Raw genomic sequence first — 57,671 nt, forward strand, 5'->3', positions numbered from 1 at the left:
TTATACTCACTCGTTGTTCAGTTTTCAAAGATCAAACTTCGTTTCGTTACCACTCAGTGTTTCAGCAGCAACTCTTATATTATATCAAGTCCGACTTAGTTTTGCAAGCTCTTTTTTTAAATCTTTTTTTCAGGCTTGCTGTCCAACGCTTAAAGCGATGTTTTCTTGGCCGGAATTAGAATATACCATGTTTATAATTCTATTGCAAGCTTTTTCGACAAAAAATTTGTTTCCCCATTTATTCCATTCCCTCTGGTTCTATTCGTTGCACGCTGCAAACCATGCATAACCTTCATATATACTATCAAATCGTCTACCCTGTCTCCAAGCACGTCTTAATGGTTAGAGTAACTTCCCTCCTTATCAGAGTGCGCCTGCTCGCTCGAGCAACAGGGATCCACATAGCATTCCTTTTCTACAACATTATATATTCCCAACATCCACACATTTCTTTGCGGTATATAATAGATACCTTTCAATTTTGCCAAAAGTAAAAAAGCCCCCATCCGCTCCATAGCGGACAAGGGCAAGTCATTCAGCTCATCAATTCCTTAACTTACTCGGCACCGAGGAATGCGAACCGGCACACCACGATGATGGCCAGCACCCACATCAGCCAGTGAACTTTCTCTTTGCGCTTGCCGAAGATGTTGGCGAAAACCGCAAGTATCACATAGGACAGGATCCCTGCCGAAATCCCGTTGGCGATCCCGCCGGAGAACGGCATCAGGACGATCGTCAGGAAAGCCGGGAAAGCTTCAAAAAAGTCGTCCCACTCGATGTGGCGAACCTGGCTCATCATCAGCACCCCGACGATGATCAGTGCCGGCGCGGTAGCTGCCGATGGAACCACCAGCGCGAGCGGAGCGATGAACAGGGACAGCAGGAACAGAACGCCTGTCGTGATGGCCGTCAAGCCTGTGCGTCCGCCTTCCTCAACGCCTGCCGTGCTTTCCACGAAAGAAGTGATCGTGCTCGTACCCAGAACGGCACCGGCGCTGACGCCGACCGCATCGACGAGCATCGCTTTACCGACGATTTTCTCGCCTTTCTCTTTATCCTTCATGATGCCCATCCGGGTCGTCGTACCCACGAGTGTTCCAAAGGTGTCAAACAGCTCCACGAACGTGAATATAAAGACGATATCGAACAATCCGATGTGCAGCGCACCCTTCAGATCGAGATCCCCGACGGCCAGGTTGGAGAACGAAGGCAGCCAGTTGGCATGGGACAAGCCGCTGAGGTCCGTCACGCCCATTGGAATGCCGATCAGCGTCGTTACGATAATGCCGATCAGGAGTGCCCCTCTTACTTTCAGGACCATCAGAATGGCGATAATCAAAAGTCCGATCAAAGCAAGCAGCGCATCTTTATGTGTAAAGAAATCGCTTAGTGCCAGGTTGAAGCTTCCGCCGCCTATCGGCTTGCTGATATCGGTACCGGCGTTCACGGTGATCGAGATCAGGTTGGCGAGCTTAAAGCCGATGATGGAAACGAACAAGCCGATACCAACCGTAATAGCGGTTTTAATGTTTTTCGGAACGGCGACCATCAGCATTTGCCGGACGCGCGTTACCGTCAGAATGATAAAAATAATACCCGAAATAAATACGGCGCCCAAAGCAGCCTGCCAGGTAATTTGACCATTGGATCCAAGCACGACGGTCATAAAATATGCGTTCAGACCCATACCCGGCGCCAAGGCGATCGGGATATTGACAAACAATCCCATCAGAATGGTAACGAGGCCCGCGCCGACTGCGGTGGCGAAAAACACGCCTTCATGAGGGATACCCGCACCGTCCGGCCCGAGAAACAGATTGTTGACGAACAGGATGTACGCCATCGCCATAAACGTCGTGAGACCGGCGATCATTTCTGTTTTTACATTTGTGCCGCGTTCCTTTAATTTAAAGAACCGTTCCATTTTCAAATAATCCCCCTTAGAAATTTGAGTCAGAACGACAAAAAAGCCCGGCAGACCGCAAAGCGACCACCGGACATTATGAATGAAAGAAAGAGATATCCCGCCAGCATCAGCTTGGACTTACCATGGTCAAGGCAAGCTGCGCTGCGAGTTGGACATCATCTCTTCTAAATTCGTAGCCAGATCATTACGGTGATCTCGTAGAGACTCCCGGGCCAATTCCCGGGATTATACGAAAGAACATATGTCGTTTCTCACATCATTCATTGTATGGAGACAAGCTTCACTTGTCAACAGAAAAAACGAATAATCGAGAGTGTGACATGATTCAATGTTCGGAAATTTACATATTTCTCCCATGGAGCAATGGCGCTTTACCCAGAACATTTTTTCTAACTAGGGCTTAGCTTTTGGAATCGACCCGGAAATTATGTAGAAAACAAAAAAAAGACCCGCACCTGCCTAAGCAGATACGGATCTTGAACCTAACGATTAACCTTACTCCCACTCGATCGTGGCCGGAGGCTTGGAGGTAATATCGTACACGATGCGGTTAACGTTCTCCACCTCGTTGACGATACGCACCGAGATTTTCTCCAATACGTCCCACGGAATGCGGGCCCAGTCGGCGGTCATGCCGTCGATCGAAGTTACCGCGCGGATGCCGACGGTGTACGAATACGTACGTGCGTCACCCATGACGCCCACACTCTTCATGTTCGGCAGAGCCGTGAAGTACTGCCAAATTTCCCGGTCAAGCCCGGCTTTGGCAATTTCTTCGCGCAAAATGTAGTCGGAATCCCGAACGATCGTCAGCTTCTCTTCCGTCACTTCGCCCAGCACGCGGATCGCAAGGCCCGGACCCGGGAAAGGCTGGCGATAAACGATTTCTTCAGGCAGACCGCATTCCTCGCCAACTTTGCGGACTTCGTCCTTAAACAGCGTTTTGAGCGGCTCGATCAGCTTAAATTTCATATCCTCCGGAAGGCCACCCACGTTATGATGCGACTTGATCGTCTGAGCCGTTGCCGTTCCGCTCTCGACGATATCCGTGTACAGTGTTCCTTGCGCCAGGAAGGCAAAGTCGTCAAAACGCGCAGACTCTTCCTCAAACACGTAAATGAATTCGTTGCCGATGATTTTCCGTTTTTGCTCGGGATCGTCCACGCCGGCCAGCTTGGACAAGAAACGCTCGCGGGCGTCGATTTTGACAACCTTCATATCGAATTTGCCTACAAAGGTATCCATTACGCTCTCGGCTTCGCCTTTGCGCAGCAGGCCGTGGTCGATAAACATACAGGTCAGCTGATCGCCGATCGCCTTGTGAATCAGCATCGCAACGACAGAGGAATCCACGCCGCCGCTCAGCGCGCACAGCACTTTCTGGTCACCGACGGTTTCGCGGATTTCACGAACCTGATCCTCAATAAAGGATTCCATCGTCCAGTTACCCTCACAGCCGCAAACTTCATAAAGGAAGTTGCGGATCATTTCGTTGCCGTTCACGGAGTGGCGTACTTCCGGATGGAACTGCACCGCGTACAGCTTCTTCTCGCCATGGCTCATCGCCGCGATTGGAGCCGACTCCGTACCCGCGTCGAGCTGGAAGCCGGACGGAAGCTCAACAACATGGTCCCCGTGGCTCATCCATACGACCTGACGGTTGTCCAATCCTTGGGTAAGCGTCGTGTCCGGTTTAAACTCAAGCTCTGCTTTTCCGTACTCGCGCTTGTGCGCACGCTCCACTTTGCCGCCGAGCTGCTGCGCCATCATCTGCATGCCGTAGCAAATGCCGAAGATCGGCAGCCCCAAATCGTACACAGCCGGGTCCACATGGGGTGCGTCTTCCGCATACACGCTGAGCGGTCCGCCGGAGAACACGATACCCTTCGGGTTCAGCTCCCGGATCTTCTCGATCGGCGTGTTAAAAGGCAAGAGCTCGCTATATACTCCCAGATCGCGGATGCGTCTTGCGATTAATTGATTATATTGTCCCCCGAAATCGAGGACAACGATGATTTCATTTGGCTTATTCATTACCGTGCCTCCCTCAATTAATGAAATCAATTATACGCAACGATAATTCATACCGTCAAGGAAGCCGCAGCACCTAAGTTATGCCAGCCTGCCGGCGATCAAAAGGCATCTTCGCAGGAAAGCGCTCCCTTGACTGCGGCTTACGGGAACCTGACCATAAGCTATCTTTTCCCATTCCGCGGCAAAATCGTACATTTCTTTGCGCATCATTTCATCATCTACCTGTAGGGACTGCACGTATTCCCGAACGGTGGCCCCCGGCAGAGCCGAGCCATAGCGGCGGGTAATGCCCTTCCAGGCCGGAAGCGCGGCCCGGAGCAGCTGCTCCTTGCCCGGAAAGGTCCGCCGCGATAAATACACCAGGCACCACAGCCAAATCAGGCCGCGATACATCCAGGCGCAGCGGACGGCGGCGGCCAGCAACAAAGTGGTGGCAGCCGCTCCAACCGCGATCCACACATGCTTGGCAATAAAAGACGCGATCCCGAGCGTGATGTTCTTCAACTGGAGGGCGGCGTGAACCCAATCCCAGGTCCCCCCTGAATGGACGTCCTGTGCCTGGACCGTTCCACTGTCGGAAGGCAGCGCAAATCCAGGCGTCGGGTCGAACGGAATCCAGCCGGAGCCGGGGAAATATACTTCGACCCAGGCGTGAGCGTCGCCTTCGCTGATTTGATAGCGTCCCGGGTGGCCGCTGTCCTCTTTTCCCGGGGCAAATCCCCTGACATACCTTGTTGGAATTCCCTCGCTTCGCAGCAGCACCGCCATGGCGGTCGAAAAGTGGTTGCAGTATCCTTTCCTTGTCGTAAACAGGAAGTCATCCACAAAATCCTCGCCTTGGGGCGGGACGCGGGTATCCATCGTGTAGGCGTAGTAGGTTTTCAAATAGTCCTCCACCGCGACGACCGCGTCATATCGTGTGAGCGACGCCGACGTAATCCGGTCCGCCAGCTGCTTCACGCGTTCGGGCAGCTTGTCCGGCAGCTGAAGGTATTCGTCCTTCACCCGCGCCGGATCCGCTCCCGTCTCTTCCCGCAGCAGCTGCGGATCCACGGCGGGAATGTCCGCCTTGATCCGGTAGCCGTTCACTTCTGGCACGCCCGAAATCAGCGGCACCTTGACCGTTCCCGCATCTTCGTCGGCGATCACGGTCAGGGACACCGATTTCCGGCTCGACTCCAGGTCGAGCACCTCGGCGATGGGGCCGCCTGCAAAGAGAGGGAAGCTCTCGGTCATGGGCCGGCTGAACATGATTTGCTGGGTAACGGTCCGGTACTCGGCCATCGGAGCTGCCGGCTCCTCTGCATCCGGGTCCGAGCCTTCAGGCCGGACCGCGCCCGGAATGAACAGGGTGCGGGAATCGGCCTCCTGACCGGTCCATTTGCGGCCATCATAGAGGCTGAGCGTTTCCCCGCGCCAATATGTAGGGACGGGGCTCTCCGCTTCAAAATAGAGCCGCCCGCCTTGGCTCAGGGGCATTCCCATGTCCTGATCGTCCCCGCTCAGGTTGTAGCCCGTCACGGCTGTGGCTGAGGCGTCGCCGTAATTGTCCCGGATCCAGGATTCCAGCCGGCCGGCTGCCTGCTCCAAGGATAACCTCCCCGGAGGCTTGGCCTCAGCCGCATATCCCAGCCCCCAGCTGCCGCCGAGGACCAGGAGGGACAGCAGGCTGAGCGACACGATCCAGGTGCCGTACACCTTGCCGCTAAACCTCCCCGATGTATCGCTCTCGCGCAGTCCGGACAGATGCAGCATCCCTTGAAGCAGCAGCAGCAAACCGCAGGTGCGGATCATATCGGCATAAATATGGATGCCAAGCAGCGTCTCAAGGCATATCAGGTAGAGCAGGGTGGCCGCGGCGAACAAAAAAATGCTGCGCCGCGACAGGGCGAGCGATTGCACGGAATAAACCAATAAGGACCAGCCGACGATCAAAACCAGCGTCCGGGTCTCAGAGCTGGTCTCGGCAAAGTGCCCGGTGGACAGCAGCAGCAGAATATCATCGCGGCATTGCGATATCCAGGAAATCAGCCAGCTAAAGGGCTGGCCCTCTCCGGAAACGTTAAACCAAGCGGCCCCGACCAGCACGAAGTACACCGGGAGGGTAAACGTCCACCTCGTCAGCAGGGTTCCCCACAGCAGCAGAAGCGCTGTCAGCCACAACAGCGTCGTCATAAATCCGTCGTCCGTGGAACCCGTCAGCGGCCGGAGCGGAATGAGCCATTCGGCGAACAGCCCCATAAAGGGCAGAGAGATGATGAGTCTGTACAGAAGCGGATCCGTACGCTCCTCCATCTATACCGCCCCCTCTCCGGGGAAGTTCGACTCCACGTGACCGACGCGGGATACACGGCCGCCGTGCACGATAAAAACACCGGCCCCCAGACGCGAAAGCAGCGCCGCCCGGCGGAACAGGCCGGGGTCGTGGATCGCCGCAGCGTACGATGCCGAATCGCTGCTGTCGTTTCTTTCCGCAGCGCCTGCGCAATAGATATCCACATATCCCCCGGAGGAGATGATCCCGGATACGGCGCGGAGCAGCTCGTCGGTCAGATAGCCGGTGACGACTGCCGTTCTTTTGCCCTTCAAGTTCCCGGCAGCTTCCTGAAGCTGTGCAGGCAGCGGCATGCCGCCGGCCAACGTCAGTCCCGACAAGGCTACGAGCATGCCGGTGATCTCTTGCCCGGTCTCCTGCCTTAACGCCGGGCCGGGTCCTCCGGCTTCTCCCGGCACATCGGCACGAAACCCGGAGCTGAGCAGCACCACCTTCTCGCCGGCACGCCCGGCTTCAATGAGCAGCCCTGCCGCCGTCGAAACTGCGGTCTCGAACCCCCGCTGCGCGGCCTCGCCGCTGACGTCGCCTGCCCGGGCGCCGGCCGGCATATAGCCGCTGAAGGAGCGGTCGATCATGACTGCGTAAGAGGACTGCTGCGCCTCCTCCGGCAGGCTCGTATGCAGGCTGCCCCACCGGGCGAGGTGCTTCCAATGGATACGGTTCGGCGGATCCCCCGGAACGTATTCCCGCACCTCCATTCCCTTCATGCCGTCCGCAAACCGGGGAGGCCGGAGACTGGTCTCTTCGCTGTAAGACAGCGAAGCCGCCGGCCGGCATTCCTGTCCGACGGGGAGCGGCTCCGGCAGCACGATAAACCGGCCTTCTCCCTTTACGACCTTCCTTCCCTGGAACCAGCCGAACAAGCCGCCCCATTCCAGCGCACAGGCTTCAAACCCGTAATGCCCCCGCGGAAGAGCGGGAATCTCATAGCGATACGTTAAAGAGCGCCGAAATCCCGGAAAGAGCACGCGCCGGAAGCTCCCGCCGGTATAATAATCCTCCACAGCCATCCAGGGGAGGGGCAGCGGTGAGCGGAAATGAATCCGCATGGTCACGGGCACGGCCTCTCCCGACGGAACCAGGCTTTGGGGCAAGCATCGTTCCACCCGGATTTGCCGGGGACCGAGCAGCTGAACCAGCATGCCGCCGGCCAGCACCAGGCAGGTCACAAATATCATGAACCATAAGGCCTTGCCTCCGTGCAGCCGGTACATGGCCACCAGACCGCCCAGCACGGCAAGCCCGATCCCCCATTCGAGGACCCGCCGCATCATAAGCGGCCTCCTTTGCGGGAGTGAACGGGCAGCACCAGCTGCTGCAGCAGCTCCCGGACCAGCTCCTCGCCGCTGGCCCCCGCAAGAAGCGCGGCATGGTTCAGCATCAGCCGGTGGGCGAGGACCGGCACAGCAGTATCCTTGATGTCGTCCGGGATGACATAAGAGCGGCCGGCCATGTAGGCCGAAGCCTGGGATGCGTTCATCCAGGCCAGCGTCCCCCGCGGGCTGATGCCGAGCTGGACGTTCGGATGGCGGCGCGAGGTGTCGGCCACCTGGACGAGGGCCAGCTTAATGGACTCGTCAACGAAGACGCCGCGGACGGCGCGCTGCATGTTCGCCATTTCTTCCGCCAGCATGACCGGCTTTATGGCGTCCAACGGATGCTCCAGCTGCATTCGCGTTAGCAGCTCCACCTCCTGGGCCGGCTCCGGATACCCCAGGCTCAGCCGCATCATGAACCGGTCCATCTGCGCCTCAGGCAGGCGGTAAGTCCCTTCGAAATGCAGCGGGTTTTGCGTCGCCAGCAGCAGGAACGGGCGCGGAAGCGGATAGGTGGTGCCGTCCACGGTCACCTTCCGCTCTTCCATCGCCTCAAGCAGGGCGGATTGGGTCCGGGGCGAAGCCCGGTTAATTTCGTCCGCCAGCACGATATTGGAGAGAACCGGTCCGGGCCGGAACTCGAAGCTGCCGCTGTGCGGATGGTATATTGATGTGCCCGTTACGTCGCCGGGCATCAAATCGTATGTGAACTGGATCCGGCCGAACGTGCAGCCAAGGCAAGCGGCGATGGCCCGGACCAGCATTGTTTTGCCTACCCCCGGAACATCCTCCAGCAGAATGTGGCCGCCGCTTAGCATGGATATTAGGGCAAGGCGTATTTCCTTTTCTTTACCGACGATAACGGATCCGACGCGCGATAAGACGCGGTTCAATAATTCCGGGGCAACATCATCATGAAACACCGATGGAGTCGACAAAGTAACAACCTCCGTTTCCAATCATGGCTTGTTCCCCTCAAAACAGGGAATCTATCAATATTCTCTCCATGTAGAAAAGGAAGTAGACCTGCCGCACCGGCTCATTTTTTAAGAGTGACGAAACCCTCTGCAAAAATCGTAGATTCGCTCCATTGGGCATCCAGACCGTTAAAATACCGTGACCCGACGCTCCTCTTCATTAACCGATGCCGTGATTCCGGCATATCCGGAAGCTTCAAACAAGCTGCGCAGAGGCACCCACAGCGATCCATTGACCGTCAGCACCTGCAGCGTCGCCCTAGAGATCACCTGATTGCCCTCCAACGCCTCAAGCCTGCCCGTTTCCGCATGGATCCGCAGCGAAACCGCGGCGTCCGCCGACAAGGACGCGACCCAGGCCGCTCCGGCCGAATCCCAGGCCGTACTGCCCCCAATCCGCTCGGTCAGCGCGCGCAAAGGCACCATGTAATGTCCGTCAACGATGCTGTACTCGCCGGTATCCAGCGTGGTCTCGAGCCCGCCGACATCCAGGCGGAGCGGTTTGCCAGGCTCGAACAATGCAGCGTTCTGCGCGACATGCGACTGAATCCAGGCGGCGCTTGGCGCGCTTCGCTTCAGTCCGCGGGCTGTGGCATTCACTTTAAATTGAACCGGCGGGTCTTGCGGTGACAACACACCGAACTGATATCCGCGGGCCTTGTACCAGCTAATAATTTGCGGGAGGGCCTTCACGCTTTCCGAATGGCCGGGACCGTCATGCATGAGAAGAACTACCTTGCCTCCCGGGACGTCCGACGTGGCACCCTTCACGATCTCCGCAGCCGGGACATTACGCCGCTTGGAATCGCCGCTGTCCACGTTCCAATCCGTCACGACGTACCCTGCCTGCTGCAGCAGTTTAAAGTACGTGTCGTCAAAATGCCCGGCCGTCCCCCCGGGGGCCCTGACCAGCTGCGGCCTTTCTCCCGTGATCAGGCGTATCTCCTCTTCGGTATCTTTGATTTGGTCCCAGAACGCAGGAAAAGATTGATAGAGTTCGGTATAATTATGGTCATATGTATGATTGCCGATGGCATGACCTTCCTCGTAGATCCGCGAAATGAGCTGCGGATATTTCTTTACCTGCTCACCGAGAACAAAGAAGGTTGCACCAATCTTGTTTTTCTTTAAAATATCCAGCACCTCGCCCGTTAAATCGCTGGGGCCGTCGTCAAAGGTCAGATACACCGTTTTGGGGCTGACCGGAGCGGGTTTCTTCGTCGTATTGGAGGCAAGCAGCCCCGCTTGGCCCACATGGACCGGATCGGTTTGCCGTCCGATGACAGCAGAACTCTTTTCCCTTGCAGCTTCAATGCCCGGAGCCGTCTTGACCGCATTCTGAACCAAGGGCGTCAAAGGCTGAAGCAAGGTTCGCCCTTCCCGGACGCTTGCGCAGAATATGATAGCTATCACCGCCAAAACGACCCCGATCGATCCCAGAACAACGCTGAATGTCTTCTTCACCATGTACCTTCTACCTCCACTATTTCTATGAGTTCTGCTTTCTGGTAGATTATATGGTGAGAGAAGTGGAAATAGACTTAAGGAAAGCCGAATCTTTCAAGAGCTTAATCATCCTTGCTTCCGGATGTAATCCGGCTGGAGTCCGGTTGTTTGATCTTAGGGGCCCGACCTGAATTGGAGTGAAAACCTTTTGGAATTGTTAAAATGGATACATTTGATGTTCGAGCAATACGGCTACCTCGTGCTGTTTCTCGGACTGGCATTGGAATTTATCGCTCTCCCCTTCCCAGGTGAGACGACGATGGCCTATGCGGGCTTCCTGTCTTACGACGGCATGCTTCATTACGGGTGGCTGCTGATCGTTGCGTTTGCCGGAACGACCCTGGGGATGACCATTACATACTTCATCGGCCTCAAGGCAGGCCTTCCTTTTCTCCAGCGCTACGGCAAATGGTTCCTGCTCTCCGAGCATAAACTGGAACGGGCCAGCCGCTGGTTTAACAAATACGGGCAAAGCCTGGTCTTTATCGGATATTTCATCCCCGGCGTCCGCCATTTTACCGGCTACTTCGCCGGCATGATCGCCCTGCCCTTCCGCAAATTCGCGTTGTTCGCGTACAGCGGCGCGCTGCTCTGGGTCATCCTGTTTATCAGCATCGGCAAAATATTCGGGCCGCAGTGGAAGTTCGCTTTTCACCTGGTGGAAAAGTACTCCTTCTGGATCGTCGGCGCCGTCATTATCACTGTTGTCGGGTTTCTTCTCTACCGTTACCGCAAAAAAATGCGCTCGCTGCTGTCCAAACTGCATGTCAGCTGACATGCCGGGACAGTGAACGGCCACGGCGAGGAAGCGATGAGCTCCGTCCAGTGGCGCTTCCCCTGCCTCGTTGCCACAAATAAAAAAGACGCACGCTGCATGAAATGCAGTGCGCGTCTTTTCTTTTACATCCTAAAAATATAAGTTCATTAACCCTCCGCGTTTGCGGTGCTGACGCTTTGTCCTTGAAGCTCGTTCTTGAGCTCGGTGTGCGGCTTCGTTCTCTTGATGAAGAAAGCGAGAGCCAGCGCGGCGACACTCAGCCAAGTTGCAACGATGAACGCATAGTTAATGCCGTGAACCATCGAATCGGCGGTCAGCTTCGCCATAGCGGCTTTGTCGGCCGGATTGACCGTACCCCCGGCAAGGACGTCCTTGACATGACTCTTCGTTTCATTGGTCATGACCGTCACCAGGATCGCCGTACCGATCGAGCCCGAAATGGTACGCAGCGTATTGGACATCGCCGTACCGTGAGCATTCATGTTCCGCGGCAGCTGGTTGAGGCCTGCAGTCTGGATCGGCATCATCAGCATCGACATACCGAACATCCGAATCGTGTAAATGACGATCAGATGAGTGTACGATGTTTCAACGGTCAAACGGCTGAATTCATAAGTCATGATCACCGTGATGATCAAACCGACGACGGCCAGCCATCTTGCCCCGATTTTATCAAAGACCGCACCGGTAATCGGCGACATGATCCCCATCAGAATCGCGCCGGGCAGCATCATGAGGCCCGATTCGAGCGGCGTGAAGCCGCGGATGTTCTGCAGGAAGATCGGCATTAGGATCATGCCCGCGTACAACGCCATCGTGATAATGACGTTAATGATCGTCGTCAGCGTAAACATGTTGTATTTGAAAATCCGGAACTCCAGCATCGGCATCTTGGATACGAGCTGGCGCCATACAAAGAGAATCAGACCTACCGCGCCGACTATCAGCGTGGCAATAACGGTCGCGCTTCCCCATCCGTCGGTACCCGCGTCACTGAAGCCATAGAGCAGGCCGCCGAAGCCGATGGTCGACAGAACCACCGACAGGAAGTCGAATTTCGGTTTGGTCACGCTCGTTACGTTCTTCAAGAAAAATACGCCGATTAATGTGGCGATGATCGCTACCGGCAGGATGATGTAGAACAGAACCCGCCAGGAGTGATGTTCAACGATGTACCCCGACAATGTCGGTCCGATAGCCGGAGCCAGGATCATGGCGATCCCCATCATGCCCATCGCAGAGCCCCGTTTTTCGATCGGGAAAATGTTCAGGAACACGACGGTCATCAGCGGCATCAGAATGCCTGCGCCAGCCGCCTGAATGACGCGTCCGGTCATAAGTATCCCAAAATTGGGTGATATCGCGCATATCAGCGTTCCCAGCGAAAACATCGTCATCGCCGAAATAAACAGCTGGCGGGTTGTAAACCGCGCGATCAAAAATGCCGATACTGGAATCAATACGCCGTTAACCAGCATGAAGCCGGTCGTAAGCCATTGGCCTGTCGTCGGCTGAATGCCCAAATCATCCATAATTTTGGGCAGGGCGATATTCATCAAGGTCTGATTCAAAAATGCCACGAATGCGCCGAGGAGCAGTGCGGCAATGATCGGCCCTTTCCGGATATGCTCCATAGATTGAGCTTGACTGCTATTCATAATTACTTTCTCTCTCTCCCTTTTGGCTGAAAATCTGAATAATTTGCTGGTGTGTCGCTAGTAAATGGCTTCTGTCCTCCTGTTTGATCTGTAAAAGAGGCAGCAGGCAGCCCATGCTGACTTGCTCGGTCTGCTGTCTAAGTTCATCTCCCTTCTCAGTTATCCGCAGCGCGATCGACCGCCGGTCCGTCTGGAGCCGTCTGCGTTCAACGAGCCCGGCCTTGACGAGCCGATTGACAACCCCGCTGGTGGCGCTGTTCCCCATAAGAATTAAATCTGCCAGCTCGGAGAGTCCGATGTCCGGATGCTCGCGGAGCGTGTGCAGGACAAGATATTGAATCCAGGTGGTCTCAAGAGCATCGGCATGCTTCCAGAAGATTTGGTAAAACGTGAGATTGACCTGGCGAAAAGAGTACAACAGTTCGAGAATTTCTTCTTGAGGACCCAAAATCATTCTTCACCCTGTTTCTATTTCCATCTCTTAATATTTCGCATACGAATTATTTTAAAACCAACATGTTTACGTGTCAATAAAAACATAAGAATAAATTTACATATATTTTTGCAATTCATTTTCAAAAATATCCCTGAAATTTACCGGAATCGCTTTCATTAGAAGAGCGGTACTCGGAGCGGCTGCAGACCAAAACTGGGCCCCCGAACCATTCCGGGAAGCCCAGCTCCTATTCAATGCTTTACTTCCTATAGATATGATCATGCGTTTTAATATTTGTACGGCGAGCTACATAAAATTAAAGGACTGACACGACGTCGCCGGCATGGCCCGCCACCCGGAGCTTCCGCCATTCCTTGATGAGCCTTCCCTCTTCATCGATCAGGAACGTCGAACGGACGACGCCCCAGAACTCGCGCCCGTACATTTTCTTCAGCTGCCATACGCCGTACAATTCGCTCACATGATGGTCCTTGTCGGACAGCAAAGGAAACGGCAGGCTGTATTTTTCGGCAAATTTGCCATGGGATTTAAGCTCGTCCGGGCTAATCCCAAGCACGACCGCGCCTTTCGCTTCAATCTGAGGAAGTGCGTCGCGGAAATCGCAGGCTTCCTGCGTGCACGCAGGTGTATTGTCCTTCGGATAAAAATACAGCACCACCTTGCGTCCCCTAAAGCTGCTGAGGGTGATCTCCTCCCCTGTAGAAGCCGGAAGGGTAAAATCGGGAACGATGTCTCCAACTGCAAATTGTGTCATATGTATCACTTTCTCCTTTCAGAGGCCAAGCACTGCATCTATATAAATTGAACACTTTCGTTCATTTTATCTTGGTGAAATGCTTTCCAGAATGTAAAATTGATTGTATTGTCAAAAAAAATTATAATAAATGAATCCTTACTCTACAAATGTCTGAACATGTCGAAGACAAGCACTCTCCTTCAACAGGATAGCGAAAGGAAGAAAAGGAATGACTCCAAGGAAAAAAACAATATTATGGATTATAGCCATTATCGTATTAGCCATCATCGGTTATGCGGTCTATTATTTCGCATCAATTTATAATGGCCTGCAGGGATTGCAGAAGTCCGCCGAAAACTCTCCTTTTAAATCGGTTACCCCCGTCGAAGTCAAAGTTCCCGATCCTCCCAAATGGGAAGGCACCGAACCGGTCAACATCCTGCTGATGGGCGTGGACGCCCGCGGCATCAAGGAAGGTGAAGTTCCCAGGTCTGACAGCATGATGGTCGCCTCCCTGGATCCCGTCAAGAAGCGCATCAATGTCTTTTCGATCCTCCGCGACACGTACACCGACATTCCCGAACACGGCCAAGACCGCATCAATACAGCGATTACCCATGGACCGAATACGGCAATGAAGGCAGTCGGTGATCTGCTTGGCATTCCTATCCAGTATTATGTCTATACGGACTTTCAAGGATTCATCAAGCTGGTGGACGCCGTCGGCGGCGTAGATTTCTACGTGGAGAAGGATATGTATTATCCGAGCAACGCGGACAACCATGAATACGATATCGACCTGAAAAAGGGCCAGCAGCATCTCGACGGCACAACAGCTCTGCAGTACGTCCGTTTCCGTCATGACGCAACATCGGACTTCACGCGGACGGAGCGGCAGCGGGCCTTCCTGAAGGCGGTCGCCCAAAAAATGCAGTCCACGACGTCCATCATGAAGCTGCCGAACATTTTGGAGCAGGTCAGCCCATATATAGATACGAACCTGTCCGTCAATGACATGTGGAAGCTGGCGACAGTCGGTTACCAGAGTCAAATGGCCGGCAGCGAGCAAATTCCGCCGATGAAGCTGCTGAAAGAGGAAAAGATCGGCAGTGCTTCCGTCCTGACCGTTTCCAGCGAAAGCAAGCTGAAGCAGTATATCCAGGACATTATGAACAAGCCGGAGACGGTGCCGGTATCCAGCGAAGGCAAAACAGGCACCCCAACCAATACCAATTCAACAACCTCCGGCGAGACCGGGGAGAACGGCAGTACGGGCAGCAGCAACTAGGCAGCCCGCCTGCTTTTTATTTGAGAAAGGAAGTTATCCGTCATGAATCGAACACGTTCCGAACAATTATATCAGGAAGCACTGCAGCACATCGTCGGCGGCGTCAACAGCCCCTCCCGCTCGTTTAAGGCGGTTGGCGGCGGGGCGCCCGTCTTTATGAAACGGGCGAACGGAGCCTACTTCTGGGATGAGGACGACAACCGTTATATCGACTACCTCGCCGCTTACGGCCCGATCATTACCGGGCACGCCCACCCGCATATCACGGAAGCCATTACGCGTGCCGCTCAGAACGGCACCTTGTACGGAACGCCGACGCAGCTTGAAATCCAGCTCGCCCGGATGCTGAAGGAAGCGATCCCGTCGATGGACAAGGTCCGCTTCGTCAACTCCGGCACCGAGGCCGTCATGACGACGATCCGCGTCGCGCGTGCCTATACGAAGCGCAACAAGATCATCAAGTTCGCCGGATGCTATCACGGCCATTCGGACCTCGTGCTCGTGGCGGCTGGCTCGGGCCCTTCCACGCTCGGCATACCGGACAGCGCCGGCATCCCGACGAGCATTGCGCACGAGGTCATTACCGTGCCTTATAATGACCTCGACGCCCTTCAGGCGGCGCTGGCAAAATGGGGCGACGACGTGGCGGCCGTCATGGTCGAGCCGATCGTCGGCAACTTCGGCATGGTTATGCCGAAGGAGGGCTTCCTCGAGGGCCTCTGCCGCATGGCTCGTGACAACGGCTCCCTCGTCATCTATGACGAGGTGATCACGGCCTTCCGCTTCCACTACGGCAGCACGCAAACCTTTGCGGGCCTGCAGAACCATGACGCGATCCGGCCGGATCTGACCGCCCTCGGCAAAATCATCGGCGGCGGGCTGCCGATCGGAGCCTACGGCGGCTCCAAGGAAGTGATGGAGCAGGTCGCGCCGCTCGGCCCGGCCTACCAGGCCGGCACGATGGCGGGCAACCCGGCCTCCATCTCTGCGGGCATCGCCTGCCTTGAAGTGCTTCAAGGCGAAGGCGTCTATGAAGAGATGGACCGGCTCGCTGCGAAGCTCGCGGACGGACTGCAGGCATCGGCCGGCCGCTACGGCATGCCGCTGACGATCAACCGCATCCGCGGGTCGCTGTCCACGCATTTCTGCGACCATCCGGTGACCAACTACGACGAAGCGCAGGATACGGACGGTGAAGCTTTCGCCGCCTTCTTCCGCGCCATGCTAAACCGTAATATCAATCTCGCGCCGTCCAAATACGAGGCCTGGTTCCTGACCACGGCCCATACCGAAGCGGACATCGACGCGACGCTGGAAGCGGCAGATGCCTCCTTCAAGGAGATCAGCAAGTAAGAGAGGATCCGGGGAGGCCTGGAATCCACCCCGATCATAACGAAAGACCCTGCCTGCGGCTGTTCAGCCGGGGGCAGGGTCTTTTTTGTATTTATGATAAGTACCTCTAAGCTAACATCTGGCCACAATTCCGGCCGTCCGCTTCCTTACTGCTGAGGCTTGATCTCATCGAAAAACTTGGTTTGCACCAGTTTGGCCGCGTCGTCCAGCTGTTTCTTGGAGTCCGTGTCTTTCTTCGAGAACAGCTCCTGTACGACGTTGGACATCGCACCATAGTAATCCTGGGTGCCGTACTGGGCTTCAGGCTTGCCGTCCAGCAGTCCGAACAGGTTCGGATCGTATTTGTACACGTTGTCGTACTTGTCGTAAATCGCGGCCACCTTTTTACCGTACTCCGAATCGTCCTTGAAGTAGTTCAGCGGCGCCGGCACGAAATATTTATTGTTGGACTTACGCTCCTGAATGTTGCCCTCGAGCGCTTCCAGCCCTTTATCCGTAAAATAGTCGAACGTGATGTAGCGGAACGCCATTTCCTGCTCATCCTTGGTGGCGTTCGGATTAATGACGAGATAGTTGCCGCCGAGAATACCGTAATGCTTGCCGCCTTTCTCGGCCGCCGGCATCGGATAGGCCAGCACGTTCTCCGGCTTCAGCCCGCCCTGGTTGAGCGCGGCGTCAATGACGTCATACGCGCCTGCGATGACCATCGCCGTCCGTCCCTGCTGGAACGCGTTCAGGGCATCGCTCCAGCCGAGAGCCCAATCCTTCGGAATGGCGTTTGCTTCCCATCTCAGCTTTTTATAGAAATCGAGCGCCTTCACACCGGCATCCGAATTGAACGCCGCCGTATATTTCCCGTTCTCCACCTTCTGGATTTCCCCGCCCGCTTCGAACAAGAAGTTCGTCCAGTTCCATCCGGCTTCATTGCCTTTCCCCATCGGCGCAATGCCGGAGATGCCCTTCTTCACATCAGCGGCGCCTTTGGCCGTGTTGTACATATCGTCCCACGTCCAGTCCAATGGCGGCACCGGAACCTGCTTGGCGTCAAGCAGCGCTTTGTTGATCATGGTCGACGTGATGTACCCGTTCTGGGTAACGCCGTAGACCTTGCCGTCCACCATGAACTGGTTTTGCAGCAGCGGATTCATTTCGTCCTTGTATTCCCACTTGTTGTACAGGTCCGAGATATCCGCGACCCAGCCGCGTTCCACCAGCATTTGCGCTTCGGTCGCAAACGTGTTGTAGAATGTCGGGGCTTCGTTCGAAGCCATTTTGATGCCGATTTCGTTGACGCTGTACTGCCAGTCGTCCTTCACGATCGTCACGTTCGGATACTTCTCGGTGAACCGTTTGATCTTGTCGTCTTCCTGCTCCCGCAGATCTTTTTGGTCCGGAAGCGGATAGTGGATTTTGATCGTGATTTTCTTCTGGGTAATATCGTCCTCCGATTTCCCCGCATCCGTCGTCGCCGTCGTTCCCCCGGATCCATCGGACCCGCCGCCCTGATTGTCGCCGCCGGCCGTTTTGCTGCCGCCGCTGCAAGCCGCAAGCACCGAGGCCGACAGCAGGAGGCACATCAGCACCATGGAAAACTTACGCATTGAAACTCCCCTTTTCGTCAAATGGTATGGTTTACCCTCTCATCATAAAAGAGGATGGTTCATCAATCGATGTGTAATCGTATGCCCTTCATGTGCATGCCTACGATGGTTGCCGGTCATCCTTTGACCGCCGACAAACTGACGCTCCGCATAATGAACCTCTGGAACACGAGGAATACGAAGATCGGCGGGATCATGACCATGAACAAAATCGTGAATTTGATGTTATTGTCCATGCTCCGTGCGTTGATGACGTATTTGTAGATCGCCGTGGCCAGCGTATACTTTTCCTCACTGTGCATCACGAGCGACGGCCAGAACCAGTCGTTCCATGCCGTGGAAAAGATAAAGATGGCCAGTGTAGCGAAGATCGGCACGGACAAAGGAACGGCAATCCGGACGTAGCTTGTGAGCTCGGACGCTCCGTCGATGCGGGCCGCTTCGAAGATCTCCGGATGAATGCCGTCGAAGAAATTTTTCATCAGCAGAAAATAGTAGGCGCTGGCCCCGGCAGGCAGCCAGAATGCCCAGTACGTATTGAGCAGGCCCAGCTCCTTCAAATTAACAAAGTTCGGAATGATATAGCTCGACGCCGGGATAAACAAGGTCATCAGGATGAAAAAGTAAATTCCCCTGCGGAACGGCACATTCAGCTTCGAGATGCTGAACGAGGCCAGGCCAAGCACCAGCACAGTCATCAGCAGATTGCCGACGAAGATCAAGATCGTGTTCTTCAAAAACATTGGCAGGTTGACATAATCCCAGCCTTCCGAGAAATTGTCCCAATTCCACGTTTGCGGAAAGAAATGCGGCGGGAACGAGTTCACTTCCTGGTTCGTCTTCAGACCGTTAAACATCGTCATCAGAATCGGGTACAGCATCGTGACGACCATCACTGCGATGCCAAGCACCATGATGCCGTACACCACTTTGTTCAGCGGCTTCCTCAAATCGGAAGAAGAAAGGATTCCTCTGTCATGCTGGCTCATCTAGTAATCCTCCTTGTTCATCTTGAATTGAAGCAGTCCGAGCAGGCTGAGTACGATAAACATCAGCATGCCCAGGGCTGTCGCCGAGCCGTAATCCAGCTGGTTGAACGCGTACTTCACGATAAGCAGCGCATAAGTCAGCGTCGTGTTGTTCGGTCCCCCGTCAAGCAGCGCGAGCTGGGACTGGTAGGCTTGGGACGTCCCGATGATTTGCAGGATAAACATCAGCACGATCAGATTCCGTATGGAAGGGATCGTAATGTAGCGGATCCGGTTCCAGACGCCGGCCCCGTCGATCTCGGCGGCTTCATACCAGTCTCTCGGAATGCTGAGCACGCCGGCCAAATAGATCAGCATCGCGGATCCGAACTGCTGCCACGTCTCCATGAACACGATCGAGATCATGGACCATCGCCCGTCGGAGATAAAGGACACCGGTTCCACACCGAAGCTGCTGAGCAGCCCATTGATCGGACCGACCGGGTCATACATCCACCGCCACATGCCGTACAGCACAACGCCCGGCACTACAAACGGCAGGTAAGCGGCAATCCGGGCAAAGCCCTGAAAAAACCGCAGCTCCGAAATCGCAATCGACGCCACAATCGGCACCCAGAAGCCGATAATGACCGTTAAAAACATGTAATACAGCGTATTTTTAACGGCTGTCCACACATCGGGGTCGTGCAGCACCCTGGCGTAATTATCGAAACCGACAAAGGTGTTGCCTTTGACGAAATCAATCGTAAAGAAGCTGTACACCGCTCCTTTGATAATCGGCACCCACAAAAACAAAATGAAAATGACAATGGCCGGCAGGATGAACAGGTATCCCCAAAGATGCTTTTTCCACCTGCTCGTTCGTCTGCCCGCCGGCTCGCTCTTCGCTTCCGGCTTTAACATAGCTGTAGCGGGTTCCCCCATCTGTCTCCCTCTTTCCTCTAATGTTTCTTAGGATAATTGTAGAAAAGCGGGCTGCCCGCGCACATGTCTAGTTCTATGGAAATGATGGCTGTTCTTACTTCTTCATCTCGCTCGGGCTCATGCCGAAATACTTTTTGAATATTTTGCTGAAATGCTCCGGCGACTCGTACCCCACCCGCTCGGCGATTTCATAGCGGCGCAGGTCCGTGTTCTGAAGCAGGTGGCGGCTCTCCTCCATCCGCAGCTTGATGACGTACTCCCACAGGTTATGCCCGGTAATTTTCTTAAACAGGTAGCTCAAATAGTTCGGACTGACATGATTCTTCTTCGCCACCTCATGAATGGTCAGCCCCTTCTGGCTGTAGTTCTCTTCGATATAGCGCCTCGTGCTCTCCACAATCCGGTTGCTCTGCGTCGACAGCTCTTCTGCAGACGGATCTTCAGCGTAGTTATGCCAATTGAAGTCCCCGTAATAAAACACGTGGTAGTCCGGGTAGTGCCGGCTCCACAGTATCGCTTTATCGACCTGGCGGCCGAGTACGGAAAGAAAAGGAATGCCCTTCAGGATCTGACTGATGGCGACTGTACATTCCAGCTTCAAATATTTGCGGATATGATGGTACACGCTGCGGCCGGCCATTTCGAGCTGGCTGAGCTTGTTCTCGCCGGTTTCGGCATTCGCCGCCTCGCTCCACTGGATAATCGCATGGATGTCGTCATCCGGCGAGTAAAACAGAAGCGCATCCCATTCCTGATCGAGCAGCTCCTTCACAATATTGAGCGAGGCATACCGGAGAAGCCGCCGATCCCTGTCGGTATAGGTCGGGCTGCCAGAGGAAAGGTCCAGCCTTATTTTCATAACGGCAAAATACGGACCCTTCAGCCCAAGCTCACCATATTCACCGCCCGTCTCAAGATCCCCCGATTCGTGGCCCGCTTCTTCCGACAGCAGCCGGTTCAGAAGCTCGTTCTTGCGGGGCCCGGGCTCCTCCATGCGAAAATCCTCTTGCGTCGCGGTCAAAAGCTCATTCACCTGCGGTATCCGTTTATCCATCTTGAGCAGCACGCTGCCGACGGAGTCCAGAAACTGCTCGCTGTTCAGCGGCTTCAGCAAATAGTCCTTGGCTCCGAGCCGGATCGCGCTTTGCGCGTACTGGAACGTTTCATGCGCTGAAATAATAATCGTCTGCACCCACGGCTTGATGATTTTCGCCTGGTGCATCAGCTCGATTCCGTTCATCTCCCCCATCTGAATGTCGGTGACGAGCAGGTCGACCTCCTCCATCCGGACGATATCGAGCGCCTCATGGCCGCTGCCCGCCGTGTAGACTTGACCGATGTCGAGGCCCGATGCGCTCAACAGCCCGGCTAATCCTTTGCAGATGAGCGGCTCGTCGTCGACGACCAAAATATTGAACATGGATGCTCCCCCTTGTATGTAGCTTGTTTATACCTTGTTTGTCATGAACCGCCTGCCTTTTCGGCGGGAAGCGTGATCGTGACCAGCGTGCCACCGCCCGGGCGGACGCTGTAGACAAGGCCGTACTCCTTGCCGTAGTGAAGCTGAATCCGCTGATGGATGTTCCGGACCCCGTAACCGGTCGAAGGATCATTTGTTTCACTGTTCAAGTTCCGGTTGATGGCTTCGATGTCCACCGGTTTGTAGCCATTATCGGAGATGCGGATGCGCAGGATGCCCCCGGACGCCTCTGCTTCGATGCGGATTTCGCCGTCCTCCCCCATATTTTTAATGCCGTGAATGATTCCGTTTTCGATCAAAGGCTGCATCGTAATTTTCGGAATGCTGAACGGGTGCAGCGATTCCGGGACGTCGATGTCCACCTGGAACACATAATCGTATCGGTTCTGCTGCAGCTTGATATAGGCGGTCGCATGCTCCAGCTCCTCCCCAAGCGTAATTAGCTCCCTCCCGCGGCTCAGGCTGATTTTCATCAGCTTGGACAGGTCCTTGATCATCTCGGCCGACACGTGGTTGCCTTCCATCTTGCTTTTCCAGTAGATGCTCTCCAGCGTGTTGTACAGCAAATGCGGGTTGATCTGCTGGTACAACAGCGACAGCTGCGCTTCCTTTTGCTTTAAATCCATGTCGTATTTGTAATGAATCAGATCGTTCAGGCGCCGGGCCATTTCGTAAATGGTGGAGATCAGCACGCTGACCTCATCGTTACGCTTCCGGTGCGGCGTTTCGGGCACGGCATTCCCCGGCTCATAACGCCGGACGAAGGTGACCAGCTTCTGCAGCGGGGTCATCAAGGACCGCCAGAAATATAAAATGATGATCAGACCTGCGGCGAAATACGCGACCGAGATGATCTGGATGACATGCTTCATTTCGTCCTGCTGCTGCAGGAGCGCTTTGACCGGCACTTTGTACACCAGCTTCTGCTGGAGCACGTAGTTATAATCCACGACATAGATAAAATCCTTCGTAATGACGTCCTTGACGCCTATGGGTGAATTCCCCGGCTCCACTTCGGGAGGAAGGCTGAGCACGCCCTCGGCATCCGGCTGGGTGGAGGTCAGAATGTGATTGTTCCAATCGGTAAAATACAGCTCGCCTTCCGGCAGCGACACGGTCTTCAGCGATTCGCCGATCCGCGCGTCCACGTTCGTTACCATCAGCACGCCGATCGTACCGCCCTGATCAATGTTGTTGATCGCGCGGACATAGCCGAGCGTCTTCTGGTCATACTGCCCCTTCGCCGGCGGGGATAAATGATCGGTTAGCCGCAAATAGCCGTTCCCTTTACGGGCTACCGCTTCGTCAAACCATTCCGGCTTCTCGGCCTCGTTCGAAAAGAAATAGACCCCCGACTTTTTGGACTCCGGATAATAAGGGGCAAAAAAGTAATGGTTGCCGGGATCGTACACGTACAGCGAATAGTACAGCGGCTCCCGCTCATCGCTCTCCTGCGAGTATGAGCTCAGCATGCGCTCCAGCTTCTCGTAGGTTTTCACCCGCTGCAGCACCGTGTCCTTCCCCGTTGTATCCAGCTGCTGGACCACCGAATTCTGAAACACCGTCGCCGTCACCTTGTTAACGGTTTCAATATCGCGGCTGATCAGTTTGAAATTTTGCTTGTTCAGCTCTATATAAGCATTGGTTACATGGCGTTTTAAAATCTGGCCCGCCCTGTTGTTGCCGTACCCGTTCAGAATAAACACGGGAATGACGAGAACCAGAAACAGCAGGATCATCTGCTGCCTGACGTTCATTCTCGCCAGCGGATTGCGGATCCCCCGCTTCATCAGTCATAACACCTCCGGCTTTCCTTCAATATACCAACAATAAAAATGGGGAAGTATGTGCGTTTCTACGACAATCATTCGCGATTGTAAGATATGCACGGTTGACAGGCCCATGGGCGATTAGTCCTAGTGTAATTTATTTTCGGCGGGTTGCCAGTAAAATTTTACAGCAGCGTTATTGGCGGGCCGCGGCGGTGGAATAGCAACGGGACGACAACGGAATAGTAGCGGAATAGCAAAAGGTTAACAACGGAATCGTGACTGAATAGCACCGGGATTGCAATGGGATGGCAATTGGATTGGAACGGGATTGCAAAAGGTTAACAACAACGGAGTCGTGACCGAATAGCACCGGGATTGCAATGGGATTGCAACGGAATAACGGCAGATGCCCTCTTTCCTTCCTCGAAAAAATGAGCTACAATAGTCCAAATCCATTTTCACGATGATGAAGAAGAGTACGCGCGAATTGCGGCCTTACAGAGAGCCGGCGGGTGGTGCAAGCCGGTGGCGGCGCGCGCGGAAGTGGGCTTCGGAGTGCCACGTCTGAACAGGAACGCTTCCCAAAGAAGCGGACAGTAGGATGGGCGGCAGGTCCCCACCGTTAACCGGGGCAGGGTATCGAGGAAGGCATACGCAATTTTCTTTTCGTTTAGCGCCGGAATCCGTACCTGTTGAGCAGGGCTGCATCCCTTGAGGATGGCGGCCAATCAAGGTGGCACCGCGGGCTAGAGCCCCGTCCTTGGATAGATCTCCGTCTGGAAATTTTTCAGCATGGAGATCCCAAGGGCGGGGCTTTTTTGGCGTTGATATAAGAACGTATTAGCTTCGGAGACTTGGGCTTCCTTATATCGCAAGCAAAAGTTCCGCTAAATGCGGGCTGGCTCCTTAGGAGGTTCGTCGATAAACGTCTTATAGCCGTTGAAATGTGCTTTGGGACTGGGGACTTGTCTTGAAGCTTGACCTAAGGAAGGCATGAGCTTGGGGGCCCCTCCCAAGCGTGGTATCGGCGTCTATCGTCGGTCCTTCTGCCCGATCAACTAAAGCAAAACTCAAAACTGCATGATTGAAGGAGGTGATGGCCATGGATGACGGCTGGTGGTGGCGTCCCGGGAAGACCGGGTTACTAGACATGATCGCTAATGAAGTTCCGTATACAAAACAATTTCAATTCAGGAGGAATAACCATGACAATTTCAACAAACTCACAACCCAAGGACATTGTCCTCACCGGAGACCGGACGACCGGCAAGCTGCATCTCGGCCATTACGTCGGCAGCCTGAAGAACCGGGTGCAGCTTCAGCAGCAGTGCGAAACCTATATCATGCTGGCGGATGTGCAGGCACTGACCACCCATTTTCATACGCCGGAAATGCTGGCGGGCAGCGTGCGCCAGGTGGCGCTGGACTATTTGTCGGTAGGCATTGATCCCGACCAGGCGACGCTGTTCGTGCAGTCGATGATCCCCGAGATTGCCGAGCTGACGGTGTTTTATTCGATGTTCGTGTCGGTCAGCTCGCTGCGCCACAACCCGACGATCAAGAGCGAAGCGGCCGAGCGCGGATATGAGGATCTGTATTACGGTTTCCTCGGCTACCCGGTCAGCCAGGCGGCGGACATCACCTTCTGCAAAGCTACCCTGGTTCCCGCCGGCGATGACCAGATCCCTCATATCGAGCAGACGCGCAAAATCGTCCGGCGCTTTAACGAGCTGTACGCACCCGTCCTGGTTGAGCCGCAAATCATCGTAGGTGAACGGCTGGATGGGCTCGACGGTTCAAGCAAAATGAGCAAAAGCCTCGGCAACGCCATCTCCCTCGATTCCACCACGGATGAGGTCCGCAGCCGGATTCGCAAAGCCCCAACCGATCCAGCGCGCGTGCACAAAACCGATCCCGGCCATCCGGAGGTCTGCACGATTTACGGGTATCACCGGATTTTTCGCCCCGAGGACAGCGGCAATATTCATGACATGTGCACCCGGGGCACGCTCGGCTGCGCCGCCTGCAAAGCTAAAATCACCGGGGCGATCGAAGAGGTGCTGGAGCCGATCCGCGAACGCCGCGCCCGGTATGAACAGCGTCCCGGCGACATCGACGACATCCTGATGGCAGGTACCACCAAAGCCCGTGAGGCCGCGCGCCAAACGATGGGCGAGGTGCGGGAGGCTATGGGGATCAACTATTTTGACCGGAGATAAAATAGCAATAAAAATGGGCTGCCCGGAACCCTCCGGTTAGCCCATAGGAGAATATCCGTCCAAGGTGATACGGCAAAGCCGTTCCTTGGGCGGTTTTTTTGATTGGTAATAACGAAGCGGCACGCTTTAAAAGCTCTGGACCAGGAAGTCCCGAAATTCGCGCGCAGATTGGGATAAATAGCGCTCCTTTTGCCATGCGATTTGGTAAGTACGCCGACAGACCGGTTCCTCGATCCGCAGCACATGAAAAGAAAATCCGATCCGATCTACCAGTGTCTCAGGGATAAAGGCGATGCCTACCCCCGCCCGGATAAAATGGCCAACGGCCGAATGCTCATCCACCTCGCACACAATATCCGGCTCAAACCCGGCCTGCCTGCAAAACTGATCCGTCATTTTCCGAAATGGATTGCTGCTCTGGATGCAAATAAAAGCCTCCCCCGCCGCCTCGCTTAACCGGATACTGCTGCGGCCCGCAAACCGGTGTGACGAAGGCACCGCCAGCAAAATTTCTTCCGTCAAAAAGGAAATTCCCTCGATGCCCGGCTGCTCGATCGGTGGGAACGTGATGCACAGGTCCAGCTCCCCGCTTAACAGCTTATCCCGCTTTTCCTGCTCTCCCGCCTGGGAAATTTGCAGCCGGATCTCCGGATGCATCCCCAGAAAATCTCCGATCCGGTCGGAGAAGCATTTATGCGTGGTCGTCGCCAGATTCACCCTGCCTTTCTCCGCTCCCGCCAGATCCTCGAGTTCCCTTTTTCCGTCTTCCAGGGCGTTCAGCGCGGTCTCCACCCTGCGCAGATAGGCCCGGCCAAAGGCGTTCAGCCGGATCTGCCGCCCCTTCCGGTCAAACAGCGGTACGCCCAGGTCCTCTTCCAGCCGTGAAATCGTCTTGCTGAGGGCAGGCTGGGCAATGCGCAGTTCCTCTGCCGCACGGGTCATGTGCTCAAGTTCGGCAACTTTGCGAAAATATTGAAGCTGCAGCAGCTCCATCGAAATCCCTCCTTATATACCAAAGGTTATTAATAAATAGCATTATATATATTTTTTATTATTTATGATCGATTATAGAATAAATAGAGGCCGAAGGCGAGAGAGGCTGCTCAAACTCACCGCAGGAGGCATGAAATAAAAGCTCTGGATATCACTATATTCAATGACCGAAAGGATGATCGATAGCATGACAGAACAACAGACAATGAAAGCGGCGGTGATCCGCGCGTTCGGTCCGCCAGACGTACTGCATACGGCGGATGCTCCGCTCCCTTTACCCGGCCCTGATGAGGTCAGGGTTCGCGTAAAAGCGGCCGGCGTTCAACCGTTCGACCTGGCCGTCCGGGAAACGGGATGGATCCCGCCTGGTCTAAGCATCCGGTTTCCGCAAATTCTCGGCAATGACTTCGCCGGAACGATCGAGCAGGCCGGAGACCACGTAACGGACTTCGCGGCTGGCGATGACGTGATCGGATGGGCTCTGCTGGCCAGCTACGCCGAATACGTCGTCGTTCCCACCAGCCAAATCGTACGTAAGCCGCCGGGCATCCCTTGGGCAGAAGCCGGGGCGCTCGCAGCTTCGGGGCAAACCGCCCACACCGCCCTGCAGGAGCTTCGCGTCGGGGAGGGCGATACCGTCCTGATCCATGGCGCCGCCGGCGGGGTCGGCACCATGGCCGTCCAGCTTGCCCGTGCCCTGGGCGCCACGGTTATTGGGACCGCCAGCGAGCGGAACCACGACTACCTGCGCGCCCTGGGGGCCATCCCCGTCGCCTACGGCCCCGGCTTGGGCGAGCGGGTCCGTGCCTTGGCTCCCGGCGGCGTCGATGCAGCCCTCGACGCTGCCGGGAGGGATTCGCTCCGCGTGTCCGTGGACCTCGTCCCGGACAGGGAGCGTATCGGCACGATCGTGGACGGCGAGCTTGCAGCCGAGCTCGGCGTCCGCATGATCCGCAACCAGCGCTCGGCCGCGCGGCTGGCCGAGCTGGCGGAGCTCTGCGCCGCGGGCAAGCTGGAGGTCCGCGTCCGCAGGACCTTCCCGCTGGAAGAGGCCGCCGCGGCGCACCGCGAGCTGGCCAGCGGGCACGGCCAGGGCAAGGTCGTGCTGGTGATCGGGTAAGGGAAGCTCCTGCTGGGGTGTCCACCGTTCGCCCGAAATCAGCGGTTTGGTCGTGGACGCGGAGCACCGTCGCATGGGCGTGGGCCAGAAGCTGGTCAGATGGATGCATCGGTTGGGCGAGTAAGCAGTAGGGGGTATGCCTGCGAGGATTCGTTGGCTGAAGCGGAGGACGGGCGAAGCTGGCCTTCGCCGCCACACTTCCCCGATTTCAGCGGAGCGGCCGGATTCATGCTGGAGAAGCGGAAGCGGCCGCCTTTGTGAGCGAATTTCTTCCTCATCGTCCATTCCCAGAAATTCGTCGAGCAACAGCGGTCGGAAGCATGAGCCGGACGCGCAGCGGGCTTACAAGAAGGCTTCGGAGCACCCACCCTCAAGCATTACAGCTTCGAAGCCTCCGCAATAAACAAGGGCTCCCCCATCCGGGGAAGCCCTTCTCGTGCTTATTATGGATTGATAAATGCCGTTCTCAGCTTCGCCACGTACTGGACGTCGAAGCCGAGGCCTTGCGCCAGCGCTGCCAGCGGTACGTACGTCTTCGATTCCTTGCCGACCTTGTTCAGGAACGCCGGTGCGCCGACGGCGACCGGTTGGCCGTTCACCTTTACGCTGCTGGCGCCGATCGTAATCACGACCGTGTTGCCCGCGTAACTGATCGTCGCGCTGGACGTCTTGCCGTCCCACTTAGAAGTGGCGCCGACCGCGTTCACGATGTCCTGGATGGCCACGAAATTCGCGCCGTTCTTGATGACCGGCTTGTAAGGCGTGTTCAGCTCCTTCCCGCCGACGATGATGCCCATCGGCGCGCCCGCCTCGTGAACAGCCAGCTTGGTGTAGCCGCCCCAGATCACTTCGGAGAAGACTTTGGCCATCGCTTCATACCCCATCTGGTTCGGGTGGATGTCCCGATCCGCGATGATATGCGTCATCGTGCCCTCGCCGCCGACGAACTCCTTGGCCACATGGGCCACTTTGACATTGACGCCCTGCGACTGATAAGACGCCGCCATCTTGTCAATGACGTCCGTAAAAGCCTGGGCTGCCTGCCCCAGCTTCGGATACAGCGCCTTGTCGGCGATTTCCGGCATCGGCTGGTACTGGTCGGCGACCACGATCAGCGCGTCCGGATTCAAGCCGTGCAGGTCGTCCAGCACGACCTTCATGCTGTCCGAGTACAGCTTGAACAGCTCCTGCACGCGGTCGGACAGCTGCTGGTCCGTCATTTGGCTCCCGGTCTCAAGCAGCTGGGACATGTCGTTGCCGCCGATCGTGATCGTAATGGCGTCCGCGGCCTTCACGGCCGCTTGGGTCTGTGGAGCCGCTGCGCCGATCTGGGCGGTCCGGGGATCCGGCAGGTTCGGCTGAATCGCCTCGGCACCGATCGGCTGTCCGGCTGCGACGGCTTCCACAAAGTTTTGGAGCCCCTGGCTCTTCAGCCCGGCAATCCCCTCGTTCAGCGTTTCCGTCCGGCCGTGAAGCAGCCCCTGCTCCTGCAGGCGGTCCACAAAACCGTAAGGAATGTCCTTCTCTCCTTTGCCGGGCTCATAGCCGACGGTTAACGAATCGCCGAAGGCGACGATCCGGTAGGGCTCTTTCGCCGCCGTTTGCGGTGAAGAAGCGGGTGCCGCTCCCGCCGCGCTCAGCACCAGTGCCGAGGACAGCAGCGCAGCGGACAGCGAGCCTATGTACTTGTGAACAGTTCGAAGCATGTGATCACTCCTTATTCAATGGAACAAGCCTCCGGCAGGACGCCAAAGGCTTGCTTGCTAACTTCAGTTTACCACCATTTACCGGTTTGGGGGATTAGTTTTTCCCCGAAATGGCGGCATGCGATTCCCGATATTCCGTCGGGGTTTGTCCCGTGGCCTTTTTAAAAACCTGAGTAAAATATTTCGGATCCTGATACCCCACCAGCGGCGCGATTTGATACACTTTTACGCTTGTATGGCTCAGCATGTACTTGGCTTTGTCCATCCGGCACTCCGTTAAAAACTCAAGGAACGTATAGCCCGACACCTGCTTGAACAAGGTGCAGAAATGGCTGATGCTCAGGTCTGCGACTTCCGCAACCTCCTCGATGCTGAGATCTTGATGATAATGGTTCGAAATATACTGCTTCGCCTTATCAACCACGGTTGGCCCGTCTTCCCGGTGCTGGCTTTTCAGGTGATCCGTCAGCTGCACCGCAAATGCTTCTTTAAGCAGAGCGATCGCGTCATGCAGGCTTCCCTGGTCATGCAGCTCATGAATCAGGCCGTCCAGGCGCCAATCCATCGGCGGATTTCCCTGCTCCAGCTGGCGGCACAGAACGATCGTCAGCTCGATGAGCAGCCGCTCGGCTCCCTCCTTCGGATAGGCCTGTTCTTCCAGATATCCCTTCAGCTCATCCCAGCATGCGTTCAGGCGCCCCGTATCGAGCGTCCGGATGGCGTCCAGCAGCTGTGATTCCAGATGCTTCGGATATTTTAAATCCGGATACCCGGCAATATCCTCTTGTTCCGTATCGGCAAACACACCCTCCTGCTCGGAGTAAAAGCGCTGGTACAGCGCCCGGGCTGCCCCGTCATAGGCTCTGCTCAGCTGATGGATTCCCCGGGTCGTCCGGCTGAGGCCCACCGAGCACTTCAGCTTGGAATACGTACGGATCCGGTCGATCAGATCGTGGCCAAGCGTGATTTTCCGCGGCTGCAGCGCATCGGGGAACAGCACGATCCATTCTCCGCTGTGAAAAGGAAATACCGCAAGGCATCCGTACTGCTGCGACCACTCCTCCAAAATGTTGCGGACCGCAAACAGCCACAGCCGCTTTTCGGCCATCGACCACCGTTCGCTCAGCTGGTGGTAATGATCCAGCTGCACAACGGCCATAAAATAGTCCTCATCCAGCTCATGGCTCTCCAGCCACGCCAGCGGTCCGCGCGGACGGTCGTTGCCCTCGATCCATTCCGCGTACATCCGCTCGCGGGCCATCACGGACAGCACCTGAACCGAGTGCAGCAGTCTGTCGTCGGCCCGACGCGCGTCCAGCCGGGCAGCCGCCCGCTTCAGCATCTCTGTCAATTCGTCATGATCGATGGGCTTCAGCAGATAGTCGAAAGCCCCCTGTCGAAGCGCCTCCCTGGCATATTCAAATTCGCCATAACCGCTAATCACGATGAAAATGCGTCCAGGGTTCCCCGTAAGCACTTCCTTCATCAGCGTAATGCCATCCATGCCGGGCATGCGGATATCGCTGATGATGATGTCCGGCGCATGCTCCCGGACCAGGTCGAGCGCCCCTTCCCCGTTCTTCGCCTCGCCGGCCACCTCGATGCCCAGCTCCTCCCAGGGGATGGCAGCCTTCAGACTCCGCAGAATGATCGGTTCGTCATCCACCAATATGGCTGTGTAATGCCGGCCTGAACCTTCCACTTCCTATCCCTCCTTTCATTTCACCGCCGTGCTGCGCCTCAGATTCCAGTACTGCTGTGAGGAGACGTCCAGCTCCTGCAATGCGTCTCCTGCCGAAATGCCCCCGTGAATCATCTCTGCGATGACCGCCAGAAACGATTTGTTCACTTCTGGGGACAGCATATTGTCATAAGGAACGAAGGTTTGCGGATCATGCTCCATTAAGGCGGTCACCTGCGGAAAAACCGGCCCGGTCCGCTCGGCATCAAAAGGAATACGCATGGACGGAATCCGCAGGCCCTCGTACACAATCCGTTCCTGCACTTCGGTCGTGTACAAGCTCTTCATCAGCTCCAGTGCCGCCTTTTTCTGCGCTTCGCTTAAATTGGAAGATAAACCGATTCCGATCGTATAACCTCCCGCAAGCGACTTGGAGCCGCCGGGCTCAAGGGAAGGGAACGGAATCGCCTTGATATCGTTCTGAAAATCAGCCGGCGCCCGCTCGTTATGAAACAGCGTAATGTCCCAGTTGCCGTTTAAATACATGCCCGCTTTGCCATGGCTGAACAGATCGATCGCTTCTTCGGTCGAGATATCGTTGGGATGGGGGCCGAATGCCCCCTTTTCCGCCCATGCCTCGATCTGGTTAAATGCCTTCAGATAAGCCGCATTTTGAAACGCGCTGCCGCTGTTTCCCTCGACGAGGTTTTCGATCATTTGCGGATTGCCGTAGCGGTCCATTAAATAATGGGCAAAAATAGCCGCCGGCCAGCGTTCCTCGTTGCCGAGGGCAAACGGGATATAGCCGTGCTGCCCCAGCACGTCCACCGCTTCGTTTAACTCGCTTAACGTTTCCGGAATGGCGATCCCGAGCTTGCGGAACAGCGCGGCGTTCACATACAGCGGCTCGGCGTTGCCTTCAATCGGCAGGCCGTAGACATGGCGGTCGAAGGTCCACAGCTTCAAATCTTTAAATTCGTTCTCCAGGTGGTTGCCGTTCACGAACTCCGTCAAATCGAGCAGCCGGTTCGACCTGACGTACGGCTCGATCTCGGCGCCGCCGAACAGGACGAACATGTCCGGAGGCGTTCCGGTCACCATCTCGCTCTTGAGCTTCTGCTCCCGGTGGATCGTTTGATCCATCCCGTCAAAGTTGACCTTGACGTTGGGATGTGCCTCCTCGAACTCGCGCACGACATCTTCAAAAATGTTCAGCATCGGCCGGTCATGCTCACTGATCCAGAAATGCCGGAAGGTCAGCGTGACCTTATCGGTGGCGTCCTCCTCGATCGGCTCATGGTTCGCATGCGCCACGACGACGACCGTGCCGGTCAGTACAACCGCATAGAGAAGCACCCAGCCCCAGCTTCGCAGTTTTCTTCTTAACATCCGTTTTTCTCCTCCCCTGACGCACCGGTCCTATGGCATTATCTTCGGCACCCGGATCCGGACGACCGATCCGCCGCCGGGAGAGGAGCATATGAGGATGCCGTAATAGCCTCCGAACCGGATCCGCAGCCGTTCATGGACGTTTTTCAGGCCCACGCCGCTGTCATGGTACTTTTTCGATCCGGCTGACTCCTTGTTCCAAATGCGAAGCAGCGACTCCGGGTCAAAGCCCGGCCCGTTGTCCGTCACGTCGATGACGATGTCCCGGCCGGCTTCAATGGCCTGGATGCGGATATATCCTTTGTCCTCCATCGGCTCAATGGCGTGGTACAAAGCGTTTTCAACAATCGGCTGAACGATCAGCTTCTGAGTCATATACGATCGCAGCGTCTCGGGAATGTCGATTTCATAGTCAAACCGGTCTTCGAACCGGTATTTCTGAATGTTCAGGTAGTGGCGCACATGCTCGAATTCCATATACAGCGGAATAAGCTCTTGGTTCTCGCTGATGCTGATCCGCAGCAGCTTGCCGAGGGAAATGACCATTTTGCTGATATCCCGGTTCCCGGCCAGCACCGCCATCGAGTTGATCGACTCCAGCGAATTGTAAATAAAATGGGGATTGATCTGGGCCACCAGCGCCTGCAGCTCGGCTTCCTTCTTGCGGGTCTGCTCCGTCTCGACCTGCTGGATCAGCTCCTGGATCTGCGAGCTCATCCGATTAAAGCCGTCGATCAGCAGATCGGTTTCATCATCGCTTTGCGTATGGGATGTGATCGGCACGAAGATGCCCTGCTTAACCCGCTTCATGCCGTTTACGGCGCTGATCAGGCTGCGGACCAGCCTGCGGATAAAAAATTGGTCGAACCAAAGTGCCGACAGCAAAGAAAACAGACCTAAAATAATGGCGATATTCCGAATGGAAACGGATTCAGAACGAATCAGCTTCAGCGGCGTCACCGCAACCAAATACCACTGTTCGTTGTGGGACGGCAGAAAGGTAATGAGCGATTTTTCATGATGAAAAGAATCTACGTAATAGTCCTTCGTCTTGGTGTACGTATCTGACAGAAAAGGAAAAGAGATGTTCTCCCCGATCCGGTCTCCGGATTTGTTAAATACGACACTGCCCTCTTTGTTCACCAGCAGAATATCCCCGTTCTTCAAAGTCGCAGCTTCCCAGAACACCTGATCCAAAATATCCGGTTTCACATAGATGACCAGGTAGCCGATCGTCTCCAGCGAGTAGTAGTCTTTGATGACGCGGGCATGAATCATGACCGGCCGGCCCGCTGCCGCCGAACCGTTCTCCCCCGGCCCGGACCATACCGGACGCCCTTCGGCGCCAAGCATGGACGCATACCAGGTTTGCCGCTTCAAATCGCCGAATGACATCGGCGCATTGTACTGATAAATCAATTGGCTGGTGGAGTACAGGCTGAACGATGTAATCATCGGATGGTTGATCAGCAAATTGTTGATCTCCTGCTTGCGGTCGTACGTCACACTTACATCCGGATTTTTCAGAAACTGCTGAATGACCGGCTGGGTAATCGCCGCATTGGAGACGGAGTTGATCTCATTCAAGGCGAAATTGAGCTTGCGGTCCGTCTCCAGCAGCGAAATCCAGTAGAAATTGTTCGATTTCTTCTCCATGGCGCTGGAAAAGTTGTAATAGGTGACCACGCCCATGATGATGACCGGTATGAACACCAGAAGAATAATAGCCAGTAATATTTTGCGGCGGAGCTTCATGGCACTTGGGTCCTCCTGCCTCCTGCTTCTATGTCTTTAGATCTATTCATTCTTCATGGCATGAAATAATTCCTTCGTGTCTGGCAGATTTTAGGGGGATCAGCTCTTGATGGCCCCGGAGGTCAGGCCTGCAATGACCCAGCGGCTGAAGAGAAGGAACACGATCAGAAGGGGCAGCGTCGCCGTAAACGTCGCGGACATGATCATGCCGTAATCGAGCCCGTCGCGGTTGGAGAACAGCTGCTGCAATGCGATTTGGATCGTAAAGTGCTCACTGTTCTTCAGCACAACGAGCGGCCAGAAGAAGTCGTTCCAGACGTTCATAAAATTGAGAATGCCAAGCGTCGCCATGGCCGGCGTAATGACAGGGACCGCTATGCTCCAGAAAATCCGGAAATGCCCGCCGCCGTCGATCCGTCCGGACTCGATCAGCTCGGAGTGGACCGCCGTGGATATATACTGCCGCATCCAGAAGATCCCGAAGGCGTTCACCATCGCCGGCACGATCAGCGCCTTGTACGTATCGATCCAGTGCAGCTTCGCCATGATGATGTACGTCGGCAGCACGCTCAGCTGGGTCGGCACGAACAGGGTCGCGATGACGAAGTAAAAGAGCGCATTTTTCAGCGGAAAATCGTACTTGGCAAAGGCGTATCCGGCTAAGGTGCAGAAGAACACCACCGACACGGTCACCATGGAAGAGACAAAGAGCGAATTGAGCAGCGCGCGAAAGAAGTCCGTCCGCTCCAGCACCCGCTGGAAATTGTTCAGAAACTCGCCGCCGATGGACAGCATCGGGGGAATATGAAATACCGCCCCGCGGTCATTCGTCGCGATGACAAACATCCAGTAAAAAGGAAAGATCGAGACCAGCGCCCCGAGCACGAGCAAAATGTAAAAGAGCGTTTTGCCGATAATCCCCGTATCCCCCGGCGTCCGGGAAGAAGCCGTTTGAAGTGAACTCATGCCTTACCACCTTCCGTATCTCCGTTCATCCGTCCCGACACCCACATGTTAATCATGGAGAAGATGATCGTAATGATAAACAGCATGACCGCCGTGGCCGCCGCCGTTCCGAAAAATCCGTTGCGGAAAGCTTCGCTGTACAAATAAGTCACCATCGTAATCCCTTCCTGGCGGGTCGATCCCGTTCCGGACTGCCCCAAATAGACGTACGGTTCGGTAAACAGCTGGAGCGCGCCGATAGTCGAGATCAGCGTCACGAAGACGATAAACGGCTTGAGCAGCGGCAGCGTAATGTAGGCGAGCTGCTGGCGGCGGTTGGCCCCATCGATCCGCGCGGCTTCGTACAGGTCCATCGGAATGCTCTGCAGGCCGGACAAGAAAATGATCGCGTTGTAGCCCGTCCAGCGCCACATGACCATGGTGGAGATGGCGATTTTGACGCCCCACCAGCCGGAGTTAAAGGCCACGCTCTCCAGCCCCAGGCCGTTCAGCATCCAGTTGATCATGCCGTTGTTGCCGAACAGGGTGCTGAATACGAGCGTCACGGCCACGATCGACGTAATGTTGGGCATGAAAAAGAGAACCCGGAACGTCTTCTTGAACCGGGTCATCGCCGAGTTGAGCATGACCGCCAGCAGAAGCGCAATAATCAGCTGCGGGACGGTGCCCATCACGCCCATGATGAGCGTATTGCTGAACGAGATCCAGAAGGTCGGATCGCTCGTGATCAGGTCGTAGTTTTTCATCCCGACATATTTCATCGGGCCGAGCGCATCCCACTTGTAGAAGGACAGATAAATCGTAAAGAATATCGGGTACAACCCGAAAATGGCGAACAAAATAAAAAAAGGCGAAATAAACGTATAGGCTGTCATCCGGCTCCGCCTTTGCTCCGTCAGAAAAGGCTTCTTGCTGCTCCGGGCCTGCGAAGCGATTACGGTTTCTGCCATGCTGCACCTCCGCGGTTCTCATAGGATCATCCAAACCCGCCAGGCGCGGCGCTGCGGCCGTCCTGACGAATTTGGATGCAGAATCAATGCTTTAACATTTGAATTTCCGGAAAATAGTTAGCTGCGTTCCGCCAGCGTTTTGGCTTTCTCGACGGCAGCGTCCCATTCTTTGGCCGGGTCGGCTTTTTTCTCAAGGACGTTTTTCAGCGCATCCTTGAAGAACGTATCCGTCTGGTCATGCAGCGGACCGTAGTAGACCGGTTTGACGCGCTGTGCGGCTTTGCCGTATTCCACGGCCGTCGCCTGACCTCCGAAGAAGTCGTCCTTGAAGCCGGTGAAGGCTTCATCTGTGTACAAGGCAGGAATCGAAGGCATCAAGCCTTTAGATTTGAACGATTCCAGCTGATTCTCCTTGCTGTCGAGCCAGGCGATGAATTCGTAAGCTTCCTTCGAATGCTTGCCCTGCTTCGGCAGCGTCAGGAAGGAACCACCCCAGTTGCCCGCGCCTTCCGGAAGCTGCGTAATTCTCCACTTGCCGGAAGAATCCGGACCGTTCGTCTTGATGTTGCCGGCCATCCAAGCCGGTCCGAGCATCACACCGAATCCACCGTCGTTGGTCGCCTGCCCCCATTCCGGAGACCACAGCAGCGTATTGCCGATCCAGCCTTCCTGAATGCCTTTGACCGTAAAGTCATAGGCTTTCTTCACCATCGGGTTTTTGTCGCCGATGAAAGAACCGTCCGCCTTGCTGAAATAGATTTCGCCGTCGGATTGGTCACGAACGCCGTTGTATACCAGATCCGTCAAGTCCGCAAACGGCTTGCCGGTTTTCTCTTTGAACTGCTTTGCCACGGCAGCGAACTTATCCCACGTATCGATCGCCTTGCCGAATTCTTCCGGATCGGTCGGCAGGCCTGCCTTCTCCATCAAATCGGTGCGGTAATACACGACGGTCGGGCCGATGTCGGTCGGAAGCCCGATCTGAAAGCTGCCGTCCTTGGACGAGCCCTGCTTCCATTTCCAGTCCAGGTAGTTGGCGGCGATATCTTTAGCACCTAAATCATTCAGGTTGTAAAATTTGTCTTCCGCTGTAATGAACCGCTCCATGAAGCCGATCTCCAGCATGAAGATGTCTGGAGCTCCGGATCCGGCGGACAAAGCCGTCGTCAGGTTGTTATGGTGCGCAGTCTGGTCCGACGTGTTCTGGAATTTGATCGTAATGTTGGGATGCTCTTTGGTGTATTCTTTGCCGAGCTCCTCATAGTTGGTCGTGCCGAGCGACCAGAAGGACAGCTCGATCTTCTCGTCCGAGCTCGTCTTTGAGGAATCGTCCGTCGTGGCCGCCGGCTCCGCCGTTCCTTCCGAGGTACCGCTGCCGCTTTTACTGCCCCCGCCGCAGGCGGACAAGGATACCATCAGGATGAGCGCAAGCAGCATGACCGGCCATTTCTTGCCTTTTCTCATTTGTTTAATGCCCCTCTCGAAAATAGGTTGATTTACAAGGATCAGTCTACCGGATCGCTTTCCAAATTTTGAGGAGGCAATATTGCGATTTAGGGTTGAAATTATTACGGTGGGGATGCGCTGTACAAAGTGATGGGAAAGTATGTTGGAGAGGAATCTCAGCTTGGAGGTACATTTCGGAGTCCTTAACAAACGACAAAAGACCTGTACGGCCTCTCTGCCGGAACCGGCAGCTGCCACACAGGTCTAATTGGGGCTGATCAAGCGATACTGTTCTCTACGACTTCTCGTTCTCCAGGGATTTGCTTTCGGAAGCTCCGTCCCCTTCGGCTCTCTTCATATATTTATCATACCGGTCATCAAGCTCCTTCGCCATGCCCCGGTAAATCTTCGTCTCTTCCACGATCGGGTCCATCTTCGTCTGGATCCGGATTTCATATCTTGGAGAAATGAGCTCGCGCTCCTTTTCTTCACGGTTTTGCTGCTGCTGCAGCTCGCCTTCGGTCAGCATGTCACTGAGCTGCCGCTCCAAATTGTCCTTCTCACTCATGGGTTGACACTCCTTTGCGCTGTACCGGTGGCCTGCCACCGCGTGAATAAGATCGATTACGTCCATTGTTTGGTTACCCCGATTCAAGCCTAATGAAACAGCCTGACGGTCAGGCTCAGCCTCTGAATCTCCGAACTATTCGCCGGTCCCCTTCGCTTCCTTCAATGCGCCGACCAGCTCCTGCTGGATCAGCCCGTTCGTGGCGACCACATGGCGTACGCCCAGATGATAAGGATTGCCAAGCGTATCGGTGATGCTGCCGCCGGACTCGGTGATCATCAGCGATCCCGCCGCCAGGTCCCAGGCGTTCAAGCCGACTTCCCAGTAACCGGTAAGCCGCCCGCTGGCAACATAAGCCAGATGCAGGGCTGCAGAGCCCCCGGAGCGGATGTTGCGCACCCGCGGCGCAAGGTAATTGAGTCCAGCCATATTTTGCGGAAGCGTCGTATCTCTTCCCACCGGAAAGCCGGTTGCTAGAAGGCTCTCATTCAGCGTTTCCTGCTGGGAAACGGACATTCGCTTGCCATGCACATAAGCGCCCTTGCCCTTCTCGGCCACGAACATTTCATCCCGTGAAGGATCGTAAATGACGCCGACAATCACTTCACCTTTATGCGCCAAGGCAATGGATACGGAAAAGAACGGATACCCGTGAACATAGTTCGTCGTTCCATCCACCGGATCCACGATCCACAAGTATTCTTCATCCAGCGCCTGCTCAAGCGCTTTCTTGGAAGCCTCCGGTCCGGGCTCGACCCCTTCCTCGCCAAGAAGCGCATGATCCGGAAAATGAGTGAAAATCAGCTTGCGGATCATTTGCTCGGCGCCCTTGTCCACTTCAGTGACCAAATCCGGCGCTCCGGACTTGGTATCCAGCTGTTTTACCGTGCCCAGTTTACTCTTAATCCATTCGCCTGCTTTCGAGGCGGCGTTAATCGCTACAGCCGTAAAGCTCTTGCTGGTTACGACATATGGTACCTTACCCTCTTGGTTCAAAGCATTCACTCTACTTTCTGATTAGATCTGTACTTTGGGACGGCCCCGTCCGCGGGCGGAGCCAAGACGACTCATGAACACAGCTCCCGTCCCCGTGTGGATCAGCTTATAACGTCACACCGCTGATTCTATCTCCTAAAACTATACGTATAGACTCCGGCAAAGTTTCGCCCGATTCGGACCGGGAAACCGATTTCCACATTGGCCCCAAAGGTAATGCCCGTAAAGAAATTAACCTTATCTAGGGTGTAATCTCAATACTCGCACCATCCAGAATACGCACCCCGTCACCCTGATATGCCTGCAAATCCTCCATCAGCTTGAACAGCGCCCCGTCTTTGGCTTTGGCTTCAATCATGACATCCACGGCAGGTGTATCTCCCGCAATCTTCCGTAAAAAGGTCAAGAGTGGCTCCATCTCGACGTGATCGGCATGGCCGCGCGGGTCCGACTCGCTCTTGGGGCTGGACACGTGAATTTTCGGCGGAAGCGGCTTGTCCGCCGCCGCATCGGCCTGCGCCAACGGCGTCGACCAGGTCTGCAGGATGTCCGGCCACAGCTCCCAGGGCTTCTCCCCATCATTATTGACCCATTGGTGGTGAATATCCAGCACCATCGGCAGTCCGACATGCTGACAGACCTCAAGCGTCTCGACGGCCGTAAACGTCTTGTCGTCGTTTTCCAGCGTCAGCCGCTGCTTGATGTCTTCGTCCAGCGCGGCAAAATGCTCCTCAAACCGCTGAGCCGCAGCGGTTTTGTCACCATAAGCTCCGCCGATATGTATGTTGTTCTTCGCTGTCGCGTTCAGCCCCATAGCCTTCAGCATCGTGACATGGTGGCGGAGGTCGCGAATGGAGCTCTCCAGCACCTCGGCCCGCGGCGTGCTGAGCACCGTGAAATGATCCGGGTGAAAAGACACCCGCATGTCATGCTGCTTGACGTAATGGCCTACCTCGGCAAACGGCTCGCGAAGCGCATCATACGGGCTCCAATCGCTTAGGTCCGAATGGGTCGCCAGCGGAATCAGTTTGGAAGAAAACCGGTACACATGAATGCTGCTGCCATGGTTATGCTTCAGCAGCCGCAGCGTGTTATGCAAATTTTCGGCCGCGATCCGCTCCAGCTTGCGAATGGCCGCCTCCCGGTCGTTCAGTTTGGTGAAACTGGCCATCGTCATCGTTTTGGAGGGAGACGCATCTTTTATTACGGTTGACATCGCCACGTATCCGAAACGGACCCTCATCATCGGCTTCTACTCCTCTTGGTTATAAAATCATCCTTAAGAAGTATGTTCCCCAAAAAACATTTCGTAAGCCAAATCGGTCTGAATCCGCGACTCCTCGTCGGTCAGCTTGCGGATGAGCTCCATTTCGACCTCCGTAACCTCCTGCCCCTGAAAATTGATCTCGGCAATGCAGCCGACGATCTTAACGATTGCCACCGCCACGTTGTTCGGGGTATAGGCAATCACTTTCTGGCCTGTCGGGAAGACGCGGAAGCCCTGCTTGACCATTTTGCCGCGTCCGTATTCGAGCAGCTCGTACAGCTCCTGGTCGCTTTTGAACTTGCACACGGAATTAAATTCGGTCTGGAAACCCATCATTTCATCTCCTTCTCCTGATTAAAATGGAAAAGGTACCCGGCCTATACTACAGAGCCGGCCGGATACCTTATATGTGTTGCTATACGTCTAAATCGCTCACGTGGCGGCTATCTCACGAAAGCATCTGAAGCGCCAAGTTAAATGTCGTTGGCAAATACCAGCGACTGCTTGCTGTTGTAGCGCTCCAGCGCCAGCTCGATCATCCGGTCCAGCAGCGCCTGATAGCCGAGGCCCGTTTCACGCCAGAGCAGCGGATACATGCTGTATGGAGTGAAGCCCGGCATCGTGTTGACCTCATTGATGAAGATGGCGCCGTCCGATTTGCGGATGAAGAAATCCGCCCGGGTAATGCCGCTGCCTTCGATCGCCTGAAAAGCAATCAGGGCGAGCTCCCGCAGCCGGTCCGCCGTCTCGGCATCCAGCGAAGCCGGAATGACCATTTCGGACTGCCCATCCGTATACTTCGCCGCGTAGTCGTAATAATCGCTGGAGGAAATAATTTCTCCCGGCACAGATGCCATCGGCTCGTCATTGCCGAGCACAGCCACCTCCACTTCGCGCGCGTCCACAAACTCCTCGACGATGACCTTGAGGTCATAGCGGAAAGCGAGCTCAATCGCCTGCTCCAGCTCCTCGCGGTTTCTCGCCTTGGAGATGCCTACGCTCGATCCCAAATTCGCCGGTTTTACAAAGCATGGGTATCCAAGGTCGTCTTCGACGCCCATGATCAGATTGAAGCTGCTGCGCTCCCACTGCGATTTCGTGAAAAAGCGGTAGCCGCATTGAGGCAGGCCCGCCTGCGCAAACAGCTTTTTCATTACGGCCTTATCCATTCCGGCTGAGGAAGCCAGGACTCCGGCACCTACGTAAGGAATGTTCGCCATTTCGAACAGACCCTGGATGGTTCCGTCTTCCCCAAAGGTTCCGTGAAGAAGCGGGAACATCAGGTCGATGCCGGCCTCGCCGCCATACAACCTGCTGAAAATCGCTCCCAGCGCCGCTTCCGTGCCCTCCTGGCTTTGTTCCAGCTTCAACTGGTCCAGCTTGCCGAGGGGGGCCTGCAGCGTCGTTCCTTTTCTCCACTCGCCCTGCTTCGTAATATAGAATGGAATAAGTTCGTATTTATCGTAATCAAAGGCGTTCATCACCGCAAAGGCCGTCTGCAGCGATACCTCGTGTTCTCCTGATTTACCGCCGTACACAAGGCCTACGGTTGTTTTGTTGTTCCCCATGCCAAACCTCTCTTTTTCCTCATGATTGCAGGTGTCCTCCTGCCGCTGTTCATATAACATTATAATGGCTTAGAAGTAGTCCGGGATATGTAAAAAACGGTATACGGTGTTCTCCGACCAGGCGTAGGAGTCCTTGTAGTCCCAGAAACGGTGCTTGCTGCTGACCGTATGGGCGTTGACCAGCGGGCTGCCGCCGGCATCAAACCCCGTGACGATCGTGCTGTGCTGGAAGGAGCCGTCGCCGTCCCAGTCATAAAAAATGACATCGCCCAGCATCAGCTGCTCGGGCCGCTCCACCAGCTCTCCGCGGAGCCCCCAGCTGCTTGACGACAAAAAGGACTGCAGCGCGTTCGAAACCGCCCAGCTGTAGCTCCACCACTCTTTGCTCCCGACATATCCTTTGTACCACCAGCCCGATTCTCTTTTACCAGTATAGTGGATCGGAGCGCCCCCTGCAAAGAGGCATTGCGAGATGTAATTGGTGCAGTCCACCTCGAATACGGCAAACTCCGGATTGCTGGTTTCCCACCACTCGTCGGCATAAGCCGCTGCTGCCGCGCGGTTGTAGCGCGATGTTTTGCGGCCGGGGCCGCCCTGCAGCACCTCGGCGTTCAGGTAAGGCTTCGACCCGCCGCTGGAATAGGCGTAGGCCGGCTGCCCGGTGTGCACGGCAGGGATGCCGGCGGCCGGATGCTTCTCCGGCGTCAGCTGCTCCACCGACACGATCACCCAGGCATCCCCGTCCCGAATCAGGGTCAGCCTCTCCCGCTGGATCATTTCCTCCACATGATTGACGCCGCCCTTTTCGTAGAACAGCTGCACATACAGCTGCACGTCGATGACCGCCTCCTCCGGGGTATCGCGGATCGTCCGCAGCAGCTTGGCCCTCGTCTCGCTGCGAAGCGGCCTTGCCCCCCTTGCGGCATACCATTGTGACAGCCGGGAAGCCCGCTCACTCCTCGCCAATAAATAAGCCGGATCCGTCACGACCTGATCTGTATGTTGTGACCGGTAATCGATCTGATGCTGGTTGTATTGATTTACATAGGCGTACAGCGTCTGCTTCCATACCTTCTCCATTCCCATGCATTCCCCTTTCACCCGTTTCGTTAACCCGAAATATGTTGTTTCGGCTGCGTATATTCCACTATATGAAAAAAAGGGGGCACCTATGAACCCTGGTCCATTTTCGCGCGGCGGAGGTCCGCCGGAAGGCAGGAAGCGGATAAGCTGCGCACTCCGTCCCGCAGTGCGCGGAACCAGTCCCGGCGCAGATCGGGGGAACGTTTTCCCGTTCTTTTGCCGCCTCGGTCTCTTCATATAAATAGACGCAAAAAGTACTTTACTCCCCGGCTTGTAAACGGTATACTAAAAGCGAACCTCACTATTTTGAAATTATGTTTCATCTAGTGAAACAAGGAACGGCAAAGTGATCGCCCTTATCGCTCTCACCCAAGCCACCTGAATGATGACTGATTTGATGAACCACAGTAAGCAGAGGAACCGAATTACGATCAAGGAGGTACATGTAATGACAGCAAAGGATCAATTCTCCACGGCCCGCAGTCTGGAAGTCGGAGGCAAAACCTACCGTTACTACAGCCTGCAGGCTCTTGAGGAGCAGGGACTCGGCAGCATCTCCAAGCTTCCGTTCTCCATCAAGGTGCTTCTGGAAGCCGCTGTCCGCCAATTCGACGGACGTGCCATTACCCAGGAGCATGTATCACAGCTGGCCAAATGGAATGAAGGACGTGACGATAACAAGGAAATCCCGTTCATTCCGGCCCGTATCGTATTGCAGGACTTCACCGGCGTACCGGTCGTCGTCGACCTTGCGGCTATGCGCGACACCGTGAAGAAAGCCGGCGGGGATCCGAAGAAGATCAACCCGCTCGTTCCGGTCGATCTCGTTATCGACCACTCCGTTATGGTTGATGCGTTCGGTACCAGCGACGCCCTCAACTACAACATGCAAGTGGAGTTTGAGCGCAACGAGGAACGCTACCGCTTCCTGCGCTGGGCCCAAACGGCATTTAACAACTTCCGCGCCGTCCCCCCGGGAACAGGTATCGTTCACCAGGTCAACCTGGAATATCTCGCATCCGTGGCGGCGACCAAGACAATCGACGGAGAAACGGTCGTATATCCGGACTCCCTCGTTGGTACGGACTCCCATACTACGATGATCAACGGCCTCGGCGTTGTCGGCTGGGGTGTCGGCGGGATCGAAGCCGAAGCGGGCATGCTCGGACAGCCGCTTTACTTCGTAACGCCTGACGTTATCGGATTTAAACTTACAGGCAGCCTGACGGAAGGCGCTACGGCGACCGACCTTGCGCTGACCGTTACCCAAATGCTCCGCAAAAAAGGCGTTGTCGGCAAATTCGTCGAGTTCTTCGGACCGGGTCTGGCCAACATCAGCCTCGCGGACCGCGCAACGGTAGCCAACATGGCACCGGAATACGGCGCAACCATCGGCTTCTTCCCTGTCGATGAAGAGACGCTGGCTTACCTGCGCAACACCGGCCGTACCGATGAGCAGGTTGCTCTGGTAGAAGCCTACTACAAAGCACAGAACATGTTCCGCACCGCGGAAACCGAAGATCCTGAATTTACGGACATCATCGAACTCGACCTGGCCTCGGTCGTACCGAGCCTTGCCGGACCGAAACGTCCGCAGGACCGCATCGAGCTGACTCATATGAAGGACGCCTTCAACGACATCGTCCGCACGCCGATCGAAAAAGGCGGATACGGCCTGAGCGATGCCAAGATTGAAGAAAAAGTAACAGTTAAGCACAAAGACGGCTCCACCAGCGAAATGGGAACCGGCGCGGTCGTCATCGCCGCAATCACCAGTTGTACGAACACGTCGAACCCAAGCGTTATGCTTGGCGCAGGTCTCCTGGCGAAGAAAGCCGTGGAACGCGGCCTGAAGAAACCGGGATACGTGAAGAGCAGCTTGACTCCGGGTTCCCTCGTGGTTACCGATTACCTGCAAAAAGCCGGACTGCTTGAATCGCTCGAAGCCCTCGGCTTCTACGTAGCAGGCTATGGCTGCGCTACATGTATCGGGAACTCCGGTCCGCTTCCGGACGAAGTGAGCCAGGCCATCACCGACAACGACATGACCGTCGCTGCCGTACTGTCTGGTAACCGTAACTTTGAAGGACGCGTGCATGCTCAGGTCAAAGCCAACTACCTGGCTTCGCCGCCGCTCGTAGTTGCTTATGCGCTGGCAGGTACGGTCAACATCGACCTGCAGAACGATCCGATCGGCTACGATCCAAACAACGAGCCTGTTTATCTGAAAGATATCTGGCCGACTTCCGCGGAAATCAGAGAAGCGATCGGCTTGTCCGTCAGCCCTGAAGCGTTCCGCCGCAAATACGCGAACGTGTTTACCGCCAACGAGCGCTGGAATGCGATTCCGGTTCCGGAAGGCGAGCTGTACGAGTGGGACGACAAGTCCACGTACATTCAGAACCCTCCGTTCTTCGAGAATCTCGCAAACGGCTTGGCCGACATCGAGGATATCAAGTCCGCACGCGTGCTTGCCCTGCTGGGTGACTCCGTCACGACGGACCACATCTCCCCTGCCGGCAACATTTCGCCGACCAGCCCTGCAGGTCTGTACCTGAAGGAGCACGGCGTTGAACGCAAGGACTTCAACTCTTACGGTTCCCGCCGCGGTAACCACGAGGTCATGATGCGCGGTACGTTCGCGAACATCCGCATCCGCAACCAAGTGGCGCCGGGCACCGAAGGCGGCGTTACGACTTACCTGCCTACGGACGAAGTCGTGTCCATCTATGATGCTTCCATGAAGTATCAGGACAACGGACAGAACCTGGTCGTTATTGCCGGTAAAGAATACGGTACGGGAAGCTCCCGCGACTGGGCGGCCAAAGGCACGTTCCTGCTCGGCGTCAAAGCCGTTATCGCCGAAAGCTTTGAGCGGATTCACCGCAGCAATCTCGTCGGCATGGGCGTGCTTCCGCTGCAGTTCCAGGAAGGCCATGGCTGGAGCAGCCTGGGCCTCACCGGCCGCGAAACGTTCGACATTGTCGGACTCAGCAACGAAATCAAGCCGGGCGAGAGCCTGACCGTCACCGCTACACGCGAAGACGGCACCAAGTTCGAATTCCCGGTAACGGCCCGTCTGGACAGCATGGTCGACGTGGATTACTACCACAACGGCGGCATTCTGCAAACCGTGCTGCGTCAAATGATCGCCAACCAATAATTATCGTTAAATAGTAAAGCCCCGCAGTGCCATGGACATGGCCTGCGGGGCTTTATTTGCATGGAAGGAATACCGTTTCTCTTCCCTATGATCGGGTCAGTTCATCATCTATTCTCATCAATTCCGTTCAGTACGCCAGCCGGCGCAACAGTTCGGTCAGCACCTGAACCCCTTCCTCCAAATGCCCCGGCTCCGTATATTCCAGCGGCGAATGACTGATGCCCTGACGGCTGGGGACGAACACCATGGCCGTCTTGCAGTGCGAGGCAAAGATCTGCGCGTCATGACCGGCTCCGCTGGGCATCCGCCGATAAGACCGTCCCTGATCGATACAGATGTCCTCGATCATGCCGGTCAGTCCGGCATCCATGCCGATCGGGGCGACGTTCATCCACCGCTCCGTTGACACCTCCACGCCCCGCTCCCGTGCTTCATCCGCAACGATACTCAGCAGGCTGTCGCATGCCTCCTCAAGCCGATCTCCGTCTGGGTGGCGCACATCCAGCGTGAACGTCGCCTTTCCAGGGATGACGTTCGGCGTATTCGGGTGAAGCTCCATCTGGCCGACCGTCGCCACCAGCGGAGCGCCCAGCTCCTCGGCCCGGTCCATGATGGCCGTAATCATCGCGGCCGCAGCTCGGGCCGCATCCCTCCGGTATGCCATCGGCGTCGTGCCCGCATGATTCGCCTCTCCTTGGACATGGATCGTATACCGCTGGAGGCCGACGATCTGCTCCACGATGCCGATCGATCTGCCCTCCTGCTCCAGAATCGCGCCCTGCTCAACATGGAGCTCGATAAAGGCCTCCACGTCGCTGCGGGGACCCTGGCCCTGCGTCCCGGGGCCGAATCCCGCCTGCTTCATAGCCTGTCCCAAAGACACTCCCTGCGCGTCCAGCGCATGCTCGACATCCCTGTATGTGGCGGTGCCTGTCATAAAGGTCGAGCCCCAATAATTGTAGGGGAACCGGCTCCCCTCCTCTTCGCAGAACGCCACGACCTCAATCGTTGTCCGCGGCATGCCGTATTGCTCCCGGAGGCGGGACAACGCCGCCATGCCGGCGACGATGCCATACGCCCCATCGTATTTGCCTCCGCGCTGTACCGTGTCGACATGGGAACCCGTCAAAATGCACGAGCCGCTCCCCTCCGTTCCCTGAAGGCGTCCGCACAGGTTGCCGGCGTCGTCATAACGCACGCTCAAACCTAACTCCTCCATCTTGCCCGCTAAAGCTTCCTGCGCCTCCTTCCAGGAAGGCGTATATAAAAGCCGGGTCACTCCGCCGTCTTCATCGGCTCCAAAGCTGCCCAGCCACTGGATCAGTTGTTCTGTCATCAACATGGCTGATTTACTCCCATCCTGCTTCCGGCGATCCGGATTTTTCTTGTTTTTCTTCATTTTCGTGATCCTCATTACAAACTGTATATTACCATAGCATTGCAGTCGTCAAATTTCCATAGACACTTCCAAAAAATTCATTCTGCGGCCTTCGGATCACCTGTATATACGAACATTTTTATTTGTTTATTTGCACAAAGTTCGCCTTTAGCTTTGACGGCTTCAAAATATGCATGTTATAGTTACAGGACGCGAAACGACTATACAACAAGTAAAGGAGTCCACAAGTCATCATGAATCAGACGAATGCTTCCTGGCTGGATCGTTTTTTCAAACTGAGCCAATACAACACGAATGTCAAAACCGAAATCATTGCCGGTCTGACCACCTTTGTAACGATGGCCTACATCATCGTGGTTCAGCCAGACCTTATGAAAGCAGCCGGAATGAATCAAGGGGCCGTTATGGTCACCGTGCTGCTGGCGTCCGGCCTCTTCAGCATCATCATGGGCCTGTATGCCAAACGCCCCTTTGCGGTAGCACCCGGCATGGGCGGCAACGCCTTCTTCGCCTACAGCATCGTTGCTGCGGGCCTGGCGACCTGGCAGCAGGGTCTCGGCATGATCTTTATTTCAGGCGTCCTGTTCCTTTTGCTGACCTTCCTGGGTCTGCGTGAGACGATTTCCAAGATTATTCCTAAAAATATCAAGCACGCCATAGGCGCAGCCGTGGGCCTCTTCATCATCGGCACCGGCTTCTCCAACGCCAAGCTGATCGTTCAGAACAAAACCGGCACGCTGACGCTGGGCAGCCTGCACTCGCCGACCGTGCTGCTGTCCGTGATCGGACTGGTCATTATTCTTGGCCTGATGGCCCGCAAGCTGAAAGCAGCCGTTTTCCTCGGCATTCTGATCACATCAGTGATCGGCATTCCGATGGGCATCACCAAGCTGCCGCATTCGTTCGCAGATCTGTTCTCCCTGCCGCCGAATCCGTCGTCGATCATGTTCCAGGCGGATATTCCGGGCGCGCTCAAGCTGGCCTTTTTCCCGCTGCTGTTCACGTTCTTCACGGGTGAATTTTTCTCGACCATGGGCACCGTGCTCGGGGTCGGCGCAAAAGCCAATCTGCTGGACAAGGAAGGCAACCTGCCGGATATCAAAAAGCCGTTTATTGTGGACGGGCTGGCAACGGTTGGCGGTTCGCTGATGGGACAAACCACCATCACTACCTACATTGAATCGGCCAGCGGTGTGGAAGCCGGCGGACGCACGGGCCTGACCGCTGTAACGACAGGGATCGTCTTCCTGCTTGCCCTGTTCATTACGCCGATTATTCTGCTTATTCCGAGCGCGGCCACCGCTCCGGCGCTGATCATCATCGGCCTGTCCATGCTCGGGACGCTGAAGAATATCGATATGGACGAATGGGAAGAATCCCTTCCGGCGCTCCTGACCGTCATCTCCGCCGGACTGACGTTCAGCCTGGCGAACGGGATCGTATTCGGCATTCTGTCTTACGTCATCATTAAGGTATTTGCAGGCAAAATCCGCGATATTCATATCGGCCTCTGGATTCTCTGCATACCGCTCGTTTATTACCTCTGGCTAAAATAATCTAAGGATAAAGGAGACCGATCAGCATGAACCGCAACCTTATTGCCGCCGCGCGCGGCGATCGACCATTAGACTTGGCACTGAATAACGTTCAGCTCGTGAACGTGTTTACCGGAGAGATTTATCCAGCCGCCATCGGAATCGCGGACGGCACCATCGTGCACGTTACGGAACCGGGCGTAACGGAGCTCGAAGCAGAGCGCGTGGTGGACGGAAAAGGCCAATTCGCCATTCCCGGCCTGATCGATACGCATCTGCATATCGAGAGCAGCATGCTCACTCCCGCACACTATGCGGAAGTAGTGCTGCCGCACGGCACGACCCTGATCGTGACCGATCCCCATGAGATCGGCAACGTCCTAGGCGAAGGCGGCGTTCGCTACATGGTGGACGCCAGCCGCGAGCTTGACCTCCGCGTCATGACGCTCGCTCCTTCTTGCGTGCCGTCCGCACCGGCGGTTGAAACCGCGGGCGCCGACTTTACGCCGGAAGTCATCGAACGCATGCTGGCCTGGGAAGGCATCGACGGCGTAGCGGAAGTGATGAACTATCACGGGGTCATTCATGAGGACCCCCGTATGATGGGGATTCTGGAGGCGAACGAACGCGCCGGCAAAATCCCGCAGGGGCACGCGCCGACCGTCGTCGGGCGCGACCTGTCCGCTTACCTGGTCGCGGGTCCCGACTCCGACCATGAATGCCGGACCACAGAGGAAGCCATCGCCAAGCTTCGTGCCGGCATGATCGTCGACATTCGCGAGAGCTCCTTCTCGCTTAACATGGCAGAAGTGGCCAAAGCCATCGTCGGCAAGGGTTACCTGCCGAACGTGACGCTGTGCACGGACGACGTCCTGGCATCCCACCTGATCGAACGCGGACATATCAACCATGTCGTCCGCCGTGCGATCGAGGAAGGCATCCCGGCCGTGGATGCGGTCCGGTACGCCACCCTGAACGCAGCCAACCGCCTGAACCGCAAGGACGTCGGTGCGCTGGCGCCGGGCCGGCTGGCCGACATCGTCCTGGTCGACGCCCTGGAGACCATGAACGTCTCGGACGTCTGGATCGGCGGGAAGCATATCGTCGAAGGCGGTGCGCTGATCGAGCGTCAGCAGCATTTGGAGCCACCGGCTGAATACCTGCAAACGGTGCATTTGTCGGAAATCCGCGAGGATGACTTGCGCCTGACCGTTGCCGATCCGAATGCATCGGAAGCTCGCGTGCGGGTCATCGAATATGATTTTAAACCAGGTGTGCCTACCGGCTTTATCGAAGCGGTGCTGCCCGTGAAGGACGGCCAGCTCGTTCCCGAAGCCTATGACGGCCACAAAGGCCCGCTGAACCGTGTTGCGGTGTGGAACCGCCATGGGGTGAACAACAACAAGGCCTTGGGACTGCTGGCCGGATTCGGCGTTGTAGAAGGCGCGGTGGCGACGACGGTCGCGCATGACAGCCATCACCTGGCGGCGCTCGGCGTCAGCACGGCGGATATGGTCATTGCCGCCAATGAACTGCGCAAACGCGGCGGAGGCATGATCGCCGTGAAGGACGGAGAGGTTGTCGCTTTCCTGCCCCTTCCGCTCGCAGGACTGATGAGCCTGGAGGAGGGCGAGGTGCTCGCGCCGAAAATCAATCAATTCGTCGATGCGATCCAAGCCGAGATCCTGCCCGGCAAAAACCCGATTCACCGCATGATCATGGTCACGCTGCCGGTCATTCCGCAGGCCAAAATCACCGACCTCGGGCTGGTGGACGTGGACAAGCAGGAGCTCGTGCCGATGATCATTGAAACGAAATAAAGCGCCCCTCGCAGGGCGCCTAACGATACGTATCCTTTACTAGAAAACCCCGCACGCAGACCGAGTTGGCTCGGTACCGCTGCGGGGTGTTTTTTTGATAATACAGCCCTATTCTTTGATACTATGAGACGTTGAATAACTGTCGATGATAGCGATCGTATCCACGATTCCGTCGTACTCCATCGCGTGGAAGAGCAGAAGGTTTTGGGCTGCTTTATCGTTTTTGGGTGCATTGTTCTCCAGGAACATACGCTTTTTCATATTAAAGACATAAGTCAATGGCGCATCGGGGGAGGTTGGCATATGAACGTTTCCATAAATGCTTTCGAACTCGTCTTTCGTCATGCCGATCTCGGCATTCAAGGCGGTTTTATAATGATCCTTTGCTTCCTCTCCGACCCTAAGGTAAACCAGCTTGCCCTCCCCATAAGCTGCTTCGATGCCCAAGCCGTATTCGAACACGCCGTTCGCCCGTTGTTTGCCCTGTCCCAATACGGCCTCAGCGTCCGCCTGCTTCATTCCATAATACACCTTTCGTCCATCCGCCTTGCTGACGATGCCCAAATCCTCCACGGTGAACTTTTTTTCATCCTCCTTTTCGCTGCTGCTGCAGCCTCCCAATGCCAGGACAAACAAGATCATTAGAGCGCAAGCGGTTCTCATAATTTCCCCCTCGTTTGGATTTACTAAATTTTACAACAGCTGGGGCGGTTCGCCAATCACGATTCCGGGATGATGACACTACGTCATCTGATGTTTCATTTACCTAGCAACAGGGTAAAAAAGATACACAATCCCCGTGACGGACTTTGCGTCTTCGGATCAGACTTAATTAAACTTGCTTCACGAAAATCCGTTTCAAAATCCCTGGCATTAGGAGGCCTGCAGAATGATCCATATGCACGGCATCATGCCCTATCATCCGTCTTACCCTAAGCCGCAGCCCGTTAACCGGCCGGTGAAGGAAGATGCGGACAAGAATAGGAGCTTTCAAGAGATTTTGCAGGAGAAAATCAGCCAGAACCGCTGATGCACCAAGGTCCCTGCTAGTCGGGCGCCAGGCGGAATCACCATCACGCCGATCAGCTGTATAAATTAGAAAGACCGTGCACATGATGCGTACGGTCTTTCTCTGTTCCGGTTAACATTTGCAAGTACCTATGCCGACACCCGGCCGCCCGGCAGTGATCTTCGATACTGGGTGGACAAAAAAGCCATATACTTTTTAAGACCTACCCAGCTGAAGTATGCGATCCCTCCAATGATGGCGCCAACGATCGCCGCGACCACCATGCTGTATTCCGTCGGGACCTCCATACCGGGTACGCCCATGCTGATCCAAGTCGCACCGAAAGTGCGGATGAGGCCCGCGGCCAGAATCAACAGTGTGCAAAAGCCAAAGCCGTAGGCAATCACGGCAAGGACCGGGATGACCATGATGCTCAGCAGCCCTGTCGTGCAGTAGAACAACGCCATAGCCAAAATATCGCGGAAAGATCCGCTCCGATGCCCCTCGACGAAGTGCTGGCTCCGGTACGCCTTGGCGAGCTTGCGGGGATCGCCCAAACGCGACAGGATCGCCGCCTCCGGCTGCCCGTTCGCGATACCCTCTGCAATATGGCTCTCGATTTCCATAACGGCATCCATCCGCTCTTCATCGGGAAGCTTCTCCAAGTACTTGTTCAATTTCTCTAAATAAGACCTTCCATATGGGCTGATCATAAGATCTCTCCTCCATAGATTTGAATTTGATCGACGCTCCGGCTGATCTTGTTCCATTCCGCAGACATCATCTCCACAAGCCGGTGCCCCGTAGGGGTAAGGCTGTAATATTTACGCGGCGGTCCTGCCTCCGATTCCTTCCAGAACGATTCGATGTATTGATCCTTTAGCAGCCGCCGAAGCAGCGGATAGAGCGTTCCCTCCGTCACGGCAAGCGGCTCCCACTGATCCAGCAGCGTCACAAGCTCGTATCCGTATCTCGGCTGCTTCGCGATAAGCTGCAAAATGCAGTATTCCAGGATGCCTCTGCGGACCTGTGAAGTCCATTCCGACATTTCCATTCGTTTGTCCGCTCCCTTCGTCACCATAATAACACCAGGTACTTTGCATTGCAAGGTACTATGTCAAAATAGTTCCGAAAACTAATTACAGTCATACGCGCGATGGTTCTGCGAACTATTTACAACGATATGTCCATTAGTTTGGCGAACTGATTTCAGTCATGCGTCCATGAATTTGGTGAAACATTTATAACCATACGTGCGCTAGTTTGGTGAACTATTTCAATCACACGTGCACTGGGTTGGTGAACTATTTACAATCGTACGCGCATCTGTTATATTTGTTGTATAACAGATGTTCATAATCTAACAATAAATTTGAACTACGCAGCATGTTGATGAAAGGAGGGCTCATCATTGATTATCCGGTTGGATATGCAGTCCGACGTGCCCATTTACACACAGCTCATGAATCAGATCATCGAAGGGATCGCCAGCAAACAGCTGGCCCCGGGCGAGTATCTTCCCTCCGTCCGCAGCCTTGCCTCAGATATCGGCGTGAACCTGCACACCGTCAATAAGGCTTACACGCTGCTCAAGCAGGAAGGATTTATTCAAATTCACCGGCAAAAAGGGGTTGTCGTGAACCCCGACGGCATGCCGGGAATCACCCCTGATTATCAACACAAACAGGAAGCTCAGCTTAGACCCGTCATCGCCGAAGCCATTTGCCGGGGCATGGATAAAACGGAGCTGCTGCGGATTGTGGAAAGCTTTTACGACGAAATCACCCAAGAACCAAAGGAGAATGCCTAATGTACTGGATATCCGTTTTGTTTCTGATCGCCATGTTCGTTCCCCTGTCGCTGTCTCTGATCTGCATGCCTTATTTGACGCGGGAAACCGTCAGCTTCGGCGTATCGGTCAGCGAAGCCGTGTATCACAGCGCTCCGCTGCGCCGCATGCGCAGGCAGTATGTATGGGCCAGCTCAGTCTCATATGGCGTGTTGTTGATCGCCTGCCTCCTCGCCATGCTGACTGTGCCGGAAAAGCAGCAGCCCTCTATCATCTCGGGATTTGTAGTGCTGCTGATCGCCGCTTCGGCAGTCATCAATCTGATTTTTTATACGAAAATGAAACGGTACAAAGCCACGCTTCCCCCGGAGACGTTGAACCCTTCCGTCGTGGCCGTGGATACGTCATTCCGCAGCGGGAACAAGCTGGTCTGGTCGAATAAATGGTTTCTGATCCATGGAGCCGTTGCCGTGATCAGCGCCGCCCTCGCCCTGGCTTACTACGATAAAATCCCCGACACGCTGAACATGAAGTTCAACTGGCAGGGCGAAGTGACCCGAACGGCGGTCAAATCGTACCGGACGGTTCTCGGCCTGAACTTGATGCAGCTTGTAATGATCGGGATCTTTATGACCACGAACTGGTCGATTCTCCGCAGCAAGCAGCAGCTTGACCCGGCCAATCCGCAGCAGTCGGTACGCCGTAACGCCGCCTTCCGCCGCAGATGGTCCATGTTCAACGTCGCGGCCGGCCTCATGATGGTGCTGCTGTTCTCGTTCGTTCAGTACAACATGATCTATCCGCTGAGCCGGGAGGTTATGATGCTTGTCAGCCTGATGATGCCCATTCTGATCGTCGTGCTGGCCATCGTGCTGGCCTTTTCCACCGGCCAGGGGGGACGGCGGATCGGCGGTCCATCTTCCGGTTCCGGGGCAACGCATGTCGTTAATGATGACAAATACTGGAAGCTCGGCAATGTTTATTTTAATCCTCAGGACCCCGCCCTGTTCGTGGAAAAACGTATGGGCATCGGCTGGACGGTCAACTTCGGCAGACCCGGCGCCTGGATTTTCCTGGTCGGTATCTTAGCTGTGATCATCATCGCTGCCCGAATTGCAAGTTAACCCGCCGGAACGCGATATGTCATATTATCATTCGGGGATATCCCCTTTAGGAGGAATATTTATGAAAAAGAAACGAACCCTAAGCGCGGTGGCTGCTGCTTCCCTGACGGCCATCAGTCTGTCTGTCCCTGCAGCGGCTGCTGCCGAAACTCCGGACGCCGCATCCTACGTCTCCATTCGCGAAACCGCAGTTCGATTGGGCGCCCAAGTCAGCTGGGACCCGAATCAGCGCTCGGTGACCGTCACAAAAGAAGGTACGAAGCTGGTACTGACGATCGGGCGCTCCACCGCCGTACTGAATGGCAAAACCGTGCCGGCCGGAGGAACGGTCCGGATTACCGGCCAACAGGCGATGGCTCCGGATGCCTTCCTGTCGGCAGCATTGGGCGGCACAGAGAGCGCCGAAGGCCCTTCTGAAGCCGCCGACCATGCCGATTTGTTCCTTCAGGCCTTGCGGGCCGGGAACGGAGCTGAGGCGGCCAAGGTCATGAGCCCCGCCCTGCAGCAGTCCCTGCCCGCTCAAACGCTGGGCGGCCTGTGGAAGAACTACGAGAGCGTCTACGGCCAAGTATCGTCAGTAGGCGGCAAGCAGGAAAGCGACAACGCCGTCCACCACAATGTGGCATACACGCTGCAGACGGCGGCCGTACCGCTTCAGATCACCCTTCGCCTGAATGCAGACCGCCTGGTGGACGATCTGAACATCGGCCCGGTCTCGGCGGGAGGATACCGGCCACCGGCCTATGATCATCCGGAGGCCTATACCGAGCGGGAGGTCCAAATCGGCGAAGGGGAATGGGCTCTTCCCGGAACGTTGACCCTGCCTGAGGGCCAAGGACCCTTCCCTGCCGTCGTGCTCGTACACGGCTCCGGTCCGAACGACCGGGACACCTCCATCGGCGGAGCCAAGCCGTTCCGCGACCTGGCGGCGGGATTAGCCACCAAAGGCATCGCCGTCCTGCGCTACGACAAGGTCACGTTTGAGCATACCTTTAAAATCGCCGCCAACCCGAAATTAACCGTCAAAGAAGAGACGGTTGACGATGCGCTGTCGGCGGTGAAGCTGCTGACCCAAACCCCGGGCGTCGACCCCGCCCGGATTTACATGGCGGGGCACAGTCAAGGCGGGTATGCGATGCCGCTCATCGTGGATGCCGATGCCAATGCTGGCCGGAACATCGCCGGCACCATCCTGCTCTCAGGCCCGAGCTCTTCCTTCATCGACGTTGCCGTGGAGCAGCAGGCGGAATTGGTTTCCCGCGTGAAGCAGCTGGGTCAGGATTCTGCGCCTTACGAGCAGCAGGCAGTCGTGTGGACCCAGGCCGCCAAGCTGCTGGACGACCCGCAGTACTCGGTCTCCCACCTGCCGGAGAGCTTTCCGATTCCACCGGCTTACTGGTGGTACGATAAGAAGGATTACAAGCCAGCCGAATTAGCCAAAACGCAGAGCGGCCCGATGCTCATCCTGCAGGGCGAAAACGACTGGCAGGTACCGATGCATGAATTTGAGCAGTGGAAGGAAGCATTAAAAGGCCGCGCCGATGTGGAGTATAAGTCATTCCCGAAAGTAAACCATCTGCTTGCCGAATATGACGGCCTCTCTACCGGTTCGGAATACGCACAGCCCTCCAACGTGACACCGGCAATCATCGATACGATCGCAAACTGGATCGACAAACAGAAATGACCGGACATAAGGCGTCGGCCGGCAGCGGGAACCCCGACACTAGATGGCTTAGACGCCCGCCAGCTAATAACGCCACTTAAGATACACGGCAAGCCCCTTGAACCGGATCAAGGGGCTTGTTTTTTGTGTCTTCCTATTGAGATTGGTAAACCCATCGATGTTTGGGATGTTTGGGATGTTTGGGATGTGTGGATTTGTGGTCACGCTCTCCCCTCCTGCGCGGATCCGCGGATGGATTTCCCGCCGGAACTCTGGGATAATGTGGTTTAGAATCTGATTGCTTCATACCTATTCCAATTTCATGCTTAGGAGGCCCTGTCCATGAGTGAAAAACGTCCCATTACCGCCGATGACTTGTACCGGATGCATTGGGTCAGCGACCCTGCCGTATCCCCCAAGACCGGCGCTGTCGCGTACATATCGAAAACCGTTAACGACCAGCATGGGGGCTACACCTCCCATATTCGCCTGATCTCGCCGGACGGACGGGAGGATACCGCCTTTACCGCCGGCGAGCAGGACGCCTCGCCAGCGTGGTCTCCCGACGGCTCCAGGCTGGCCTTTCTGCGCAAGAAGGGCGATGCCCGCCAAGTCTGGGTCATGCCCGCGCACGGCGGTGAAGCCCAGGCCGTAACGGAGCTGAAGCACGGCGTCAGCGCCTTCAAATGGGCGCCCGACGGCAGCGCCCTTCTGCTCCGCGCCGAGGCTCCTTCGGCCGATGAAGCCGTCGGTGCGGACTCCGGAGCCCAAGCGGAGAAGGCCGGCAAGGACAAACAGCCAGACGAAAAAGTGATTCATCGTATAAAATACAAGGCCGACGGCGCCGGGCTGTGGAATGACCGCAGAACGCATCTGTTCGTTCACGATCTTGCCACTTCGGTATGTACGCCGGTCACTTCGGGCGACTTCGATGTGTCTTCGTTCAATTGGTCGCCGGACGGCAGCCGCATTATCTATACCGCCACACATGCCTCCGCTTCCTTCCCGGATCCGGACCTCCGCCTGACCAACGATTTATTCGTGGCGGAGCGGGACGGCGGAAACGTCCGCCAATTGACGGATGGGCGCCTGAGCATCGGGTCCATCGCCTACACGCCGGACGGCAGCCATATCCTGATGCTGGCCGACGACCTGAACTGCGGCTTTGCCACGCTGACGCGCATCTATCTGATTCCCGCTGAAGGCGGCGAGGCACGCGCCTGCTATGAGGACCGGGACGTACAGCTCGGACACGCCTGCGTTGGCGATATGCGCGCGGGAGCCGGCAGTCCGCCCGTCTTTAGTGAAGACGGCAAGTATGTCTT

The 57,671-nt window shown here is 55.8% G+C and carries 47 protein-coding genes, 1 riboswitch and 1 other annotated feature (1 of these 49 running past the window's edge); of the genes, 14 read left to right on the plus strand and 33 right to left on the minus strand.

Translation table 11 applies throughout. The features are described 5' to 3' along the window. Positions 1-556: 556 nt before the first annotated feature. The 6 genes from IAE55_RS32475 to IAE55_RS32500 all read right to left on the minus strand — a co-directional run bounded on the left by IAE55_RS32475 (position 557) and on the right by IAE55_RS32500 (position 10,059). A complete protein-coding gene (locus tag IAE55_RS32475) occupies positions 557-1,927 on the minus strand; it encodes an NCS2 family permease (RefSeq protein WP_105444312.1) in 1,371 nt (456 codons plus the stop codon). Between the two features lie 156 nt (positions 1,928-2,083). Then, positions 2,084-2,183: riboswitch (purine riboswitch) on the minus strand. Between the two features lie 242 nt (positions 2,184-2,425). Continuing rightward, complete coding sequence (gene guaA, locus IAE55_RS32480; protein ID WP_145949970.1) at positions 2,426-3,964, minus strand: glutamine-hydrolyzing GMP synthase; 1,539 nt, start codon at positions 3,962-3,964, stop codon at positions 2,426-2,428. A gap of 78 nt (positions 3,965-4,042) precedes the next feature. After that, positions 4,043-6,259: a transglutaminase-like domain-containing protein gene (locus tag IAE55_RS32485; RefSeq protein WP_200634867.1), complete on the minus strand. Its 2,217-nt coding sequence runs from the start codon at positions 6,257-6,259 to the stop codon at positions 4,043-4,045. Beyond that, positions 6,260-7,573 carry a DUF58 domain-containing protein gene (locus tag IAE55_RS32490; protein WP_200634868.1) on the minus strand — a complete coding sequence of 438 codons (1,314 nt, stop codon included), beginning with the start codon at positions 7,571-7,573 and terminating at the stop codon, positions 6,260-6,262. After that, on the minus strand, positions 7,570-8,553 hold the full coding sequence (locus tag IAE55_RS32495) for an AAA family ATPase (RefSeq protein ID WP_234490028.1): 984 nt from the start codon (positions 8,551-8,553) through the stop codon (positions 7,570-7,572). The genes IAE55_RS32490 and IAE55_RS32495 overlap by 4 nt, the downstream gene beginning before the upstream one ends. Before the next feature lie 168 nt (positions 8,554-8,721). Next, positions 8,722-10,059 (minus strand): polysaccharide deacetylase, encoded by a 1,338-nt coding sequence (locus IAE55_RS32500; protein WP_200634869.1) that lies wholly within the window; start codon positions 10,057-10,059, stop codon positions 8,722-8,724. Positions 10,060-10,246: 187 nt separating this feature from the next. Here IAE55_RS32500 and IAE55_RS32505 point away from each other — a divergent pair, with 187 nt between their 5' ends. Then, positions 10,247-10,873, plus strand: a complete 627-nt coding sequence (locus IAE55_RS32505; RefSeq protein WP_200634870.1) for a DedA family protein — start codon at positions 10,247-10,249, stop codon at positions 10,871-10,873. A 149-nt stretch (positions 10,874-11,022) separates the two neighbouring features. On the opposite strand, the gene IAE55_RS32510 is transcribed toward IAE55_RS32505, so the two are convergent. The 3 genes from IAE55_RS32510 to bcp all read right to left on the minus strand — a co-directional run bounded on the left by IAE55_RS32510 (position 11,023) and on the right by bcp (position 13,745). Next, a complete protein-coding gene (locus tag IAE55_RS32510; RefSeq protein ID WP_145949966.1) occupies positions 11,023-12,534 on the minus strand; it encodes a DHA2 family efflux MFS transporter permease subunit in 1,512 nt (503 codons plus the stop codon). Further along, entirely contained in the window at positions 12,527-12,982 is a 456-nt protein-coding gene (locus tag IAE55_RS32515) for a MarR family winged helix-turn-helix transcriptional regulator (RefSeq protein WP_181909255.1), read from the minus strand. The genes IAE55_RS32510 and IAE55_RS32515 overlap by 8 nt, the downstream gene beginning before the upstream one ends. A gap of 304 nt (positions 12,983-13,286) precedes the next feature. Then, positions 13,287-13,745 (minus strand): thioredoxin-dependent thiol peroxidase, encoded by a 459-nt coding sequence (gene bcp / locus IAE55_RS32520; RefSeq protein ID WP_145026461.1) that lies wholly within the window; start codon positions 13,743-13,745, stop codon positions 13,287-13,289. Positions 13,746-13,956: 211 nt separating this feature from the next. Between bcp and IAE55_RS32525 the strand changes: the two genes are divergently transcribed. Together IAE55_RS32525 and IAE55_RS32530 are read left to right on the plus strand one after the other, a co-directional pair. Further along, positions 13,957-15,015, plus strand: a complete 1,059-nt coding sequence (locus tag IAE55_RS32525; protein ID WP_105444320.1) for an LCP family protein — start codon at positions 13,957-13,959, stop codon at positions 15,013-15,015. A 42-nt stretch (positions 15,016-15,057) separates the two neighbouring features. Further along, positions 15,058-16,368 carry a glutamate-1-semialdehyde 2,1-aminomutase gene (locus IAE55_RS32530; RefSeq protein ID WP_200634871.1) on the plus strand — a complete coding sequence of 437 codons (1,311 nt, stop codon included), beginning with the start codon at positions 15,058-15,060 and terminating at the stop codon, positions 16,366-16,368. Positions 16,369-16,514: 146 nt separating this feature from the next. Here the strand turns inward: IAE55_RS32530 and IAE55_RS32535 are convergent, their stop codons facing one another. The 5 genes from IAE55_RS32535 to IAE55_RS32555 all read right to left on the minus strand — a co-directional run bounded on the left by IAE55_RS32535 (position 16,515) and on the right by IAE55_RS32555 (position 23,152). Next, on the minus strand, positions 16,515-17,969 hold the full coding sequence (locus IAE55_RS32535; RefSeq protein WP_200634872.1) for an ABC transporter substrate-binding protein: 1,455 nt from the start codon (positions 17,967-17,969) through the stop codon (positions 16,515-16,517). 116 nt (positions 17,970-18,085) lie between these two features. Next, positions 18,086-18,958, minus strand: coding sequence for a carbohydrate ABC transporter permease (locus IAE55_RS32540; RefSeq protein ID WP_200634873.1), 873 nt, complete (start codon positions 18,956-18,958; stop codon positions 18,086-18,088). Beyond that, a complete protein-coding gene (locus IAE55_RS32545) occupies positions 18,959-19,861 on the minus strand; it encodes a carbohydrate ABC transporter permease (RefSeq protein WP_240913475.1) in 903 nt (300 codons plus the stop codon). It lies immediately after the preceding gene. A gap of 115 nt (positions 19,862-19,976) precedes the next feature. Beyond that, entirely contained in the window at positions 19,977-21,302 is a 1,326-nt protein-coding gene (locus tag IAE55_RS32550) for a response regulator transcription factor (protein WP_200634874.1), read from the minus strand. A 41-nt stretch (positions 21,303-21,343) separates the two neighbouring features. Continuing rightward, positions 21,344-23,152 carry a sensor histidine kinase gene (locus IAE55_RS32555; RefSeq protein WP_200634875.1) on the minus strand — a complete coding sequence of 603 codons (1,809 nt, stop codon included), beginning with the start codon at positions 23,150-23,152 and terminating at the stop codon, positions 21,344-21,346. A 436-nt stretch (positions 23,153-23,588) separates the two neighbouring features. Next, positions 23,589-23,899: a binding site (T-box leader), on the plus strand. A 440-nt stretch (positions 23,900-24,339) separates the two neighbouring features. On the opposite strand from IAE55_RS32555, the gene trpS reads away from it, so the two are divergent. Next, positions 24,340-25,353 (plus strand): tryptophan--tRNA ligase, encoded by a 1,014-nt coding sequence (trpS, locus tag IAE55_RS32560; protein ID WP_200634876.1) that lies wholly within the window; start codon positions 24,340-24,342, stop codon positions 25,351-25,353. A 126-nt stretch (positions 25,354-25,479) separates the two neighbouring features. Here the strand turns inward: trpS and IAE55_RS32565 are convergent, their stop codons facing one another. Further along, complete coding sequence (locus tag IAE55_RS32565) at positions 25,480-26,346, minus strand: LysR family transcriptional regulator (protein ID WP_200634877.1); 867 nt, start codon at positions 26,344-26,346, stop codon at positions 25,480-25,482. Between the two features lie 205 nt (positions 26,347-26,551). On the opposite strand from IAE55_RS32565, the gene IAE55_RS32570 reads away from it, so the two are divergent. Both IAE55_RS32570 and IAE55_RS34435 read left to right on the plus strand, forming a co-directional pair. Then, positions 26,552-27,466, plus strand: coding sequence for an NADP-dependent oxidoreductase (locus IAE55_RS32570; RefSeq protein ID WP_200634893.1), 915 nt, complete (start codon positions 26,552-26,554; stop codon positions 27,464-27,466). A gap of 52 nt (positions 27,467-27,518) precedes the next feature. Continuing rightward, positions 27,519-27,590 (plus strand): hypothetical protein, encoded by a 72-nt coding sequence (locus IAE55_RS34435; RefSeq protein ID WP_442793366.1) that lies wholly within the window; start codon positions 27,519-27,521, stop codon positions 27,588-27,590. On the opposite strand, the gene IAE55_RS32575 is transcribed toward IAE55_RS34435, so the two are convergent. The 14 genes from IAE55_RS32575 to IAE55_RS32640 all read right to left on the minus strand — a co-directional run bounded on the left by IAE55_RS32575 (position 27,562) and on the right by IAE55_RS32640 (position 42,838). Then, on the minus strand, positions 27,562-27,744 hold the full coding sequence (locus IAE55_RS32575) for a hypothetical protein (RefSeq protein WP_200634878.1): 183 nt from the start codon (positions 27,742-27,744) through the stop codon (positions 27,562-27,564). The two genes, IAE55_RS34435 and IAE55_RS32575, sit on opposite strands and share 29 nt — an antisense overlap. Before the next feature lie 165 nt (positions 27,745-27,909). Beyond that, positions 27,910-29,172, minus strand: a complete 1,263-nt coding sequence (locus IAE55_RS32580) for a stalk domain-containing protein (protein ID WP_200634879.1) — start codon at positions 29,170-29,172, stop codon at positions 27,910-27,912. A gap of 94 nt (positions 29,173-29,266) precedes the next feature. Then, positions 29,267-30,874 carry a response regulator gene (locus IAE55_RS32585; protein WP_200634880.1) on the minus strand — a complete coding sequence of 536 codons (1,608 nt, stop codon included), beginning with the start codon at positions 30,872-30,874 and terminating at the stop codon, positions 29,267-29,269. A gap of 15 nt (positions 30,875-30,889) precedes the next feature. Continuing rightward, the gene (locus IAE55_RS32590; RefSeq protein ID WP_200634881.1) at positions 30,890-32,242 is read right to left on the minus strand and encodes an ABC transporter substrate-binding protein; all 1,353 of its coding nucleotides are present in this window, start codon (positions 32,240-32,242) and stop codon (positions 30,890-30,892) included. 30 nt (positions 32,243-32,272) lie between these two features. Continuing rightward, positions 32,273-33,997 (minus strand): sensor histidine kinase, encoded by a 1,725-nt coding sequence (locus IAE55_RS32595; RefSeq protein WP_200634882.1) that lies wholly within the window; start codon positions 33,995-33,997, stop codon positions 32,273-32,275. Between the two features lie 99 nt (positions 33,998-34,096). Continuing rightward, positions 34,097-34,963 carry a carbohydrate ABC transporter permease gene (locus IAE55_RS32600; protein ID WP_076175792.1) on the minus strand — a complete coding sequence of 289 codons (867 nt, stop codon included), beginning with the start codon at positions 34,961-34,963 and terminating at the stop codon, positions 34,097-34,099. Then, a complete protein-coding gene (locus tag IAE55_RS32605) occupies positions 34,960-35,913 on the minus strand; it encodes a carbohydrate ABC transporter permease (protein WP_145161081.1) in 954 nt (317 codons plus the stop codon). Before IAE55_RS32605 ends, IAE55_RS32600 begins: the two co-directional genes overlap by 4 nt. Before the next feature lie 117 nt (positions 35,914-36,030). Next, complete coding sequence (locus tag IAE55_RS32610) at positions 36,031-37,377, minus strand: ABC transporter substrate-binding protein (RefSeq protein WP_145161083.1); 1,347 nt, start codon at positions 37,375-37,377, stop codon at positions 36,031-36,033. Between the two features lie 277 nt (positions 37,378-37,654). Continuing rightward, positions 37,655-37,927 carry a hypothetical protein gene (locus tag IAE55_RS32615; RefSeq protein ID WP_145161085.1) on the minus strand — a complete coding sequence of 91 codons (273 nt, stop codon included), beginning with the start codon at positions 37,925-37,927 and terminating at the stop codon, positions 37,655-37,657. Between the two features lie 135 nt (positions 37,928-38,062). Further along, a complete protein-coding gene (locus tag IAE55_RS32620) occupies positions 38,063-38,923 on the minus strand; it encodes an inositol monophosphatase family protein (protein WP_076175801.1) in 861 nt (286 codons plus the stop codon). A gap of 241 nt (positions 38,924-39,164) precedes the next feature. Beyond that, positions 39,165-40,166 carry a UV DNA damage repair endonuclease UvsE gene (gene uvsE / locus IAE55_RS32625; protein WP_200634894.1) on the minus strand — a complete coding sequence of 334 codons (1,002 nt, stop codon included), beginning with the start codon at positions 40,164-40,166 and terminating at the stop codon, positions 39,165-39,167. A 36-nt stretch (positions 40,167-40,202) separates the two neighbouring features. Then, the gene (locus IAE55_RS32630; RefSeq protein ID WP_076175803.1) at positions 40,203-40,523 is read right to left on the minus strand and encodes a hypothetical protein; all 321 of its coding nucleotides are present in this window, start codon (positions 40,521-40,523) and stop codon (positions 40,203-40,205) included. Between the two features lie 140 nt (positions 40,524-40,663). Further along, positions 40,664-41,758 carry a D-alanine--D-alanine ligase gene (locus tag IAE55_RS32635; protein ID WP_145161087.1) on the minus strand — a complete coding sequence of 365 codons (1,095 nt, stop codon included), beginning with the start codon at positions 41,756-41,758 and terminating at the stop codon, positions 40,664-40,666. A 69-nt stretch (positions 41,759-41,827) separates the two neighbouring features. Continuing rightward, positions 41,828-42,838, minus strand: coding sequence for an amidase domain-containing protein (locus IAE55_RS32640; protein WP_442793365.1), 1,011 nt, complete (start codon positions 42,836-42,838; stop codon positions 41,828-41,830). Positions 42,839-43,289: 451 nt separating this feature from the next. Between IAE55_RS32640 and acnA the strand changes: the two genes are divergently transcribed. Beyond that, positions 43,290-46,004: an aconitate hydratase AcnA gene (gene acnA, locus IAE55_RS32645; protein ID WP_200634884.1), complete on the plus strand. Its 2,715-nt coding sequence runs from the start codon at positions 43,290-43,292 to the stop codon at positions 46,002-46,004. Between the two features lie 127 nt (positions 46,005-46,131). Here acnA and allC read toward each other — a convergent pair whose 3' ends face one another. Next, complete coding sequence (gene allC, locus IAE55_RS32650) at positions 46,132-47,346, minus strand: allantoate deiminase (protein WP_200634885.1); 1,215 nt, start codon at positions 47,344-47,346, stop codon at positions 46,132-46,134. 290 nt (positions 47,347-47,636) lie between these two features. On the opposite strand from allC, the gene IAE55_RS32655 reads away from it, so the two are divergent. Together IAE55_RS32655 and ade are read left to right on the plus strand one after the other, a co-directional pair. Then, positions 47,637-48,959 (plus strand): NCS2 family permease, encoded by a 1,323-nt coding sequence (locus IAE55_RS32655; protein WP_145026504.1) that lies wholly within the window; start codon positions 47,637-47,639, stop codon positions 48,957-48,959. A 26-nt stretch (positions 48,960-48,985) separates the two neighbouring features. Next, complete coding sequence (ade, locus tag IAE55_RS32660) at positions 48,986-50,758, plus strand: adenine deaminase (RefSeq protein ID WP_200634886.1); 1,773 nt, start codon at positions 48,986-48,988, stop codon at positions 50,756-50,758. A gap of 108 nt (positions 50,759-50,866) precedes the next feature. Here the strand turns inward: ade and IAE55_RS32665 are convergent, their stop codons facing one another. Then, on the minus strand, positions 50,867-51,421 hold the full coding sequence (locus IAE55_RS32665; protein WP_200634887.1) for a hypothetical protein: 555 nt from the start codon (positions 51,419-51,421) through the stop codon (positions 50,867-50,869). Between the two features lie 226 nt (positions 51,422-51,647). Here IAE55_RS32665 and IAE55_RS32670 point away from each other — a divergent pair, with 226 nt between their 5' ends. Beyond that, positions 51,648-51,788: a hypothetical protein gene (locus IAE55_RS32670; protein WP_163882826.1), complete on the plus strand. Its 141-nt coding sequence runs from the start codon at positions 51,648-51,650 to the stop codon at positions 51,786-51,788. A 128-nt stretch (positions 51,789-51,916) separates the two neighbouring features. On the opposite strand, the gene IAE55_RS32675 is transcribed toward IAE55_RS32670, so the two are convergent. Together IAE55_RS32675 and IAE55_RS32680 are read right to left on the minus strand one after the other, a co-directional pair. Next, on the minus strand, positions 51,917-52,480 hold the full coding sequence (locus IAE55_RS32675; protein WP_200634888.1) for a DUF1700 domain-containing protein: 564 nt from the start codon (positions 52,478-52,480) through the stop codon (positions 51,917-51,919). Beyond that, positions 52,477-52,821 (minus strand): PadR family transcriptional regulator, encoded by a 345-nt coding sequence (locus IAE55_RS32680; RefSeq protein WP_105444336.1) that lies wholly within the window; start codon positions 52,819-52,821, stop codon positions 52,477-52,479. Before IAE55_RS32680 ends, IAE55_RS32675 begins: the two co-directional genes overlap by 4 nt. Before the next feature lie 357 nt (positions 52,822-53,178). On the opposite strand from IAE55_RS32680, the gene IAE55_RS32685 reads away from it, so the two are divergent. From IAE55_RS32685 to IAE55_RS32700, 4 genes are all read left to right on the plus strand, one after another. Continuing rightward, a complete protein-coding gene (locus IAE55_RS32685; RefSeq protein WP_152399258.1) occupies positions 53,179-53,577 on the plus strand; it encodes a GntR family transcriptional regulator in 399 nt (132 codons plus the stop codon). Next, positions 53,577-54,680, plus strand: a complete 1,104-nt coding sequence (locus IAE55_RS32690) for a DUF1648 domain-containing protein (RefSeq protein ID WP_200634889.1) — start codon at positions 53,577-53,579, stop codon at positions 54,678-54,680. The genes IAE55_RS32685 and IAE55_RS32690 overlap by 1 nt, the downstream gene beginning before the upstream one ends. 61 nt (positions 54,681-54,741) lie before the next feature. Next, complete coding sequence (locus IAE55_RS32695; RefSeq protein ID WP_200634890.1) at positions 54,742-56,367, plus strand: alpha/beta hydrolase family protein; 1,626 nt, start codon at positions 54,742-54,744, stop codon at positions 56,365-56,367. Positions 56,368-56,688: 321 nt separating this feature from the next. Then, a protein-coding gene (locus tag IAE55_RS32700) for an alpha/beta hydrolase family protein (protein ID WP_200634891.1) crosses the window boundary here: on the plus strand, positions 56,689-57,671 show its 5' end (the start). The gene runs 1,030 nt beyond the window's last position; 983 of the gene's 2,013 nt are visible here — the first part of the coding sequence; it begins with the start codon at positions 56,689-56,691; its stop codon lies off the right edge, out of view.

Origin of the sequence: Paenibacillus sp. S28 (genome assembly GCF_016624415.1) — a bacterium.
In the GTDB taxonomy this organism is placed as follows: domain Bacteria; phylum Bacillota; class Bacilli; order Paenibacillales; family Paenibacillaceae; genus Paenibacillus_AQ; species Paenibacillus_AQ favisporus.

Excerpts from the sequence above, each read along its gene's own strand:
- IAE55_RS32610 (WP_145161083.1), bottom strand. The coding sequence starts at position 37,377 with ATGAGAAAAGGCAAGAAATGGCCGGTCATGCTGCTTGCGCTCATCCTG.
- IAE55_RS32595 (WP_200634882.1), bottom strand. The coding sequence starts at position 33,997 with ATGAAGCTCCGCCGCAAAATATTACTGGCTATTATTCTTCTGGTGTTC.
- IAE55_RS32485 (WP_200634867.1), bottom strand. The coding sequence starts at position 6,259 with ATGGAGGAGCGTACGGATCCGCTTCTGTACAGACTCATCATCTCTCTG.
- IAE55_RS32615 (WP_145161085.1), bottom strand. The coding sequence starts at position 37,927 with ATGAGTGAGAAGGACAATTTGGAGCGGCAGCTCAGTGACATGCTGACC.
- IAE55_RS32550 (WP_200634874.1), bottom strand. The coding sequence starts at position 21,302 with ATGTTCAATATTTTGGTCGTCGACGACGAGCCGCTCATCTGCAAAGGA.
- IAE55_RS32670 (WP_163882826.1), top strand. The coding sequence starts at position 51,648 with ATGATCCATATGCACGGCATCATGCCCTATCATCCGTCTTACCCTAAG.
- acnA (WP_200634884.1), top strand. The coding sequence starts at position 43,290 with ATGACAGCAAAGGATCAATTCTCCACGGCCCGCAGTCTGGAAGTCGGA.
- IAE55_RS32540 (WP_200634873.1), bottom strand. The coding sequence starts at position 18,958 with ATGAGCCAGCATGACAGAGGAATCCTTTCTTCTTCCGATTTGAGGAAG.
- IAE55_RS32590 (WP_200634881.1), bottom strand. The coding sequence starts at position 32,242 with ATGTTAAGAAGAAAACTGCGAAGCTGGGGCTGGGTGCTTCTCTATGCG.
- IAE55_RS32675 (WP_200634888.1), bottom strand. The coding sequence starts at position 52,480 with ATGATCAGCCCATATGGAAGGTCTTATTTAGAGAAATTGAACAAGTAC.
- IAE55_RS32635 (WP_145161087.1), bottom strand. The coding sequence starts at position 41,758 with ATGGGGAACAACAAAACAACCGTAGGCCTTGTGTACGGCGGTAAATCA.
- IAE55_RS32575 (WP_200634878.1), bottom strand. The coding sequence starts at position 27,744 with ATGAGGAAGAAATTCGCTCACAAAGGCGGCCGCTTCCGCTTCTCCAGC.
- allC (WP_200634885.1), bottom strand. The coding sequence starts at position 47,346 with ATGTTGATGACAGAACAACTGATCCAGTGGCTGGGCAGCTTTGGAGCC.
- IAE55_RS32690 (WP_200634889.1), top strand. The coding sequence starts at position 53,577 with ATGTACTGGATATCCGTTTTGTTTCTGATCGCCATGTTCGTTCCCCTG.
- IAE55_RS32525 (WP_105444320.1), top strand. The coding sequence starts at position 13,957 with ATGACTCCAAGGAAAAAAACAATATTATGGATTATAGCCATTATCGTA.
- IAE55_RS32640 (WP_442793365.1), bottom strand. The coding sequence starts at position 42,838 with ATGGAGAAGGTATGGAAGCAGACGCTGTACGCCTATGTAAATCAATAC.
- IAE55_RS32475 (WP_105444312.1), bottom strand. The coding sequence starts at position 1,927 with ATGGAACGGTTCTTTAAATTAAAGGAACGCGGCACAAATGTAAAAACA.
- IAE55_RS32630 (WP_076175803.1), bottom strand. The coding sequence starts at position 40,523 with ATGGGTTTCCAGACCGAATTTAATTCCGTGTGCAAGTTCAAAAGCGAC.
- guaA (WP_145949970.1), bottom strand. The coding sequence starts at position 3,964 with ATGAATAAGCCAAATGAAATCATCGTTGTCCTCGATTTCGGGGGACAA.
- IAE55_RS32605 (WP_145161081.1), bottom strand. The coding sequence starts at position 35,913 with ATGGCAGAAACCGTAATCGCTTCGCAGGCCCGGAGCAGCAAGAAGCCT.
- IAE55_RS32680 (WP_105444336.1), bottom strand. The coding sequence starts at position 52,821 with ATGGAAATGTCGGAATGGACTTCACAGGTCCGCAGAGGCATCCTGGAA.
- IAE55_RS32565 (WP_200634877.1), bottom strand. The coding sequence starts at position 26,346 with ATGGAGCTGCTGCAGCTTCAATATTTTCGCAAAGTTGCCGAACTTGAG.
- IAE55_RS32695 (WP_200634890.1), top strand. The coding sequence starts at position 54,742 with ATGAAAAAGAAACGAACCCTAAGCGCGGTGGCTGCTGCTTCCCTGACG.
- IAE55_RS32665 (WP_200634887.1), bottom strand. The coding sequence starts at position 51,421 with ATGAGAACCGCTTGCGCTCTAATGATCTTGTTTGTCCTGGCATTGGGA.
- IAE55_RS32510 (WP_145949966.1), bottom strand. The coding sequence starts at position 12,534 with ATGAATAGCAGTCAAGCTCAATCTATGGAGCATATCCGGAAAGGGCCG.
- ade (WP_200634886.1), top strand. The coding sequence starts at position 48,986 with ATGAACCGCAACCTTATTGCCGCCGCGCGCGGCGATCGACCATTAGAC.
- IAE55_RS32535 (WP_200634872.1), bottom strand. The coding sequence starts at position 17,969 with ATGCGTAAGTTTTCCATGGTGCTGATGTGCCTCCTGCTGTCGGCCTCG.
- IAE55_RS32555 (WP_200634875.1), bottom strand. The coding sequence starts at position 23,152 with ATGAAGCGGGGGATCCGCAATCCGCTGGCGAGAATGAACGTCAGGCAG.
- IAE55_RS32570 (WP_200634893.1), top strand. The coding sequence starts at position 26,552 with ATGAAAGCGGCGGTGATCCGCGCGTTCGGTCCGCCAGACGTACTGCAT.
- IAE55_RS32530 (WP_200634871.1), top strand. The coding sequence starts at position 15,058 with ATGAATCGAACACGTTCCGAACAATTATATCAGGAAGCACTGCAGCAC.
- IAE55_RS32600 (WP_076175792.1), bottom strand. The coding sequence starts at position 34,963 with ATGAGTTCACTTCAAACGGCTTCTTCCCGGACGCCGGGGGATACGGGG.
- uvsE (WP_200634894.1), bottom strand. The coding sequence starts at position 40,166 with ATGAGGGTCCGTTTCGGATACGTGGCGATGTCAACCGTAATAAAAGAT.
- IAE55_RS32580 (WP_200634879.1), bottom strand. The coding sequence starts at position 29,172 with ATGCTTCGAACTGTTCACAAGTACATAGGCTCGCTGTCCGCTGCGCTG.
- trpS (WP_200634876.1), top strand. The coding sequence starts at position 24,340 with ATGACAATTTCAACAAACTCACAACCCAAGGACATTGTCCTCACCGGA.
- IAE55_RS32545 (WP_240913475.1), bottom strand. The coding sequence starts at position 19,861 with ATGTTAAAGCCGGAAGCGAAGAGCGAGCCGGCGGGCAGACGAACGAGC.
- IAE55_RS32490 (WP_200634868.1), bottom strand. The coding sequence starts at position 7,573 with ATGATGCGGCGGGTCCTCGAATGGGGGATCGGGCTTGCCGTGCTGGGC.
- bcp (WP_145026461.1), bottom strand. The coding sequence starts at position 13,745 with ATGACACAATTTGCAGTTGGAGACATCGTTCCCGATTTTACCCTTCCG.
- IAE55_RS32655 (WP_145026504.1), top strand. The coding sequence starts at position 47,637 with ATGAATCAGACGAATGCTTCCTGGCTGGATCGTTTTTTCAAACTGAGC.
- IAE55_RS32500 (WP_200634869.1), bottom strand. The coding sequence starts at position 10,059 with ATGGTGAAGAAGACATTCAGCGTTGTTCTGGGATCGATCGGGGTCGTT.